Origin of the sequence: Sphingomonas sp. CFBP9019 (assembly GCF_034045155.1) — a bacterium.
GTDB lineage: Bacteria > Pseudomonadota > Alphaproteobacteria > Sphingomonadales > Sphingomonadaceae > Sphingomonas > Sphingomonas aerolata.
Window position 1 is genome coordinate 57672 of record NZ_JAXCWK010000001.1, and the last position, 57671, is coordinate 115342.

Genomic DNA, 57671 nt, shown 5'->3' on the forward strand with positions numbered 1-57671 from the left:
AATATCGTCGAGCCGGTCGCGTGCCGCGTGCATGCGACCTCGCTCGATCATTGCGCGCAACACCGGCGTTCCCGCGTCGATCGTCATCGCCGCTGCCAGCGCCGCCAGTGCAGCCCGTGGCGCCCCCGATCCCGCCGACAGGATCGCGGCGCCGGCGGCGGCGATACCGACGGCCGTCGCGTGCAGCAGATCCAGCCATCCGGCGGCTTCTGCCTGCGCACGCTGCGCGGCGGCGAGCGCACGGCTTCGATCGTCGACCTGCGCGGTGGCCCAGGGCTCGAGCCCGAAGCATCGCAGTTCGGGGGCGGCATCGGCAAGGCCTGCGAACGTCTCGCGAAGTGCCCCGGCAGCATATTGCACCGCCTGGCCAAGTGGCGCGCTACGACGGGCAAGCCGGTCGGCAACGATCAGGAGCACCGCCATGCAGCACGCGGTGGCGATCGAGGCTCCGACGCTGCCGAGCGATACGAGCCCGAGCCCCGCGATCAGCGCGGCGGCGACGCCCCAAGGCGCGGACTGGCGTACGAACTGCATCTCCATCGCATCGACGTCGCCGATCAGCCGGGCGGTCGCCTCGCCCGTCCCGAAGGCGAGCGCGGTACCAGCGGGCTGTGCTGCGAGCACGCGGAAGATGGCCGGGCGGATCCGCGCGAGCGCGCCGAACGCCGCCTCGTGGCTGGCGAGGCGCTCGCCGTAGCGTGCGCCGGTCCGCAGGATGGCAAGAAGCCGGATTCCCGCGCTGGGCAGCATGTAGTTGAACGCGAGCGCTGCCGCCGGGCCCGCCAGACCGGCGATCGCGGCGGCGGTGATGAACCAGCCCGACAGCCCGAGCAGCAGGACGGATGCCGCCGCAACGAGCGCGGCGAGCAGCGCGGCGCGTGCGAGAAGTGGGCGCTGCGCACGTCGCTCCTGCGCGAGCAACCTGTCGAGTGGACCGGTCATGCGGGGTCTCCAAGCCGGACCACGTGATCGGCAATGCCGGCCAGGCGGTCGCTATGCGTCGCGATCAGCGTCGTCCGGCCGCGACAGGCCGCCGCGATCGTCGTCACCAGCGCGATCTCCGACAGCGCATCGAGATGCGCCGTCGGCTCGTCGAGCAGCAAGATCGGTGCAGGCTTGAGCATGGCGCGCGCCAGGGCAAGCCGCCGCCGTTCGCCACCGGACAGCCCGCCGCCGCGCGCATCGAGCCGGGTGTCGAGACCGGCGGCCATCCGACCGCCGCCGCGTGCCATCAGCATCGGCCGAAGACCGGCCTGCACCACCGCGCGGTCGATCGCATCGTCGGTGGCGTCGGGGCAGGCAAGGCGCAGGTTTTCGCGGATCGTTCCGGCGATGATCAACGGATGCTGGCCAGCCCAGGATGCGCGCGGCGCGAGCGAACCGCCGGGTGGGAGCCGCTGGTCGTCGATCAGGACATCGCCCGCGACCAGCGGCGCGAGGCCGAGCAGCAGGTGCAGCGCGCTGGTCTTGCCGCTGCCTGATGGTCCGATCAGCACGACGATGCGGCCGGACGGAACGTCGAACGACAGGTCGGACACAGCGTCCCGTTCCGCGTCGGGATAGCGGATCGCGACCGACTGGAACGCCAGTGCGGGAAGAGCGGGCATTTCGAGCCGCAGTGCGTGCGGCGTCGATGGCAGCGACGCCGGCATGGGACAGGCGGGCGCGGGGAGGGCGATCAGGCGATCCGCCGCGGTCTCGGCCGCCTGCTTGTCGTGATAGGCGGCGGCGAGACGGCGCATCGGCGCGTAGAATTCGGGCGCGAGTGCCAGGACGAAGAAGGCGCGGCCGAGATCGAGCTGCTCGGGCACCGGGAAGGGCAGGAGGTGGAGCAGGTTGAACCCGCAATAGACCGCGACCAGCGCGACCGAGAGTGCGGCGAAGAACTCCAACGCCCCCGAGGACAGGAAGGCGACGCGCAGCACGCCCATCGTCCGCGCCGCGAGTTCGTCCGCGGCGACCCCGAGCGCGCGCGCCTCGCGGCCCTCGGCGCCGAACGCAAGGACGACCGGCAGCGCCCGCACCCGATCCGCGAACCGCCCGGTCAGCCGGGCCAGCGCGGTAAACTGGCGCCGGGATTTGTCCGCGGCCGCACCCCCCGCAAGCGCCATCGCGACGATGAACGGTATGAGCGTCACGACCAGGATGCCCGCGGCGACGGGGCTGGCCAACGCGGTCGCGAGCAGGATCAGGAAGGGTGCGATGGCGCCTGCTTTGCGCGCGGGCAGGAATCGCGCGATATAGCCGTCGAGCGCGTCCACCTCGTCCACCACCGCGGCCATCAGGACGCCCGTGGTCGTCGGCGCACCGAGGTGGCGATGCAGCGCCGACGCGACGATCCGGCGACGCAGCGTCACCTTGGCGTCTTCAGCCTGGCGGGCGCCCCTGCGCGTCGCGAGCATGACGACGAGACCGCGAAGGCCGCCGGACAGAACGACGAGCATTGCCCAGGGCAGGACCGCTGCGGCACCGGCCGGAACCGCGACGATCGCCCCCGCCAGGCCGCCGGCAAAGCCGATCGCGGCAACGCTGTCGAGCATGAGCCACGCCGCCGCCGCATCGCCGCGTCGACCGCCCTGGGCGATGGTCTTGAGCCACTGGCGACGCGCGCGGGGCGTCGGGTCGGTGGATGGGAGGTCGCTCGAAGAAAGTGCCGTCATGGACAGGCTTGTCGCGTATTGCCGTTCGTCTGGTCTTTGACCGCGGTCAATGTTCTGGTCGGCCGCGCCACTTACGCCCCGACCAAACCGGCATGTTCGCCGGGGGGGGAGACCGTTCCATGGACCTCGGGGTCATCGACCTGTCGCGGCTGCAGTTTGCGCTCACCGCGCTCTATCATTTTCTCTTCGTGCCGCTGACGCTGGGCCTGTCGATGATGCTCGTCATCATGGAATCGGTCTATGTCATGACGAACCGGCCGATCTGGCGCGTGATCACGCGCTTCTGGGGGCGGATCTTTGCGATCAACTTCGTGCTGGGGGTGGCCACCGGGCTGACGATGGAATTCCAGTTCGGCACGAACTGGTCGTATTTCTCGCATTATGTCGGGGACATATTCGGCGCGCCGCTCGCGATCGAGGGGCTGATGGCGTTCTTCCTCGAAGCGACGTTCGTCGGCATCATGTTCTTCGGCTGGGGGCGGCTGTCGAAGCTCGGGCATCTGCTCGTCACGGCCATGGTGGCGCTCGGCACCAACCTGTCCGCGCTGTGGATCCTGATCGCGAACGGCTGGATGCAGAATCCGGTCGGTGCAAAGTTCAATCCGGAAACGATGCGGATGGAGGTCACCGATTTCGGCGCCGTCCTGTTCAACCCGATCGCGCAGGCCAAGTTCGTCCACACGGTCAGCGCCGGTTATGTCTGCGCGGCGGTGGTCGTGCTCGGGATCAGCGCCTTCTGGTTGCTGACCGACCGCTACAAGGGCGTGGCACGGCGATCGATGACGGTGGCGGCAGCCTTTGGCCTGGCCGCGTCGCTGTCGGTGGTCGTGCTGGGTGACGAGAGCGGCTATGCCCTGACCGACAACCAGAAGATGAAGCTCGCCGCGATCGAGGCGGCCTGGCACACGGCACCGGCGCCGGCCGGTCTGACACTGTTCGGGGTACCCGACGTCGCCGCCCGGGAAACCCGGTACGAGGTCCAGATCCCCTGGGTCCTCGGGCTGATCGCGACGCGCAGCCTCGACGGCACCGTCACCGGCATGTCCGAACTGGTGCTCAAGGCGCAGGAGCGGATCACGTCGGGCGTAGTCGCCTATGACGCGGTCGAACGGCTCAAGACCGACCCTGCCAACGTCGTACAACGCGCACGGTTCGAGGCGCACAAGCGTGACCTGGGCTACGCCCTGTTGCTCAAGCGGCATGTCGCGGATCCGCGCACTGCCAGCCCCGCACTGATCGCTTCCACGGCATGGGACGTGGTGCCGAACGTGCCGCTGATGTTCTGGAGCTTCCGGATCATGGCTGCGATCGGGGTCCTGATGATCGCGCTGTTCGGTGCGGCGTTCGTCCTGACGTCGCTCCGCCTGCACACGCAGACGCGGTGGTTCCTGAAACTCGCGGTGATCGCGATCCCCTTGCCCTGGATTGCGATCGAGCTGGGCTGGATGCTCGCCGAGATCGGCCGCCAGCCCTGGGCGATCGAGGGCGTGCTGCCGACCTTCCTCGCCGCATCCTCGCTGACGCGCGGGGTCCTGTGGACGACGATCATCGGTTTCACTGCAATCTACGGGACGCTCGCGGTCATCGAGGTCCGCCTGATCCTCGCGACGATCCGCAAGGGGCCGTTCGAGCATGACGAGGATGCCTATCCGGTGCCCGATGCCGGACCGGCAGGGCGCGGCGCCACGCGCCCCGTTGCTGCTGACCCGATCCCCGCCTGACCCCTTCTCGCCTGATCCGAAAGGCACGATCCGATGTTTGACTATGAGACGCTGCGCATATTGTGGTGGGGGCTGATGGGGGTGTTGCTCATCGCCTTTGCGCTGACCGACGGGTTCGACCTCGGGGTCGCCACGCTTCTGCCGTTCGTCGCACGGACCGATTCCGAGCGCCGGATGGTGATCAACTCGGTCGGTCCGACCTGGGAGGGGAACCAGGTCTGGTTCATCCTGGGTGGCGGCGCGATCTTTGCCGCCTGGCCGTTCGTCTATGCGGTCAGCTTTTCCGGCTTCTATTTCGCGATGTTCCTCGTGCTCGCGGCGCTGATCCTGCGACCGGTCGGGTTCAAATACCGGTCGAAGCGGCCGGATCCGCGGTGGCGGTCCGGGTGGGACTGGGCGCTGTTCGTGGGCGGTGTCGTGCCTGCGCTCGTCTTCGGGGTCGCGGTCGGCAATGTCCTGTCGGGGGCGCCGTTCCGGCTGGACAGCGATCTGCGCGCCTTTTTCGACGGCAGTTTCCTCGGGCTGTTCACGCCCTTCACGCTGATCTGCGGCCTGTTGTCGGTCGCGATGCTGGTCCTGCACGGCAGCGCGTGGCTGGCGATCAAGGTCGAGCATGGCCCGGTCCATGACCGCGCGACGCGGTTCGGGACGCTGGCCGGCATGCTGTCACTGGTCCTGTTCGCGGCCGGCTGGGCGTTCGTCGCCTGGACCGATATCGGGTTCCGCATCGTCGGGACAATCGAGGCGGCGGGGCCGTCCAATCCGCTGCGCACGACGAGCGAAATCGCTGCGGGCGCATGGCTGGCGAACTATGCACTCCATCCCTGGATGATGATCGCTCCGCTGCTGGGATTCGGCGGCGTGGTGGTCGCGCTGATCGGGATACGCCGACGGATCGAGAGTGCGGCATTTGCGGGATCCTCGGCATCGGCGGTGGGGATCATCGCGACCGTCGGGCTGTCGATGTTCCCCTACATCCTGCCGTCCAGCATCGATGAGCATTCGAGCCTGACGGTCTGGAATGCGTCATCCTCCGAAAAGACACTCGGGATCATGCTGTTCGTCACCGCCGTCTTCCTGCCGATCGTCCTCGCCTACACCGCATGGGCCTTCAAGCTGATGTGGGGCCGCGTCACGGCGCACGAGGTCGCGACCAATCCCGATTTCTACTGATCACTCCGTGCGGCAAGGACGATAGATAATGTGGTATTTCAGTTGGGTATTGGGCCTCGGCCTTGCGCTGGGCTTCGGAGTGCTGAACGGCATGTGGCATGAATTCTCGTTGCCGGCCGATGACGAGATCGACGTACCGGACATGCCGTAGACAGTGTCGGGCAACATATCTTGCCCGGCCCGTCCGGCGATATTGACCAGTCGGCGCCGAATTGATGCGGTCAATTCGGCGACCGGGCGCTATATCTGCCGTCATGCTTGCTGCAACCATCTGCGTCGACTGTGCAGTTCGCGATCAGTCGCTCTGCGGAAGCCTGACCAATAGCGAACTGCATGCGCTCAATACCCTGGGTCGGCGGCGGATCGTGCGGCGTGGCGAGACGCTGATCTGGGCGGGTGAGGACAATATCCTGTGCGCCAATCTCCTGTCGGGCGTGCTCAAGCTCGTCGCATCGAGCGGTGACGGTCGCGAGCAGATCGTCGGGCTCCTATACCCCGCCGACTTTGTCGGGCAGCCCTATCCCGGGCAGGCCGATTTCAGCGTGTCGGCGCTGACCGACGCGGAAGTGTGCATCTTTCCGCGGGCGTCGTTCGAGCGCGTCCTGACCGATCATGCGCGGATGGAGCGGCTGTTGCTGCAACGCACGCTTGCCGCGCTCGACGAAGCACGATCGCGCATGCTGACGCTCGCGCGCAAATCGGCGAGCGAGAAGGTCGCAGGGTTTCTCGTCGATATGGCGACCCGTGCCGCGGCGACCGGTTGCAGGGGAACGCCCAGCGGGCCGGTCACGTTCGACCTCCCGCTTTCGCGGGGTCAGATCGCCGACATATTGGGTTTGACGATCGAAACCGTCAGCCGGCAGATGACGCAGCTGAAGACTCGCGGCGTCATCGGCTTGCCCGGCGGACGAGCCATCACCATTGTCGACCGCGACGCTCTCGCGGCGCGCGCCGATCCGGCATAGCGACGCCGGGACCGACAGCAGGCTGTGCTCAGGGTGAAGTGCTACGCGCCAGGCTGTCGGTCAGCCGCATCCTGGCGGCGCGCGTGAGGCGGGCATGCCCCAGGGTCAGGATCGACAGCTCGGTGAAGTCGGTGGCACGCCGGCAGCCGTCGAAGAAGCATCGCAACATATAGCCGAGCATGTCGGGCGCGAACCGGTCGGCTTCGATCGAACGCGGATCGAGTGCGACGATGAGATCCTGTGCGTAGACGGCGTCGGTCGCGCGGTGTGCGGCGACATGATCGAGCAACACGCCGATCAGCGGCTGGGACGGGGTTCGCCGGAACAGCGTGTCGAGCGTCGGCTCGAGGCCATCGTCGCACCGTTCGGTCACCAAGGCCAGTCGCGCACAGATCCAGTCCGCATCACGTGCCGAGGGCCTGACGGGCAAGCAGTCGGCGCAATGTTCCAGAATGCTGCACAGGCTGCGCAGGTCGGCATGCGCGGACAGCAGCTCCGCGAGATCGTCGTCGCGGATGACATGCCAGTGACGACACGCTGGAACCGGGGACGACTCGCCGTCGCGTGATGCCCGATCGACGCGCTGCGCCTTGCCGTCCTGCTTCGTGCCGTGCCCGTCCGTCATGCCGGCTCCTCCGGTTATCGCTCTGCCCGTTATGGCGAACCGTGGCATTGATCGTCGTCAAAGGGGCAGGGTGCCGGTTTGAGGCGACCGCGACGCCAGGGCGCGGACTGATATTTGGTGACGTTTACCGATGCTTAGGCGCGCCGGCCTATCTTTGGACGGGTCGCCCCGTCGTTCCGAAGTCGCGGGATGGACGCATTTTCACAGCTGACCATAATGGTGGAACTGGCCATCATTATGGGTCAATATATTTGCCAATAAGCTAGGTAATAATACAGTATTGGCATATACTTGCCGGATAGCATGGAGACTTCAACGCAAGACGATTCCGTTTCGACAATGAGCCAGCCGGGCCGTACTGTGGCCGGGTTGTGCATCGCGGCTGTCTTTGTGTGTGCGACGGTCCCGATGATCGGGTGGATGCTGCGGATTCCCGTGCTGACGACGTTCGGTTTGGTCGAGCCAATGCCGCCGTTCGGCTGCATTGCCTTTGCCTGCATGGCGGCGGCGACCCTGATATTGTCACGCGGACATTCCAGTCGCCGGGCCATGCCGCTGCTCGCCGTGCCGATCGCCATTGGTCTTGAGCGCCTGTTCGTCCAACTGGTCCTGCCGGCCGGGAGCCATGGAATCGATGGGTGGCTGTTTGCGGACGATGTCCGGACAGCCTTTGATCGCGCGATGACGGGGCCGGGCATTGTCGCCGATCTCATACTCGTCGCATTGCCCGTCGCGATCGGCGCAGCCGCGGCAAATACCCGCTCCTATGGACGGCTGGCGGCGGCACTCGCAGGCGGCAGTTTGGTGACTGCAAGCACAGCCTTATTGTTGATCCCGATGCTCCCGGCCCTGCATGCGACCGGGTGGCATCTGTCGTCGACGTCCCTGCCATCCGCGATCGGCGCGATGCTGCTGGCCCTGGCGGTACTTGCCTGGCGAAGTGATATTCTGGACGAGCCCGGTGCCTGGTCGCCCGAATGGCACATGTTGCGACTTGTTCTGCCGCTGCTGCTGGTCGTACCGGTGCTAGCGCCGCTCGTGGAAATGGCGAGCATCGAGCTTGCCGGGGTGTCTGCGGTCTGGGGCGAACTGCTGACCGTCACGCTGAATTTCGTGGTGGTCAGCGCGCTCGTCACCTGGACGGTGCGGAGCGCAGCGCGGCATCGCGCCGCGTTGTCCGAGCTGACCGAGGCATTGAACGCCGCACCGATGGCGCTGGTCGATACCGATGACCGGATCATCCACTGGTCGCGCGGGTGCGAGGAATTATACGGGTGGCGTGCGCACGAGGCGCTCGGCAGGCAGAAGCATGTACTGCTCGCGTCGCGCACCGCCGACGGCAGCTTGGCGACGGGCTGCCCGCATGCCGATGGCGAGCGTGAACTGATCGAGCGCCGACGCGACGGCAGCGCGGTGCACGTGATCGAGCAGGCGCGCAGGGTCGAGAAGCTGGCCCGTGCGCCGGCCCTCGTCCTGTCGATGACCGATATCAGCACCCGGCTCGAGATCGAGGCCGCGCTGCGCAAGAGCGAGGAGCGTCTCGCGCTCGCCAGCAGTGCGCACGAGATCGGGGTCTTCGAATGGGAAATCGCAACGGGGGCGCTGACCTGGACCGCAGGGTCCGAGCAGCGTCTGGGGCTGCCCGCGGGAAGCCTGCACGATTATCCGAGCTGGGCGGCGTTGATCGACCCGGACGACCTGGCGGAGGTCGAGCGCACGATCGCCGAAACCGTCGGCATGCGCGCACCGCGCATCAGTTTCACCTATCGATTGAGACTGCCCAACGGCACGCAGCGTTTCCTCGAAGGCTCTGCGCGCTGCTTCTACGATCAGGCAGGCGCGATGGTCCGGACCACGGGAATCACGCTGGACATAACGCGGCACGAGGAGCGCGAGGCGGCGCTTCGCGTGCGCGAGGCGCAGCTGCGGTCGATCCTCGAAACCGTGCCCGACGCGATGATCGTGATCGACGAGGCCGGCGCCATCCGCTCCTTCAGCGCCGCCGCCGAACTCATCTTCGGCTATAGCGCCGCCGAGGCGATCGGATTGAACGTGCAGACCCTGATCCCGGGCGAGCGCGAGGCGTGGCAGCAGGGGTATTTACGGCGTTATCCGGCCTCGGGCGATCGGCGTGGCGTTGGTCATGGCCGGCTCACCACCGCGCGGCGCGCGGACGGAAGCAGCTTCCCGGTAGAGCTGCATGTCGGCGAAGCGCTGGTCGACGGCGAACGCGTGCTGACGGGGTTCGTCCGTGACATTTCGGAACGGATCGCCGCGGAAGAGCGGCTGAGCCTCGTCCGGCGGGAATTGATGCAGGTCATCCGGTTGAACGCGGTCGGCGAAATGGCTGCGGCGCTCGCGCATGAACTCAACCAGCCGCTCGCTGCGATCGCGAACTTCGTCACGACCGCCGAATTGCTCCTCGACAGCGGCGCCGGCATGGATGGCGACCGGCTCAAGGCCACGTTAATATCGGCGAACGCGCAGGCCCTGCGGGCAGGCGACATCATCCACCGGCTTCGCGAGTTCATCGCCAAGCGCGAGTCCGAGATGCGGATCGAGCCCGTGGAGGCGACACTGCGTGAGGCCGTCACGTTGCTGACGTCCGGCGGACAGCATGCCGATATCGAGCTGAGCTTCGCGCTGTCCCCCGACGCCGACTTCATGCTCGCGGATCGGATCCAGGTGCAGCAGGTGGTCGTCAACCTGCTCCGCAACGCGTTCGAGGCGTTGGCGACATCGCCCGACGGCGCGCGCGGCGTCCTCATCGAGGCGCGGTTGAACAAAGCGGCGCTCGTCGAGATCAGCATCTGCGACAATGGTCCCGGCTTGCCCGATGCGATCCTGTCGCGGATGTTCACGCCCTTCACGTCATCGAAGGGGGAGGGGGGCATGGGCTTCGGCCTGTCGATCTGCCGCCGGATCGTCGAAGCGCATGGCGGGGAGCTGGTCGGCTTCAATGCCCCGGGCGGTGGCGCCTGCTTTCGCTTCACCGTGCCGCATGTCTGTTTGGAATAAGCCGTGAAAGGATGTCTGGATGCGTACCGTCTATGTCGTCGACGATGACGACGCCGTCCGTGCATCGGTGCAGGGGCTGCTGTCGACCCGTCCGAACCTGCTGATCCGCGGCTTTCGCTCCGGGGATGCGTTTCTGGCCGAGCTCAGCAGCCTCGACCCGGGTATCGTGCTGCTCGACCATCATATGCCCGGAACCACCGGGCTCGAGGTGTTGCGAAAGCTCGTGCCGTTCGCACCGCATTTTGCGCCGATCATCCTGACCGGGCAGGGCGACGTGCAGCTCGCGGTCGAGGCGATGAAGGCGGGCGCACTCGAGTTTCTGGAAAAGCCGTGCGATCCGCACATCCTGCTGCGCACGGTCGATGAAGGTTTTGCGCGGCTCGAAACCGAAACCGCGGCGGCGGACCGGACCCAGGCGGCGCGTCAGCGGATCGCGCGGCTCTCGATGCGCGAGACCGACGTGCTGATGGGACTGATCGACGGCCAGCCGAACAAGGTGATCGCGCATGCGCTGAGCCTCAGCCCGCGGACCGTCGAGATCTACCGCGCCAATCTGATGGACAAGCTCGGCGTGCGCAGCCTGTCCGAGGCGCTTCGGATCGCCTTTGCCGCCGGCCTCGTGACGGTCGACTGACGATCGTTCGGTCCAAGGGGGTGTCGTTTGTGGCGTGTGCCGGTTAGGAAGGACCTGACGCCAAGCGGGAGTATCTTTTGGAAGCTGTATCGATCGTTCTGTTCCTCCTGCTCGCGGTAGTCCTGAGCGGGTCCATTTCGCGAATGCTCCCCGTGCCGGTGCCGACGCCTCTGGTGCAGATCATGCTCGGTGCGGTCATCGGTATGTCGACGTCGTACCGGGTCGCGCTCGATCCCGAACTCTTCCTGCTGCTGTTCCTGCCACCGTTGTTGTTCCTCGATGGCTGGCGGATCCCCAAAGACGAGCTGCTCAAGGACATTTCGACCGTGGTCGAACTGGCGCTGGGGCTGGTCCTGATCACGGTGATCGGCATGGGGCTGTTCATTCACTGGATGATCCCGGCGATGCCGCTTGCCGTCGCGTTCGCGCTGGCCGCGGTCGTCTCGCCGACCGACCCGATCGCGGTCTCGGCGATCGCCGCACGCGTGCCGATCCCGAAGCGGATGATGCACATCCTTGAAGGGGAATCGCTGCTGAACGATGCGTCGGGCCTCGTCTGTCTGCGCTTCGCGATCGCCGCGGCGCTGACCGGATCGTTCTCGCCGTCCTCCGCCGCAATCAACTTCGTCTGGGTGGCCGGCGCAGGGATCGTCGTGGGCGTCGGCCTGACGCTCGCGGTCACGCGCGCCAAAGCCTGGGTATCGCGGCGGTTCGGCGAAGAATCGGGGTCGCAGATCCTTGTCAGCCTGCTGATCCCGTTCGGTTCCTATCTCCTCGCCGAACATCTTCACGCGTCGGGGATCCTCGCGGCCGTCGCGGCGGGCGTGACGATGACCTATGCCGAGATATCGCGTCAGGCGCTGCCCAATACACGGATGCGGCGCAACTCGGTGTGGGACACGATCCAGTTCGCGCTCAACGGCATCATCTTCGTGCTGCTCGGCGAACAGCTGCCGGCGATCCTTGCGGGTGCCAGGACGACGGTCAAGATGACGGGGCATGACAGCACCGGCTGGCTTGCCGCTTATGTCCTCGCGATCGTCGCCGGACTCGCCGCCCTGCGGTTCGTCTGGGTCTGGGTGTCGTTGCGGCTGACACTGCTGCGCCGACGCTATCGCGACGGGGTGACCGTTCACAGCCCGGACTGGCGGGTGGTCGCGGCGATGTCGCTGGCGGGTGTCCGCGGGGCGATCACGCTGGCGGGCGTCCTGACGATTCCGCTCGTGCTCGACGACGGCACCGCGTTTCCGGCGCGCGACCTCGCCATATTCCTGGCCGCTGGGGTGATCATCGTGTCGCTGGTGCTGGCGAGCGTCGGCTTGCCGATCCTCCTCAACGGCCTGACGATGCCGCCCGAGCCGTCGCTGCTCGCGGAAGAGGACGCGGCGCGGGTCGCGGCGGCGGAAGCGGCGATCCGCGCGGTCGAGCGGTCGCAGCATGAGCTGGCCGAACGGATGGGCGACGGCGATTTCTATGCGGCGGCGGGCGGCCGGGTGATGGACATCTATCGCGACCGGATCGACAGCCGCAGCGGTTCTGCCAAGGCGTCCGCGGCCGCGCGTGTGCAGGACCGGATCGAGCGGGACTTCAAGCTCGTCGCGCTCCAGGCGGAACGCAGCACGATCGTCGATCTCGCGCGCGATCGCCGGATCGGCAGTGCGACGATCCGCAAGCTGGTCCGTGAACTCGACCTCGTAGAGGCCCGGTATCGCAGCTGACGGTCTGCGAGGGCCTCAGACGGGAGCGCCGGGCTTTCTCAGCGTGGAAAGCCATGCGACCACGTCATCGGGTCGTGTCACGGGGATCATGTGGCCGCCTGCGACCAGCGTGAGCGCTGCGGCGGGACAGGCGTTGGCGAGACCCTGGCCGTGGGCCAGCGGATCGAGCACAGCGTCGTCGCGTCCGAACAGGATCGCGGTCGGGACAGACAGCGAAGGATAGCGGTCGACCATCGCGGGCAGATCGGCATTTGCCGCTGCGAGATCTGCCGCCGCTCCGGCAAAGGCCGATGGACGACCGATCAGCGCGCCGCCGCCGCGTGTCGCGAAATCGTCGGGTACCGGATCGGGTGCGAAGACCATGCGCGCGCCGCTGGGTCGCGCGAGCAACGCCGCGGGCGTGGCGACCGTCCATGCCAGCGCGCTGCGCATCGCTCGCGTAGCGATGGCGCGCGTTGCGACGATCTGCGGCACGGTGGCGAGTGGCTGGGTCAGGGGTGCGATCAGCGCGAGCCCGCCAACCTGCCGCGGATGATCGAGCGCCAGCGCGAGCGCGATCGAGCCGCCCACCGAGTGGCCGACGACGAGCGGCCGGTCGAGCCCCATCGCGGTAATGAACGCCGCGACATGCGCGGCTTGTGCACGGATATTGGCCTGCGCGATCGGCGCCGAATAGCCCGAGCCCGGGCGGTCGATCAGGATCACGCGGTGATCCGCACTCAGTCGGTCGAGCAACGCATAGCCGAAGTTGCGCATCTGCCCGCCAAGCCCGTGGATCATCACGATCGCCGGGCCCGTTCCACGTTCGAGGTAATGCACGCGTCGCCCGTCGATATCGATGAACCTGCCGTCGGCGGGCACGCGGCGTTCCACGCGGTTCGCCGCTAGCCTGGCAAACAGCGCAAGACCGGCCACCACACTGAGCGCGAGACCGGCTGCACGCGCGGCCGGATGGCGAGGCGGCGTGGGCGCCGCGCGGTTGTTCTCTTTCATATGCGTCATCCGCCGACACATAGATTGCGCCGACAAGTCCCGCCAAGCCTCCGGCACGTTTGGAATAACCGCCCGCGAGCGCCAGTTCGCGCGGACCCCATTTCAGGAAGGGGGGTGAGCCGCTCTATCATCTCGTCGATGTTGCATGGGCGGTATGCAACCCGCTTGCGAAGCGGCAGGCGCAGGCGGCATGACGCTAATATTGGAACCGGGCCGGGCGGGTGCGCCGGATGGGAGATGGTGATGACCGACATGATGGCGATCCTGGCGGCGCAGCGGGCGGCGTCGATGGCGGCGATGCCCGAGCCGCTGTCGGTCCGTAAGGACCGACTGAAACGGGCCGCGGCGATGATCCGCGAGTCCGCCACACGGTTCTGCGATGCACTGTCGGAGGATTTCGGTCACCGGAGCCGCGAGCAGTCGATGATCACCGACATCGCCGGATCGATTGCGCCGATCACCCATGCGATCAAGCATCTCGACCGCTGGGCGAAACCGGAGCGGCGCGCGGTGCAGTTTCCGCTAGGGCTGCTCGGCGCGAAGGCCTGGGTCGAATATCAGCCCAAGGGCGTGGTCGGGGTGATCGCGCCGTGGAATTTCCCGGTCAACCTCATCATGGCGCCGCTTGCGGGCATCTTCGCGGCCGGCAACCGCGCGATCGTCAAGACCAGCGAATATACCCCGGTCACGGGTGCGCTGTTCGAGGAGCTCGTCGGGCGGTATTTCGCGGCGGACGAGCTCGCCTTTGTCGGTGGCGGGCCGGAGGTCGGCAAGGCGTTCGCCAGCCTGCCGTTCGACCATCTGCTCTTCACCGGCGCGACAGGGATCGGGCGCCATATCCTCCACGCTGCCGCTGACAATCTCGTCCCCGTGACATTGGAGCTGGGCGGCAAGTCGCCAGTGGTGATCGGTGACGGGACGGATATCGCACGCGCGACGGAGCGGGTGGCGCTTGGCAAGATGCTGAATGCCGGCCAGATCTGTCTCGCGCCCGATTACATGCTGGTCCGCGACGCGGACGAGCCTGCGGTGGTGGCCGGGCTGACCGCAGCGGCGAGCGCGATGTATCCGACATTGCTCGACAACCCGGACTATACGTCGCTGGTCAGCGACCGTCACATGGCGCGGTTGAACGACTGGCTCGACGATGCCCGAACCAAGGGCGCGCGGGTCGAGATCGTCAATCCGGCGGGCGAGGACCTCAGCGGTGCGAACACGCGCAAGATGCCGCTCCACATCGTCCGCGACGCGACCGATGACATGATCGTGATGCAGGAGGAGATCTTCGGCCCGGTCCTGCCGATCCGTCGTTATGACGATATCGACGACGCGATCGGCCAGATCAACCGGCGCGACCGGCCGCTTGCCCTTTATCACTTCGGCAGCGATGCGGGCGAGCGTCGCCGGTTGCTCGATCGAACCGTGTCGGGCGGCGTCAGCCTCGACGACGTGATCCTCCATGTCTCGATGGAGGATCTGCCGTTCGGCGGCATCGGCCCGTCGGGCATGGGCGCCTATCACGGCGCAGACGGGTTCCGTACGTTCAGCCATGCCCGCGCGGTCTTCCGGCAGGCGCGGTTCGACGTCGCCAAACTGGCTGGCCTGAAGCCCCCCTATGGTGCAACCGCGCGCAAGGCCGCCGCGCGGCTGATCGGATGAACCGCGCGTCCAACCGGTCCGCCGCGGCCAGCGGCGGTCAGAAGTCCTTGCGCAGCAGCAGCCCGGCGTAGCGCTGGTCGTCACGCGGGACGAACCGGACCGTCCCTGCGAACGTCCCTGCGGTGAGGAACGACGAATAGGAGGTGTTCGTCAGGTTCTTCACATAGGCGCGCAACTGCCAGCCCGACTGGTCGCTGAGCAGGGCGACGCTCGCATTCCAGATCGCATAGGCGGGCTGCACGGTGCTCGGCGTCTGCGCCAGCGCATATTGCACCTTGCTGCTGAACGTCACGTCGCTCTGCAGTTCGAGTGCTAGGCTGTCGCTGAGCCCGAAGCGGTACGCCGCATTCTCATAGAGCTTGATCTTGGGTGCATAGGGAAGCGGCTGGCCGTCGATGTTGCAGCTCGTCGGCGCGCCGGGCGGGCAGAGGAAATTGCGCACCGTTGCGTCGGTATAGGCGGCCGAGATGTCGAGCGTCAGCCCCTTGGTCGGGCGCAGCGTCACGTCCGCCTCCGCACCGCGCGACCGCACCGAGCCGGCGTTGATCAGGCGGCTGACCTGCGCGCCTGCGACGACGTCGTTGAAGCTGGCCTGATACCCGTCGAAGTTCGTCGTGAATGCAGCCAGGCTGTAGCTCAGCGCGCGGTCCGCGGTGCTGCCCTTCAACCCGACTTCATAGGAGTTCGACGTCTCCGGGCTCAGCGGGACCTCGTCGAGCGGCGTCGTGGCGTTAAGCGACCGCATGTTGAAATACACGTTATACGCGGGCCCCTTGTAGCCGCGCGAATAGGTGAAATAGGTCTGCGCATGATCGCCGAGATCATATTGGAGACCGAGCCGGTAGCTGTCGCCACGCCGATCGAGCCCGTCGCTGGCATTGTGATAGGCGCGCACGCCGGGGCGATCGAGCGCCGCTGCGCCGGTATTGAGGGGATCCGCGCTCGACGTGCGGACATGGTAGAAATCCAGGCTGTCCCAGGTCGAACGATAGCCCGCGATACCACGGAAGCGCTTGGTGAAATTGACGTTGGCCTCGCCGAACAGCGCGAAATTGTCGTTGGTGATGCCGTAGTTCGCGACGCCCGTCGTCGTGCTGCGCGTACCACCAGCGGTGAGCGACGTCAGCGTCCGCTGATAGGTCTCGTCGGTGGTGGCGTGGAGATAATAGGCGCCGAGCACGTAATCGATCAGCCCGCCCTTGGGCGATGTGAGCCGCAGCTCCTCCGAGAACTGCTTGGTGTTCACCCGCCCCGTGTCCTGGCCGGACGGGAAGGCGGTCGAAAGCGCGGCGACGCTGTCATAATCCTGACGTTGCGTGTTTAGCCACTGCCGCCAACCGGTGATCGAGGTGAGGTGATAGTCGCCGAGGGTGAGGTCGCCCGTGAACGAGCCGCCGTAATTCTCGTCGCGGACGTCGGTGATCGTATCGTTGTTCGTGCGGCGGTTACTGGCGTTCGCACGGATGCCGCTTGCCGCAAGCGCGGCAGCCAGGTCGGGCGAATTGGTGACGGTGCCGGTGGGGTAGGCGGTCCGGCTGGTGCTGGCATAGACGCTGGTCGGGGTGGTATCGTGCGAATTGAGATAGTCGCCGATGATTGTGAACTTCAGCGCGTCCGACGGCGTGATCACCAGCTTGCCGCGCGCACCGTAGCGCCGATAGCCGTTGACGTCGTCGTTGCGGGTAACGTTGCGGACATTGCCCTTGAAGTCGTCGTAAAGGCCGCCGATCAGCGCCTGGACCTTGCCGGGCACGATCGCGCCCGAGATGCCGGCCTTGATCCGGTATTCCTCGTCCGACGTGACGCCGGCTTCGCCGAACATCCGGAATTCGTCGGTCGGATTGCGGGTGACGATGTTGACGACGCCCGCCGACGCGTTCTTGCCGAACAACGTACCCTGTGGCCCACGCAGGACCTCGATCCGCTCGACCTCGCCCAGGTCGAGCGTCGACTGGCCGGGGCGGGTGAGGACGACGCCGTCGAGCACGGTCGACACCGACGGCTCGACGCCCGGCGAGGTGGTGATCGTGCCGACGCCGCGAATGAAGATCGTCCGGTCCTTGTTCGACGCACCGCTTCGAAAGCCGACCGCGGGGATCGTCGCGGCGATGTTCTCGACGGTGTTCAACTGGCGTTCGGCAAGCGACTGTCCGCTGACGGCGGTGATCGCGATCGGTACGGACTGAAGGCTTTCGTTGCGAAAGCGCGCGGTGACGACGACGTCTTCGCCGGTGTCGGCGGCAGGCGTCGCCGCCTTGGGCGTCGCGACTGCCGGCGCCGGGGCCGTGTCCTGAGCGAATGCCGGCGTGGCCAGGGTCACAAGCGCGGTGCCGGCCAGCAGCGCCACATGGCGTGGATCGATCATGATATCCCTCCCGAAGATGATGTCGTCTTTTAAATCCCATTCAGCCGATGGGTATATAGATCTGGATGCAGGCGCATCGTATCAGCTTTAGTGCCCCTCGACCGGGCGCAACCGCGGCAGCAGCAGCTGAATCCAGCCGACCGCAAGCAGATAGGAGACGCTGGCGAACAGGAACAGCGGCAGGTAGCCGAGCCCGGCGGTCAGGACGAGGCCGGCGACCTTGGCGATCACCATACCACCGACATTGCCGCTGAACGAGCCGAACGCGGTGACCCGGCCGAGCTTGTCCTGCGGGACGACGTCGGCGATCAGCGCGAACAGGTTGGTCGAGAACGCCTGGTGCGCGGCGAGCGTCAGCGCCATCAGCGCGATCGTGACGGGATAGCTGCCGACGTAAAGCACGAGTGGAACGGGCAGGACGCAGAGCGCGGCGGCGAGCAGGATGCCCTTGCGGACCGCGTTGACGCTGTATCCCAAACTCAGCAACCGGGTCGCCACGCCGCCGCCGAGCAGCGAGCCGACCGCCGCGCCGCCATAGGCGATGGCCAGCGGGACACCGAGCGCGACCCCGCTCAGCCCATATTGGCGGTGGAAGAAGTCGGGCAACCAGAAGAGCATCAGCCACCAGGTCGCGTCGGACAGGATCTTGGCGACCGCGATCGCCCAGGTCTGGCGGTTGCGCAGGATCGGGCCGTATTCGCCGACCGGTGCCGCGGCATCTGCGGCGCCCACGGGCTGCGAGGTGAAGCGCAGGCGACGGGTCGCGATCAGCCAGACCGCCGCCCAGGCTAGCCCGAGCGCACCTGCGACAACGAACGTCCCCCGCCAGCCGACGAGCAGAGCGACCCCCGGTATCGCCAGCGGCGCCAGGATCGCGCCGATGCTGTTGGCAGCATTGGTCGCGCCGAACCCGCTCGACCGCCAGTTCTTGGGCAGCACCGACGCGATCGTCTTGATCCCGGTCGGCGTGCCCATCGCCTCGGTCGCGCCCAGGCTCACGCGGATCATCACGAACTCGGTCATCGATCGCGCCCAGCCATGCGCCATCGCGGCGATGCTCCACGCCGCGACGCCGATCGGGTTCGCCCATTTCACCCCGAGCTTGTCGACGATCCAGCCAGTGAACAGGAACGCGAACGCCGCGCCGCCCTGGAACCAGGCGGCGAGCGTCCCGTAATCATCGTCGCTCCAGCCGAGATCGGCGGCGATCGTCGGCTTGAGCACGGCGATGATCTGGCGGTCGACGAGGTTGAGGATGCCGGCGGTGACGACCAGCGCGAACAGCAATGTGCGGCCACGGGCGCTGAGTTGCGCGACGGTCTTGATGGGCAAAGTCATAGCGGGCGAGCATGGACAAGAGGACGATGGATGCGAGCCAGTTTCTCTTGTCCGCGTCGGTTATTTGATTTCAGTCGGTCTCAGCGGGCAGGCCTGCGTCCTAGACGACCAGGGGACCATGCTCGATCCGCGGCAGCACGTGGCGGGCGAACAGGTCGGCCTCGGCGGCGTGCGGATAGCCCGACAGGATGAACGCATCGATCCCTTCGGCCCGGTAGGCGTTGAGCTTGGCGAGCACCTGGTCCGGATCGCCGACGATCGCGGCCCCGCATCCCGACCGTGCGCGGCCGATCCCGGTCCACAGATTGGCCTCGGCATAGCCATCGTCGGATCCCTCGCGCAGTTCGGCCTGGCGACGGACGCCGGCGGACTGCGAATCGAGCGAACGCGCGCGGATTGCCTGACCTTCGGCATCGTCGAGCTTGGACAGCAGACGATCGGCCGCGGCGCGGGCTTCCGCCTCGGTCTCGCGGACGACGACATGGACACGGTAGCCGAAGCGCAGCGCGCGGCCATGGCGTGCGGCGCGAGCGCGCAGGTCGGCGATGATCGCACGGACGCCGTCCATCGTGTCGGGCCACATCAGATAGACGTCGGCATTGGTCGCCGCGGCCTCCCGCGCCGCCTCCGACAGACCACCGAAATAAAGCGCGGGACAGCGCCCTGACACGGTAGTCGTCCGCGGAGGGTCGAGCTTCAGTTTCCAGAAGTCGCCGTCATGGTCGAGCGGCTTGCCGTCGAGCAGCGTGCGCAGGATGTGCATCGCCTCGACCGTGCGGGCGTAGCGTGGCGCGCTTGCGAGCGTCTCGCCGGGCAGGTCGCTGGAGATGATGTTGATCGCCAACCGACCGCCAAGCATCTGGTCGATCGTCGCGATCTGGCGGGCGAGCTGCGGCGGCCAGCTTTCGCCGATCCGTACCGCCATCAGCAGTCGCAATCTCTTGAGCATCGGTGCGATGCCCGCGGCGAACGCGGTCGTGTCGATGCCAAGCGTATAGCCCGAAGGCAGCAGGATGTTGTCGTATCCCGCCGTCTCGGCCTGCATCACGATGTCGCGGCAATGCTCCCAGCTCGATTTCAGCGCGGGGTCGGGGACGCCGAGAAACTCGTAATCATCGTCGCACAGCGCGGAAAACCAGCTGATCTCGCAGGGCGGTAGGCTTGCCGACGGATCGATCATGGCAGCGAGACACCCATGCCGGCCTGCAGCACCGCATACCATTCGCTGCGGGTCCACGCGACCTTGTACGCATCGGCCGAGGCTGCGATCCGCGCGGGGGTCTGCGAGCCGACGATCGGGATGATCCGCGCCGGATGCGCCATGATCCAAGCCAGCGTCGCGGTCGCGGCGTCGACGCCGTAGCGCGCGCCTTGCTCGGCAAGCAGCTTCGCCGCCGGATGATCGCCCTGCGCCAGCCGGCCCCCGCCAAGCGGCGACCACGCCATCACCGCGACGTCGTGCGTCATCGCCTGATCGAGCGTGCCATCGAACAGGGGCGCGGTCTGGAGCGGCGAAAACTCGGGCTGGGTGCTGACGATCGGCTGGCCGAGAAACGCCTGCAACGCGGCGAATTCGTGGACGCTGTAGTTCGAGACGCCGATGCTGCGCACCTTGCCTGCGTCGACCATGCGCGTCAGCGCCTCGGCGACCTCCTGCGGATGGGTCATAAAATCGCGGCGGTGGATCTGGTACAGGTCGACCTGCTTGATCGCCATCCGCGTCAGCGACGCGTCGAGGGCGTCGGCCAGATACTCTGCACTGGAATTATACGGGATGCCGGGACGGATGCCCGCCTTGGTCGCGATCACCATCTTTGCGCGCAGGCTGCGGTCCTCGGCCAGCGCGCGCCCGAACAGCGCCTCTGCCGAGCCGAAGCCCGCCGGGACGTCGCAGCCATAGATGTCGGCGGTGTCGAAGAAGTTGATCCCCGCACCCAGCGCCGCGTCGATCATCGCGTGGACCGGCGCGGTTTCTCCGGCCAGCCGCCACATGCCCCAGGCTATCGGCGAAACAAGGATTTCGCTCTTGCCGAGCGGGCGAAGGTCGTTGGAAAGGCGGATCGTCGTCATGCCGACGGCTCATGGCATAGGGATAGACAGCTTGGTAGCCACGATCAGATACGGTGTCGTCGGAACGGGCATGATGGGCGTCGAACACATTCGCAACCTGGCGATCCTCCCCGGTGCGGAGGTAGTCGCGATCGCGGATCCGGTCGCGACCTCGATCGACTGGGCGACCGAGGCGCTCGGCGACCAGGCCGATGGCGTCGCGCGGTTCGACTCGGTCGAGTCGTTTGCGAAGCGCGCCGATGTCGATGCGATCGTCATCGCGTCGCCGAACAACACCCACCGCGATGTGCTCGAGCAGCTATTCGCGATGGACGCCGCGATCCTGTGCGAGAAACCGCTGGCGACGACGATCGACGATGCGCGGTGGATCGTCGAGCGTGCCGCCGCACACGCCAAGCCGTTCTGGACCGGTATGGAGTATCGTTTCATGCCGCCTGCAGCCGCCTTTATCGAGCAGGTCCAGGCGGGCCGGGTCGGCCGGCTGCAGATGCTCTCGATCCGCGAGCACCGCTTTCCCTTCCTGCCCAAGGTCGGCGACTGGAACCGGTTTGCCCGGAACACCGGCGGGACGATGGTGGAGAAATGCTGTCACTTCTTCGATCTGATGCGGCTGATCGTCGGGTCGGAAGCGGTGCGAGTCCATTGCTCGGGCGCGATGGACGTGAACCATCTCGACGAACTTTATGACGGCGAGCGCCCGGACATCATCGACAACAGCTATACGACGGTCGATTTCGCGAACGGCGTGCGGGCGATGCTCGATCTCAGCATGTTCGCCGATGGTGCGGAGAATCAGGAGGAGATGTCGGCGACGGGCGATGCGGCGCGGCTTGACGTGCTAATTCCTGCAGGCGAGCTCGTCTATTCGCCACGGGTCGGATTTCTCAACCCCAAGGCGGTCGAGCGCAGCCATGTCTCGGTCGATCCGGCGGCCCGGGCCGCGGGCTCGCACGAAGGCGCAACCTATTATCAGCACGCCGCTTTTGCCGCCGCCGTGCGCGGCGAGGGACCGGTACAGGTCACCGCGGAAGACGGCTTGCGCGCGGTCGCGATCGGTACCGCGGCGGAGATCAGCGCGCGCGAGCACCGGGTCGTGACGATGGCGGAACTGGGCGTCTGACCCTTTGGCGGGGTTGCGCGCCATCCGCCGGGCGCGCACAGGCTGTGGCGAAATCACGCCCAGGAGGTCGATATGCCCGTGAAGGTCATTGCGTTCGTTTCCGTCAAGCCCGGCCATGAGGAGGCGTTCATCGACGCCGCCCGCATCTGCGCCGCGGCGTCGCGGAATGAACCGGGGGTGCTCCACTACGATCTGTGGCGCGAGGCCGATGGCGACCGGCGCTTCGTGTTCAACGAGCTGTATGTCGACGATGCCGCGGTTCAGGCGCACATGGCGTCCGACCATTTCAAGGCACTGGGCGTGGCCTCGCGCGATCTCGCCGCCGCGCGTCCGACGATCATCGCGACGCATCCGGTCGACGTTGCAGGCTGAGGCAACACCGCGGCCGCGACGCGCGCATCCGTGAGGGGCTGACGCGCGCCGTCTGCGGCGAGCACCCGCGATGGTCGTGACGTTTTCTCTTACGGTATAGGCGACGGATGGACACGCAGGGTCTGGAGGCCGTCTTCCTCGCCAACCGCGATACGCTGCTCCGCTTTCTGTCGGCGCATGGCGCGGGGGATGCGGCGGAAGACCTTTTGCACGAGCTCTGGATCCGCGTGCGAACGCCGCGCGGCGGGCCGATCGCCGCGCCGCTGGCCTATCTGTATCGCGCGGCGCACAATCTCATGCTCGACCGTCATCGCGCGGTCCGGCAGGCCGCCCGACGCGACAATGACTGGAGCGACGCGGTCGGCGCCACGGTCGCGGGCCAGTCCGATGCGCCATCGGGTGAGCGCGTGCTGATCGCGCGCGAAGAGGCGCGGATGGCGGCGCGCGCGCTGGAGGCGGTCGGTGAACGCGCCGCGGCGGTGTTTCGCCGCCACCGGATCGACGGGGTCGCGCAACGTGCGATCGCGGACGAGATGGGCGTGAGCCTCAGCACCGTCGAAAGTGATCTGCGGCGAGCCTATCGTGCGATGATCGCGTTGAAAGGGCGGCTCGATGAGGTTTGAGGCGAACGTCTCCGTCAAGCCAGTCAGGAGGCCATGATGGCGCAGGACGACACCGCATTGGACGCACAGGCGCTCGACTGGATCGTGCGGACGGGCGATCCCGCATTCGACGACTGGCCCGGCTTCATGGCGTGGATGGAGGCGGACCCGACGCATGCCCCGCGCTATCATGCGCTGAACGCCGCAATCGATGATGGCGTCGCACTGGCGCGCGCACCGCAGGGGGGGGCGGTGGCGCCGCCGATGGCCAGCCCGTCACGACGCGCGCCGCAGCGGATAGGACGGTGGGCCGGCGGGGCGATCGCCGCATCGCTGGCGGTCGTCGCCGGCCTTTCGGTCTATGAGCGCCGCCCCCAACCCTATGCCGTCGAGGCGGCGCCGGGGGCCGCGCGGACGATCCTCCTCGCTGAGGGAAGCCGGATCATGCTCGCCGGCGGGTCCCTCGTGACGATCGATCGACGTGATGCGCGCATCGCGACGCTTGATCGTGGCGAGGCGATGTTCGTCGTCGCGCATGATGCGGCGGATCCGTTCGAGGTCCGGGTCGGCGAGACGCGCCTGGTCGATGTCGGCACGACCTTCGACGTCAAGCGGACCAGCGACGGCATGCGCGTTGCCGTGTCCGAAGGTGCGGTCGACTACGATCCGGGTCCGAACGCGATCCGGATGACGGCGGGGCAGGGTGTGGTGGCCACGCGCGGCGGTGTGATGCGGATCACGGTCGATGCCACGGCGGTCGGATCGTGGCGCGAGGGGCGGCTGGCGTTCGAAAATGCGCCGATGACCGAAGTCGCGGACGATCTGTCGCGAACGCTGGGCATCACGATCGCGGTGGCACCGGAGATCGCCGATCGCCGCGTCCGTGCGACGATCGCCACGGCCGGGCTCGCGCGTGACCCCATGCCGCTCGCCGCACTGCTCGACGTGACGATGCGGCGGTCCGCACAGGGTTGGACGATGTCGGCACGGTGATTCGGGGGGGCGTGGTCTTCGTCGTCGCGGTGGCGATCGCCGGGCTGACCGCTGCGTCGGCTGCGGCGGGGCCGGTATCGCTCGACCTGCGCGCGGGCCGTCTGGGCGATTCCGTCATGGCACTGGGGCGGCAGGCGGGGGTCAGCATCGCCGTCGACGACCCGGTTCTGTGGGCACGACCCGTCCCCGCGATCCGGGGCCGCTTTACGGCCCGGCAGGCGCTCGCAAAGCTCGCACGGTCGACGGGGTCGACGATACGGTCCGCAGGGGCCGGGGGGTGGCGTCTGGTCGCGCGCGCCGCGCCGCCACCTGCGGCACAGCGCCGTCTGCCGCCGGGCACCGCCCATGCCGCGGTTACGACCATCGCAGGGGCCGATATCATCGTCGCCGCCAGCAAGCGGGACACCCGGCTGCGCGATTTCGCCGGGCAGGTCGCGCATCTCGACGGAATCGACCTGGCGCTTGGCGGCGCGGGGGGCAGCGACGCGGTGCTGGCGCGGCTGGCGAGCGTGTCGTCGACGCATCTCGGTGCGGGGCGCAACAAGCTGTTCATTCGCGGCATTGCGGATTCGAGCTTCACCGGCCCGACGCAGACGACCGTCGGCCAGTATCTCGGCGACATCCGGCTCAGCTACAACGCGCCCGATCCCGACCTGCGGCTCTACGATATCGCGTCGGTCGAGGTGCTCGAGGGGCCACAGGGCACCCTCTACGGCGCAGGGTCGCTTGGCGGCATCATCCGCACGGTCCCCAACGCGCCGGTGATCGACGACACGACGGCCGCCATCGCGACGGGCGTGTCCGCGACGACGCATGGCGACCCCGGCGGCGACATCGGCGCGACGCTCAACCTGCCTGTGATGGAGGGCCGGATGGCGCTGCGTATCGTGGGCTATGCGGTGACGGAGGGCGGGTATATCGACAACCCGACGCTCGGGCAGAGCGACGTGAACCGCACCAGCATCGCCGGAGGGCGGGGTACGCTGCGTGTCGATCTGGGGCGCAACTGGACGCTCGATCTGGGCGGCGTGTACCAGCGGACCCGCGGCGACGACAGCCAATATACCGATCGCGACGCGCCGCCCCGCACGCGGAACAGTGCCGTCGTACAGGGCTTCGGTGCGGACTACCGGATGGGCGATCTGGTCGTGTCGGGCACGCTTGGCGGCCTGATGCTGCGATCGTCGACGGCGATCGTCGGGCAGACGCTGACGGAACGCTATGACGCCACCATGGTGAACGGCGATCCGCGGCTGTTCGTGCAGCGCAACGCGACCGCGATGCTGACCAACGAGACCCGGCTGTGGCGGCCGATGCGCGCCGGCTTCGGCTGGGTGGTGGGCGGCAGCTTCACGCACAACCGGACGCGGCTGTCGCGCGCACTCGGCGCAGTCGAGGCACCGGTGCCCGTGACGGGCGTTACCAACCGGATCGACGAGGCGACGCTCTATGGCGAGGCCAGCGTCGCGCTGTTCCCCGGATTGATCGCGACCGGCGGCGCGCGCGTGACACGGGCCGCGCTGTCGGGAACGGGCCAGGATCTGGCGGAGGCCCTCGCTCCGGTCGCGCTCGCGCGTGCGCAGGTGACCGCCAGTCGTCGTGAAACGAGCCTGTTGCCGTCCGGATCGCTGATCGCAACCGTGCTGCCGCGGCTGTCGCTCTATGCCCGGTACCAGCAGGGGTTCCGGCCCGGCGGGCTCGCGATCGAGAGCGACTTCGTCCGGCGGTTCCGCAACGACCGGGTCCGCACGATCGAAAGCGGCATACGGTTCGGGCAGAGCGGGATCGACGCGGTATCCGTGTCGGCCGGGCTGTCACATACGCTCTGGGACGATATTCAGGCGGACTTCATCGACGGGTCGGGGCTACCGAGCACTGCCAATATCGGCAACGGCCGGATCTGGTCGGCAAGCGCGGCGGCCGCCTGGCGACCGGTCGCCGGGCTCACGATCGACGCCGGGCTGACCTATAACGACAGCCGGGTGACCGAACCCAGCCAGGCCTATGCCCTGGCGTTCGCGCGGATGAGCCAGGTTCCCAATATCGCCCGGTTCGCAGGGCGGTTGGGGCTCGACTATAGCCGGCCGCTCTGCGGTGACCTCGACCTGCGGGTCTACGGCTGGGCGCGCTATGTCGGCCGCTCCCGGCTCGGTATCGGCCCGGTGCTCGGGGAGGAGCAGGGCGATTATCTCGACACCGCGCTGACAATGCGGGTCGGCCGGCCGACACTGGGTCTGACGCTCGGCGTGACCAATTTGACGGATGGCACCGGCAATCGCTTCGCGCTTGGCACGCCGTTCCAGATCGGCAGCGGCCAGATCACGCCATTGCGGCCTCGCACGTTGCGCCTGGGGATAGACGCGGCATTCTGAAAAGCTGCGCAGCCCGGCAAGGCTGCGCGGCAATGGTTCCGTCCTGTGTTCGAAACATATTCGAAAAGGGACCTGGTTCATGCGTCGTATCCTGCTTGCCTCTACCTGCCTGATGGCGGTCGTTCCGGCCCATGCGCAGACCACGATCGAGACCAAGCGCACCGATGCGGTGCGGACCTCGACCGTGAAGGCCGGGGCGCCGGATGCGATCCGGATCACGACGGCGGGATCGGTGACCCCTGCCGGCGGCACGGCGGTGACGATCGACAGCGTGCATGCCGTCACCAACGAAGGCACCGTCCAGGTCACCAATGCGGACAATGCCACGGGCATTCTCGCGGTTGCGGGGACCGGCGGCGGTATCACGAACAGCGGCAAGATCATCGTCGACGAGACCTATGAGGCGACCGACGTCGACAAGGATGGCGATCTCGACGGCCCCTTCGCTGCGGGCAGCGGCCGGACCGGCATCCGCACCGCAGGCGCCTATAGCGGTGCCATCACCAATACGGGCGCGATCACGGTCGAAGGGAACGAGTCCGCAGGGATCTGGCTCGGCGGCCCGCTGTCCGGCGCGCTCAAGACCGAGGGCACGATTGCGGTGACGGGAACGAACGTCGTCGGCGTGCGGACGAGCGACATCACCGGCAACGTCCGGCTTGCCGGGACGGTGGCGGCGATCGGGCAGGGAGCCGTGGCGGTCCGGCTCGATGGCGCGATCACCGGTGCGCTGGTGGTGCAGGGGGCGCTCGGCGCGACGGGCTACCGCACCACCACCGCGCCGGCGGATCCGTCGAAGCTTGATGCCGACGACCTGTTGCAGGGCGGATCGGCGCTGGTCGTCGCGGGCAACGTGTCGGGCGGGATCGTCTTCGCGGTGCCGCCAAAGGATGCCAGCACGACCGACAATGACGAGGACAAGGACGGGATCGACGACAGCAAGGAAGGATCGGCGTCGGTGACCGCCTATGGCGCGGCGCCCGCGGTCCAGATCGGGTCGGCGACCAATGCGGTCGCGATCGGCGCAGTCGCGGGTAGCGGCACGAATTTCGGCCTGATCGTCGATGGCGGCATCGGTGGCAGCGGTGTCTATGCGGGTGTCACCGCGACCGGCCTGTCGATCGGCGGCCTTGGTGGCAGCGTGTCGATCGTCAACGGGATTGCGGTCAACGGCACGGTCCAGGCGCAGGCCAACGGGGCGAGTGCGACCGCGATCCGGATCGGCAGCGGCACGACGACGCCCGAACTGCGCAATGCCGGAACGATCGCGGCGGCAGGCGGCGGTACGACCGCGTCGCTGTCGAGCGCGGTCCTCGTCGAGGCGGGCGCGACGGTCGGCACGATCCGCAACAGCGGGACGATCAAGGCGAGCGCACAGGCCGCCGATGGCAGCGCCACCGCGATCCTCGACCGGTCCGGCCGGGTGACGCTGGTGGAGAATAGCGGGGCGATCACCGCAAGCGGTGCACTCGCGACGTCGGAGCGCAACGTCGCGATCGACCTGTCTGCAACGACGGCGGGCGCCACCGTCCGCCAAACCGCGGTCGCGGCGGGCGTCACGGCGCCGAGCATCGTCGGCGACGTCCGCTTCGGTACGGGGAACGACGTGTTCGAGATCGCCGATGGCACCGTGTCGGGCACGACCCGGTTCGGCGGCGGCGCGAACCGTCTCGCGCTGTCGGGCGACGCAGCCTATGCGGGGGCGGCGCTCTTCGGCACCGGCAACGACACGATGGCACTTGCCGGGACGGCGGTGTTCAGCGGCGCGGCGGATTTCGGTGGCGGGGCGGACACGCTGACCATCGGCGGGACATCGCGCTTTTCGGGCACGCTCGCGAACAGCGGCGGGCTGGCGGTGACGGTCGCAGGCGGTACGCTCGACCTGACCAAGGCGGCAACGATCGCGTCGCTGGCGATGGGTTCGGGCAGCGTGCTGGCGGTGACGCTGGACAAGACCGGGGGGACGGGGACGTCGATCACCGTCGCCGGGGTGGCATCGTTCGAGAAGGACACCAAGCTCGCGCTCAAGCTCGCCAGCATCACCGGTGCGGAAGGACGGTACACGGTCCTGCGTGCGGGGAGCCTGACCGGCGCGGCAAACCTGACCGCCTCGACCACGCTGTTGCCGTTCCTTTACAAGGGTAATGTCGCGACGGGCACGGGCAACGACGTTGCGATTGACATCGTCCGCAAGACGACGGTCGAACTCGGCCTCAACCGCTCGCAGACTTCCGCCTACAATGCGGTCTATGCGGCGCTCGGTACTGACGCCAAGGTCGGCCAGGCGTTCCTGAACATCAATGACGGCGACGCATTTCGCGGATCGCTGCGCCAAATGCTTCCGGATCATGCCGGCGGGACGTTCGAGACCGTGACGATGGGCTCGCGCGCGACCGCCCGGGTGATCGCCGACCCGCACGGCCCGTTCAAGGACGAGGGGCAGTGGGGCTATTGGGTCAGCCAGGTCGGCTGGGGCACGTCGAAGAGCATCGGCGATACCGGCGGCTATGACGTGACCGGCTGGGGCGTCTCCGGCGGGGCCGAATACAAGACCGGGCTGGGCAATATCGGTGCCTCGCTCGCCTATCTCAGCGGTCGCGATGCCGATGAGGGGACCAGCAACGAAGTCAGTTCCAATCAGTATGAGCTCGCGGCCTATTGGCGTGGGCACTGGGGCGGGCTGAACGCCAATGCCCGCGCCTCGGGTGCACGGATCGGGTTCGACGGCGTGCGGCGATTTGCCGGCACCGCGGGGACCGAGGCGGTCCAGCGCGTGTCGAGCGCGGACTGGAACGGCACGCTCTACTCGGCGTCGGGCGGCCTGTCCTATGATGCCGATCTGGGCAATATCTCGTTCCGGCCGATCATCGCGGTCGATTATTACAAGCTGAAGGAGGACGGCTATAGCGAAACCGGGGGCGGCACCGCGATCGATCTGGTCGTCCAGTCGCGCAGCAGCGACGAACTGGCGGTCACCGGCAGCGCGGCGCTGGGTCTCGATCTCGGCGGGCAGAACCAGGACGCAGGCTGGTTCCGCTTTGAGCTCGAGGGCGGGCGGCGCGAACTCGTTGGCGGGGGGCTGGGTGCGACGACCGCGGCCTTTGCCGGCGGGACCGCGTTCACGCTGACACCCGAGGAGCGGACAAGCGGCTGGGTCGGCAAGCTGCGCGCGGTCGGGGGCAATGCGGCGTTCCGCTTCGGCGGCGAATTCAACGCCGAGGAGCAGCAGGGCCGCGCCGCATTGTCGCTGCGCGCAAGCCTGCAGATCGGGTTGTAACGACGGAAGACTGGTCTGCCCGCGTCAGCGCGGTGCGGACCAGTCCCCGGACTTGCCGCCGCGCTTCTCGAGCAGGCGGATCCCGTCGATCTCCATCGCCTTGTCGATCGCCTTGGCCATGTCGTAGACGGTGAGCAGCGCGACCCCGACCGCGGTGAGCGCCTCCATCTCGACGCCGGTCTTGCCGTCGGTCGCGACGGTCGCGGTCGCGGTGACGCCGCTGGCGTCGACGTCGAGGTCGAGCGTGATCTTGGTCAGCGGCAGCGGGTGGCAGAGCGGAATCAGGTCGCTGGTCCGCTTGGCGGCCATGATCCCCGCGACGCGGGCGACGGCGATGACGTCGCCCTTCTTGGCCGAGCCCTCGGCGATCGCGCGCGCGGCCTCGGCCGACATGGTGATCCGGCCGGTCGCGACCGCCTCGCGTGCGGTCGGCGTCTTGCCGCCGACATCGACCATCCGCGCGGCACCCGCCGCATCGACATGCGTCAGCTGGCTCATCCGACCAGTGCCCGCGTCGCGGCCTCGACATCGTCCTGGCGCATCAGCGCCTCGCCGATCAGGAAACACCGGATCCCGCGCTCGGCCATCGCGTCGAGGTCGGCGCGCGTCGTCAGCCCGCTTTCGGCGACGAACGTGCAGTCGCGCGGTGCCTTGTCGACCAGGTCGTAGGTCCGTTGGAAGTCGACGGTGAAGTCGCGCAGGTCGCGGTTGTTGACCCCGATCAGCCGCGACTTGAGCTTGAGCGCGCGATCGAGTTCGTGCGCGTCGTGGATCTCGACGAGCACGTCCATGCCGCATTCGAGCGCTGAGGCCTCGATCTCCGCCATCTGAATATCGTCGAGCGCGGCGACGATGATCAGGATCGCGTCGGCGCCGATCGCGCGCGCCTCGGTCGCCTGCCACGGGTCGACCATGAAGTCCTTGCGCAGGACCGGGATCGACACGGCGTCGCGCGCGGCGGACAGATAGGCGTCAGCGCCCTGGAACCATTTTTCGTCGGTCAGCACCGAGAGGCAGGCGGCACCGCCCGCCTCATAGGCGCGGGCATGCGCGGGGGGATCGAAATCGGCGCGGATCAGCCCCTTGGACGGGCTTGCCTTCTTGACCTCGGCGACCAAGGCATAGCCGGACTTCGCATCGAGCGCGGCGCGGAAGCCGCGCGGCGCGGACATGCGGGCGATGCCGGCATCGATGTCCGACAACGAGGTGGTGGCCTTGCGCGCGGCGACTTCGGCGCGCTTGGTCTCGAGGATACGGTCGAGCATGGTCATGTCAGTAGGCGATCCAGCGGTCGAGCAGCGCGTCGGCGCTGCCGGTGTCCAGGGCGGTGGCGGCGAACGCCGCGCCAGCGACAAGGGTGGGGACGGTCCCGGCGACCATCAAGGCCGCGGCGGCGTTGAGCAGGACGGCGTCACGATAGGCACCCGCCTCGCCCTTCAGCAGGCGGCGGAGCGCCCCTGCATTATAGGCGGCATCACCGCCGCGAATTGCCGTGATCGCATGCCGCGGCAACGCTGCATCGTCGGGCGTGACGCGCGCGGGAAGCACGACGTTGCCGATGGACGCAACGACGCTGGGGCCCGCGCCGGACAGTTCGTCGAGCCCTTCCTCGCCGGAGACGACGAGTGCGGCCTGGGTACCGAGCTGGGCGAGGGCATCGGCGTAGAGCGGGACATAATCGGGCCGCGCGATGCCGATGAGCTGACGCGTCGTTCGCGCGGGATTGGCGAGCGGCCCCATCAGGTTGAATATCGTCCGCCTGGCGATACGCTGACGGATCGGGGTGATCCGCTTCATCGCCGGATGGTGATTGGCGGCGAACAGGAAGGCGATGCCGATGTCGCGCAGGCTGGCCTCGGCCGTCGCACCCGCGCGGTCCATGTCGAGGCCGAGGACTTCGAGCGTGTCGGCGGCGCCGGCCTTGCTCGAGGCGGCACGGTTGCCATGCTTGGCAACCGGCACGCCGCAGGCCGAGACGACGAGTGCGACGGCGGTCGAGACGTTGAGCGTATGGTGGCCATCGCCGCCGGTGCCGCAGACGTCGATCGCGCCCGGCGGCGCATCGATCGGGATCATCCGCTCACGCAGCGCACGCGCGGCCTCGGCGATCTCGATACTAGTTTCGCCACGCTCGGACATGGCGATCAGGAATGCGGCGATCGCGTCCTCGCTGGCGCGCGCGTCGAGGATGCCGGCAAACGCCTCGCGCGCGGTCTCGCGCAACAGCGGCGTCGTCGGATCTGGCAGGAGCACGGTGGTCGTCATCGATCGAGCCCCTCGCGCAGGCGGTCGGGCAGCTGATGCGAAATCCCCGCCAGCGTCAGGAAATTGGCGAGCATCGCGTGGCCGTGTTCGGTCGCGATGCTCTCTGGATGGAACTGCACCCCGTGGATCGGCAGCGTCGCGTGGCGGAACCCCATCACGCTGCCATCCTGCGCGGTCGCGTTTACGACCAGCGCATCGGGGACCGCGTTGACGATCAGCGAGTGATAGCGCGTCGCGATAAACGGCGAAGGGAGGCCGGCATAGAGGCCGGTGTCGTCATGGACGACCGGCGACGTCTTGCCGTGCATCAGCCCGCCACGTTCGACCTTGCCGCCGAAATGCTGCCCGATCGCCTGATGGCCGAGGCAGACGCCGAGCAGCGGCCTGCCGGCATCCGCGCAGGCGGCGACGAGGTCGAGGCTGACGCCCGCTTCGGTCGGCGTGCAGGGGCCGGGGGAAATGAGAAACGCCTCCGCGCCGGACGACAGGGCCTGTCCAGCGGAGATCGCATCGTTGCGGACGACCTCCACCTCGACACCCAGTTCCATCAGATAATGGACGAGGTTCCAGGTGAAGCTGTCGTAATTGTCGACGACCAGGATCATGCGTTCGCCATAGACGAAGTCGAAGACGGTGCAACGGGGATGCGCATCGGGCGACGCTGCACATTATGTCGGCCATAATCGGTGCAGGGCAAAGCGCGGGGCATGCTATTCAGCACGGAGCAACCTGCGGCGGCAGACGTTGTGCGTATGCAAGGAGTTTTCTACCAATGTTCCGTCTCACCGTCCTCGCCGCGCTGATCGCGCTTCCCGCCCTCGCTTCGGCGCAGGAGCAGACGGCCGAACAAGGCCAGCCCCCGCAGCGCATCCGCAGCGTCACGCTGGGGGCTGGGCAGAAGTGCCCGACATCGACCAATGGCGAGATCGTCGTCTGTTCGACACTCGACCAACCCTATCGTATCCCCAAGGAACTGCGCGATACCGCACCGATCGCCGCGCAGAACCAGAGCTGGGTCAACCGGGCTGCAACCGTCGATCAGGTCGGCCGCGTCGCGGGCGGGCTGCCGGACACCTGTTCGCCGGTCGGTACGGGCGGACAGTCGGGATGCGCGCTCGCACGGGCCCGTGCCTATTCGGCCGAGCGTCGTGCGCAGGCTGCGGGGCAGGCGATCGATCCCTGACGCCACAGCGAGCTCTATCCGGACCTAGGCCGCGGTCGTCACCTGACGCCCGCGGCCTTTTACTGTGTTTGTCGAACGATGGCGGGATTACTGCCCGTAGGACGTCCCGCCGGCGCGCGCGACCGCTTCGCGGGCGGCGGCGAGGATCGCCCCGGCCTTGGCCTCGCATTCGCGCTGTTCGGACACGGGATCGCTGTCGGCGACGATTCCCGCCCCCGCCTGTGCATGGATCATCCCGTCCTTCACCACGGCGGTCCGCAACACGATGCACGAGTCCATCGATCCGTCGGGGGAGAAATAGCCGACGCCGCCGGCATAGGCGCCCCGCCGTTCGGGTTCGAGTTCGGCAATGATCTGGCACGCCCGGACTTTTGGTGCGCCGCTGACCGTGCCGGCGGGGAACCCCGCGAACAACGCATCGAGCGCGTCGCTGCCGGGCGCGAGCGACCCGACGACGTTCGAGACGATGTGCATGACGTGGCTGTAGAATTCGACGCCATAGCTTGCCGTGACGCGGACCGAACCCGGCGCCGATGCCCGTCCGACATCGTTGCGGCCGAGGTCGAGCAGCATCAGATGCTCGGCGCGTTCTTTCGGGTCGGCGAGCAGGCTGGTCCGGTTCGCCTCGTCCTCCGCAGCACTGCGGCCCCGCGGGCGGGTCCCGGCGATCGGGCGGATCGTCACCTCGTCGTCGCGAACGCGGACGAGGATCTCGGGTGAGGATCCGATCAGCGCGAAGCCGGGAAGATCGAGGTGATAGAGGAAAGGCGACGGATTGATCCGCCGGAGCGAGCGATAGAGCTCGAACGGCGGGAGCGTGAACGGCGTGCTGAAACGCTGGGCAAGGACGACCTGAAAGATGTCGCCCGCCACGATGTAATCCTTAGCGCGCGCGACCATCGCACCGTAATGATCCGGCGACAGCGCCGGCGTGTAGGACGGCTCTGGTGAGACCGCCCGGACCGGCGCCGGTACCGGCGTGGTCATGAGCTTCGCGGCGACGGCGTCGAGCCGCTCCTCGGCACGCGCGACGATCGTGGCGGGATCCATCGCGGGATCCGGCCAGGCGGGGGCGACCAGAAACAGCGCGTCGGCGAGCCGGTCGAAAACAAGAACCACCGAGGGACGCACGAAGATCATGTCGGGCAGGCCGAGCGGGTCGCGGTCGGGTTGCGGCAAGGCCTCGACCAGGCCGACCGTCTCATAGCCGAAATACCCGACCAGACTGGCGAGCGCGCGCGGCAGCTCTTCCGGGACGTCGCTGCGGCATTCGGCGACGAGAGCGCGCAGGGCATCGAGCGTGGGCAGCGCACAGGGTTCGAACGCCTCGCGATCGGTCGACCAGTGACGGTTGATCTCGGCACGATGACCCGCGGCACGAAACAGCAGATCGGGCGCGAGGCCGATCAGACTGTGCCGTCCACGCGTTGCGCCGCCCTCGACCGATTCGAGCAGGAAGTCGCCACGCCCCGGCTCAATGAGCTTGAGGGCGGCGGCGACCGGCGTCTCCGTGTCGGCGACCTGCCGCCGCCAGACAAGGGCGGGGCGTCCGGCGGCGAGCGCCGCGCGTGCGAGCTCAGTTATTGGAACCACCCTGTGCCAGCAGTTCGGCACGGACGCGGGCGACGGCCTTCGGATTGGTCTTCACGCCGACCTGCGCGCGGACGGCCTTGACGAACTGGTCGACATATTCGCGACCGACGCTGCGCGCGATCGAACCGCGAGCGGCCTGGATCGCCGCCTGGTTGCCGGTCGCGTTGCCGCGATCGATCTTGTCGAGTTTGACCACGAACCAGCCATCGGGGCCGGCGATCGTCTTGGCGGTACCCTGCGCCATGCTGAACATCAGGCGCAGCACGGGCGGGGTGTTTTCGGGGTTCTGCATGATCTGTGCGCGCGACGCCGTGACGGGGCGCGCGAGTGGGACTAGGAAGCCCGACTGCCCCAGCGCCTGTTGCAGCGGCATGCCCTTGTTGATCCGGGCCAGTGCGGCATTGGCATATTTGCGGGCGGCCTGGCCGGCGCGGTCGGCCATCAGGTCGCGCATCACGGCAGGACGGACCTGTGCGAGCGGACGGGGTGCGGCGCGAACGACGCGGCCGAGCGCGACGACCGCGAAGCTGCCGTCCGACCCGGTCTGGACCATCTGCGGCGCATCGCCCTCGGCGGCCTGGAACGCGGCACTGACGATCGGCGCTAGAGCGGCGTCGGGCTGGGTGGCGGGCGCGTCGGGGTTGGTGCCGTTGGCGACGAGGCCGGGCGTGGTGATCGCGGTCAGCTTGCGGTCCGCGATGATCTCGTCGAACGTCGCATTGTCCGACAGGCCGTCGTCGATCGCGTCATGGATCTTGCCGAGCGCTGCCTGCGCCTTTTGCGCGCTGAGTGCTGTGGCGATCTCGCCCCGTGCCTGGTCGAGCGTCTTGGCGGGGACGTTCTGGATCGAATCAATGCGAGCGATCGTCCAGCCGAGCGGCGTACGGACGGGGCCGACGACCGCGGCATTCGCTGCCGCGAACACGGCATTCGCGACCTGCGGGCTGGTCGTGCCGGCATAGGCGGCCTTCTCCACACCCGTCTGGGTCGATGCCTCGAGCCCGGCGGCGCGGGCGGCATCGGCGATCGCGGTTCCGGCCTTCACCTTGGCAGCAATCGCGGCTGCACCCGCCTGATCGGCGACGACGACCTGCGTGATCGTGCGCTTCTCCGTCGGGGCATAGCGCGCGCGATCCTGCTGATATTGCGCGGCGATTTCGGCGTCGGTCGGGACGGCCTGCGCCTTCACCTGCGCCGCGTCGACGACGGCGTAGCGGATGACGCGGCGTTCGGGGATCGTGTAGCGCGCGACGTTGCGACGATAGAAGGCGTTCAGTTCGGCGTCGGTCGGCGCAGGGCCGGCGGGCACCGCGGCGGTCGGGATGAAGCCCACCAGACCGCTGCGCTTCTCGAGCAGCAAAGAGGCGAAGGGGAGGGCGAGCTGGCTCGGGACCTGCGACGCGCCGCGCGTCGGCAGGATCAGCTGCTGCGCATAGGTGTCGCGGACGATGTCGGCACGGATCTGCGCGTCGGTCAGCTTCCGTTCGACCAGCACGCGCTGATACAGGGACGGATCAAACTTGCCGGTCGGGCCCTGCAGCGCGGGGATGCTGGCAATCTGCCCGTCGACCGCGCGCTTGCTGACGACCATGCCCTGCTGCCGGCCGAACTGCTCGAGCGCGAGGCTCGCCGTGATGCGATCCAGCGTGCCGTCGAAGCCGCCCTGCTGGACATAGCTCGCCATGTCGAGCGTCGGCTGCTGCTGGCGGAAACCTTCTATCTCGGTCTGGACACGCGTGCGAAGCTCGTTCGCCGTCACGTCCGCCTTGCCGACCGTGGCAACGTCGTCGGCGGCGATGCCGCTTGTTCCGCCGCCCAACCCGGTCATGTCACCCGCCGCGAAGGCGAGTGCGATGACGCCGAGGAGGCCGAAGGTGATGATCACGCCGAACCTCGACTGGGTGAGGCGGCGGAAGAAACTGAGCATGAATGGCCGATCGACAGGGACTGAGTTCCTTCCGCTTTACGGTGCGCATCGGCGCGCTTCAAGCTTGTGCCGTTCCGTGTCGGCGCTATCCGGGACCGATGATGATCGGGAGAGTGCGATGCGGCGCAAGTTGGTAGCGGGAAACTGGAAGATGAACGGGTCGCGCGCGGCGCTGGCCGAACTCGACGCGATCGCGGCGGCGGCGGCGGCGGCGCCGGACGTCGATGTGGAAATTGCCGTGCCCTTCACGCTGATCGCCGCGGCGGCTGATCGCGCGCCGGCGCTCGCGATCGGTGCCGAGGATGTGCACGAGGCCGATTCGGGCGCGCATACGGGTTGCGTTTCGGCGGGGATGGTGAAGGAAGCGGGTGCGCGCTTCACGATCGTCGGTCATTCGGAACGCCGTGCTGACCAGCACGAAACCAGCCACGACGCCTGGGCGAAGGCGGCGGCGGCGCGGCGGCAGGGGCTGCGCGTCATCCTGTGCTGCGGCGAAACCGAGGCCGAACGCGATGCCGACCGGGCCGAACGTGTCGTGCAGGCGCAGATCGAGAAGTCGGTGCCCGACAATGCGGACGGGAGCTGGTTCACGCTGGCCTATGAGCCGCGCTGGGCGATCGGCACCGGACGCACCCCGACGCTCGACGAGATCGCCGCGATTCATGCGATCGCGCGGGCGAAGCTGCGTATGCTGATCGGCGATGCGGCAGCGGGCGTGCGGATCCTCTATGGCGGGTCGGTGACGGGCAGCAATGCCGCGGCGATCCTAACGACCGCGAATGTCGACGGCGCGCTGGTCGGTGGCGCCAGCCTGACTGCGGACAAGTTCGTCCCGATCATCGAGGCCGCGGCGAGCATCGACAGCGTCGGCTGACCCGCCGAGAGCGCGGCACGCCCTATCGTCGGGCGTGCCGCGTCAGGCCTTTGGTCAGGGGGCGCCGTACCGCGTGCTCAGCATCGCGAAGGCGGCGCGCAAGGCATAGGCCTCGCCCCCTTTGGGGCGGCCGGGCTTCGCAATCGGGCGCCAGGCGAACACGTCGAGATGCGCCCAGGCGATGCCGGGCGGCACGAAGCGGCGCAGGAACAGCGCCGCGGTGATCGCGCCGGCAAAACCGCCATCGGGCGCGTTGACCAGATCGGCGATGTCCGACTTGAGCATGTCGTCATACCCGTTCCACAACGGCATCCGCCAGAGCGGGTCGGCTTGGTCATGGCTGGCGGCGATCAGCTCGGCCGCGAGCGTCTCGTCGTCGGTGAACAGCGGCGGAAGATCGGGGCCGAGCGCGACACGCGCCGCGCCCGTCAGCGTCGCGAAGTCGAGGACCAGCGCAGGGCGGTGCTCGACCGCGCGGGTCAGTGCGTCGCCGAGAACGAGCCGCCCCTCGGCATCGGTATTGGTATTCTCGACCGTCATGCCCTGTCGCGTGTCGAGTACGTCGCCCGGGCGGAAGGCATTTCCGGCAATCGCATTCTCGACCGCGGGGATGAGCAGGTGGAGCCGGACGGGGAGCTTCGCCCCCATCACCAGCCCGGCCAGGGCGAGCGTGTGCGCGGCGCCGCCCATGTCCTTCTTCATCAGCCGCATGCCCGCCGACGGCTTGATGTCCAGGCCGCCCGAGTCGAAGCAGACGCCCTTGCCGACCAGCGCAACGCGCGGGTGCGTGGGGTCGCCCCATTCGAGCTCGATCAGCCGGGGCGCGCGTGCCTCCGATGCTGCCTGGCCGACCGCGTGGATCATCGGATAGCCGCTGGCGAGCGCGTCGCCGCGCGTCGTCGTCACGGTCGCGCCATGCCGTGCGGCGAGCGCTTCGACCGCCGTCTCGAGCTCGGCGGGACCGAGATCCGATGCGCCGGTGTTGACGAGGTCGCGGACCATTGCGGTCGCCTCGGCAAGACGGATCGTCGGCTCGATCGACGCGACTTCGCTCGTCAGCAACACGCGCGCAGGCTTCGCGGCGGGCTTGCGATAGCGATCGAACTGATGCTGTGCGAGCATCCAGCCGAGTCCGGCACCCCCCACGTTGCCCTGCGCGAGGCGGTAGGTGCCCGCGGGGAGTGTGGCACCGAGCGAGGCGATCCGCCACGGCGACGACATCGCCTCGTCACAGACGAGCAGCATCGACCATGTGTCAGGGGCGTCGCCGGGCAGCACGGCGCGGTCGCCGGGCTTGCCGGTCAGGCCATGCGCCGCGACCGCGGTGCGGATGCGCGGCGGCTGAGCACCGAGCCAGCTCGCAAACTCCTCCGGACGGACGACGTGGATCGGCGTGGCGGGCTGGCCGCGGTCGGGCTGAAGCAGGGAAGAGAAATCGGTCATTGCGTGCCAGTTACTGAGAGGGAGCCACGAGGAATTGTTCGTACCGGCCGCTCGCACCGGGTTCGGCATAGGTGCTGAGCGAGAGCGTACGGTCGGGATAGGTGATGCGATAGGTGCGGTTGACGAAGCCGCCGCGCAAGCGGGCGCGGCCGGTCTGCGCAAAACCGGTCGGTTCGCCGAGCGCGCCGAGGCTCGACTTATAGTCCGCGAGCGCGACCGGCTTGAAATAGAAATTGGCGTCCTCGGTCAGGCGGCTGCGGTCGAGCGTGCCGGTGCGGAGCTGATCGTAGACTGCGCGTGCCCTGGGCAGGGCGGCGGCATCTTCTGCGCTCGCGGCGGGGGGTGGCAGGACGATCTTCGCGATCCCGCTCGAGATGCGGCCGACCGCATCGCTGAACCAGCTGTTGGTAAGCACGACGATCGCCGCCTGATCGTCGGGATACACGATGTTCTCGGACAGGAAACCGACCGCCTCGCCGCTATGCTCGACGTAGCGACGCCCGTTGGTGGTGCCAGTCGAGACGCCGAGGCCATAGCCATTGGTCGATCCGTCGACGAGCCTGATAGGGGTCTCCTGCGCCGCCCAGTCGTCCGCGGGCAGCGTGGTGCGGGTAAGCCGCGCTACGTCCCATTTGGCGAGGTCCCGCGCACTCATCGACAGCTCGCCCGCGGCATAGAGCCAGCCCTGCGCACTCGGCGTCTCGGGACGGACGGGCCCGAGCGCGAAACGGCCATAGCCTTGTGGAAAGCCCTTGCCGATCGCCTTGTCCTGATCGAGTGCGCGAATGTCGAGCGGCTTGAAGATGCGCTGCTGCAGGAAGTCGAGCAGCGGTTGTTTCGCGATCTTCTCGACGATCAGGCCCGCGACGACATAGCCGGTGTTGGAATATTGCCACTGCGTGCCCGGCTCGAAATCGAGCGGCTTCTTCCCCCAGCGATCGACGATCTGCTGCGGCGTGACGGGGGTCGCCATTGCCGCAAAGCTGTAATCCTGCGGCCAATAGTCCTGCAGGCCCGAGGTGTGGCTGAGCAACTGGCGGATCGTGATGCGGTCGCCGCCGGTCACGCCGGGGACATATTTTGCCACCGTATCGTCGAGGCTCAGCCGGCCCTCATCCTCGAGCAGCAGGATCGCGGCGGCGGTGAATTGCTTCGAAATCGACGCGATCTGGTAGGGCAACGCCGGATCCGCCACGGCGATCGTTTCCGACGGCTTGCCATAGGCCTTGGCGAATATGATCCGCCCGCCGCGCACGATCGCGATCGATGCGGACGGGACGCCCGTATCGCGGAGCGAACCGGCAACGAGCGTATCGATCTGCGAGGTTTCCGCAGGCGTGAGCGACTGGGCGATGGCTGGGAGGGGAAGCGCGAGCGCGGCGAGCGTGAACAGGCGAAACAGCATGGCGACATCGAAGCAGAAGGCGGGTGGCGGTGCAACGCCGCAACTTAATGTCGAGCCAGCTGAGGAGCTTAACCCATATCAGGTTAAACGGCGGAACACGCTCGAGTGCGGGGACGTTTCAGCGGCATCGATCACGTCATCACAACAGATTGGGAACTGCCATGCTCTGGACCATCGCCGTCATCTTGCTCGTCCTCTGGCTTGCCGGTTTCGCCTTTCACGTCGCGGGCGGGTTGATCCACATCCTGCTGGTGATCGCGGTGATCGTGGTGCTCGTGAAGCTGTTCACCGGTCGCAACGTCGTCTGAACGTGTGAGCCCCAAGGTGCAGGCGTTTTCGCGTGCACCTTGGGGTAGTACCGTTGCGTCAAGACCGACGCAGGCGCGTCAGACCGGCACGCCGTACAGATCATGGTCGTCGGCATCCTCGATCGTCACGGGTACGATGTCGCCGACCGTCAGGTGACCTGCGTCGCGCAGGAAGACCTCGCCGTCGATCTCGGGCGCATCCGCCTGTGAGCGACCCGTCGCCCCCTCGTCGTCGACTACGTCGATGATCACGTCGAGCGTCCGGCCGATCTTGGCTTGCAACTTCGCTGCCGAGATCGCCGCAGTCTTTTCCATGATCCGGGCGTACCGCTCTTCCTTGAGCGCCTCGGGCACATGGTCCGGCAGCAGGTTGGCCGCCGCGCCCTCGACCGGTTCGAACCGGAACGCGCCGACGCGGTCGAGCTGCGCCTCGTCGAGCCAGTCGAGCAGATACTGGAAATCCTCCTCGGTCTCGCCGGGGAAGCCGACGACGAAGGTCGAGCGGATCGTGATGTCGGGCGCGATCTCACGCCATTTGTGAATGCGCTGGAGCACCTTGGCATCATTGCCGGGGCGCTTCATCCGGCGCAGCACCGATGGCGCGGCATGCTGGAACGGGATGTCGAGATAGGGCAGCACCAGGCCCTCCGCCATCAACGGTATGACGTGGTCGACGTGCGGATAGGGGTAGACGTAATGCAGCCGTACCCACGGTGCGATCTTGCCGAGTTCGCGCGCGAGATCGGTCATGTGCGCACGAACCTCGCCGCCACCCTTCAGCGGCCAGACCGAGTGGCGCAGGTCGACGCCATAGGCCGACGTATCCTGGCTGATGACCAGCAGTTCCTTCGTGCCCGCGGCGACGAGCTTTTCGGCTTCGCGCAAGATCGCGTCGGGGCGGCGGCTGACGAGATCGCCGCGCAGGCTCGGGATGATGCAGAAGGAGCAGCGATGGTTGCAGCCTTCCGAGATCTTCAGATAGCTGTAGTGGCGCGGCGTCAGCTTGAGCCCGGCATCCGGGATCAGGTTGAGGAACGCGGACGGCGGCATCGGGGCGGCTTCGTGGACCGCGCCGACGACCTGCTCATATTCATGCGCACCGGTGATCGCGAGCACCTGCGGGAAGCGCGCGCGGATCGCGTCCGCTTCCTTGCCCATGCAGCCGGTGACAATGACGCGGCCGTTCTCGGCAATGGCTTCACCGATCGCCTCGAGGCTTTCTTCCTTCGCCGAATCGAGAAAGCCGCAGGTATTGACGAGGACAACGTCGGCACCGGCATAGTCGGGCGACATCTGATAGCCGTCGCCGCGCAGCTGCGTGAGAATCCGCTCGCTGTCGACGAGGTTCTTCGGACAGCCGAGCGAGACCATGCCGATCTTGGGCGGAGTGGGGAGTATGGTTGCCATGGGAGCCGCGCACATAGGCGCAAAGTTCGGTTTTTTCTAGGCGGTCGAGATGCGATCCGTCATGGCCGGGTCTGAGGACAGGGAAAGGGACCCAAAATGCTGGCGATTGGATTGATGTCGGGGACGTCGCTCGACGGGATCGACGCCGCGCTGATCGAGACCGATGGCGAGGCGATGGTCCGCCCCATCGCGTTCCGTGGGGAGCCTTATTCGGATGCGGCGCGCGCGGAGCTGTCCGACGCGACACGTATGGCGCTGACGTTCGATCGGCCGCGCGCCAGTCCGCCGATCGTCGCCGCGGGCGATCTCATCACGCGTACGCATGTCTTCGCGGTACACAAGCTGCTGGCGGATGCCGGTGTCGCCGCGGCGGAGATCGATGTGATCGGGTTCCACGGACAGACGATCGCGCATCGGCCCGATCGCGGCTGGACTTGGCAGATCGGCGACGGCGCTGCGATGGCACGCGCGACGGGGATCACGACGGTATCCGATTTCCGGTCGGCCGATGTGGCGGCGGGGGGGCAGGGCGCGCCGCTGCTGCCGGTCTACCATGCGGCGCTGGCGTCCACGCTCGACGGGCCGGTCGCGGTGCTGAACCTGGGCGGGGTCGGCAACATCACCTTCATTCCCGGTGCGACAAATGGCAACGACTCGCTGGTCGCGTTCGATACGGGGCCGGCGAACGGCCTGATCGACAGCTGGGTCGAGGCGGAGACGGGCGCGCGCTACGACAAGGGGGGCGCGCTGGCGGCGGCGGGGCGCGTCGACGAGACGGTACTGACGGCGATGCTCGATCACCCGTTCTTCGATGCACCGCCGCCCAAGTCGCTCGATCGCAATGACTTTACCATACAGCCGGCACGCGGACTGTCGGCGGCGGATGGTGCGGCAACGCTGACCGCATTCACCGCGCAGACGGTTGCGGATGCGGTACGGCATCTGCCCGCGCGACCCAAGCGGCTGCTGGTCGCGGGCGGTGGACGTCACAATCCGACGATGCTGGCCATGATCGCCGCGGTGACCGGGCTCGGCGTTGAGGCGACGGACGCGCTTGGGTGGAACGGCGATGCGCTGGAGGCGGAAGGGTTCGCCTATATGGCGGTGCGGACGCTCCGCGGGCTGCCGATCAGTTTTCCGGGCACAACGGGGGTGCCGGCGGCGATGATGGGCGGGATCGTTCACCCGGCCTGAGCCCGCCAAGATACAAAAGACTATGGCCCACCGTTGCCGGCGGGCCACACATTTCCCTCAGTGAGCCTTTTTCGGCTTGCCGGGCTTCTTGGGCGCGGGCTTTGGCGGGGTCTTCTTTTCCGGTGCGTCCTTTGCGCGGAGCGCAGGTGCGGCAATCGCGGCGGCAATGCCGGCGACCAGCGTGGCGCCGACCGCGATCGCGGTCTTCGGGTGCGACTTCACCGCGTCGGTGGCGGTGGCGATGCCGGCCTTTGCCGCGTCCGTCGCATCGTCCATCCAGTCGCCCTTCGCGGCGGGGGCCGGCGCGGCGTCGTCGTCATGCTTGACCTTGGCATGGGGCATGGCGGAATTCGGGATCGACGACATAAGCTATTCCTCGCACAGGGATGATGCACGCTAAACCGACCGGGTCCATGACGGTTCCGTTACGGGATCGCGCAGGCGGGGCCTTAGCGCTTGCGGGTCAGTTCACGCATCGCGTCGTCGAGACCGGCGAGTGTCAGCGGGTACATGCGGTCGGTCATCAGTTCGCGCATGATGCGGACCGATTGCGAATAGCCCCATTGCGCCTCGGGCACGGGGTTGAGCCATGCCGCAGACGGATAGGTGGTCGTCAGGCGCTGCATCCACACCGCGCCCGGCTCCTCGTTGAAATGCTCGACCGAGCCGCCGGGATGGGTGATCTCGTACGGGCTCATCGATGCGTCACCGACCAGCACGAGTTTGTAATCATGGCCGAACTTGTGGAGCACGTCCCACAAGGGCGTACGCTCGGCGAAGCGGCGCGCGTTGTCCTTCCACACGCCCTCGTAGGGGCAATTGTGGAAATAATAGAATTCGAGATTTTTGAACTCGGTGGTCGCGGCCGAGAAGAGTTCTTCGCAAAGCTTGACGAAGGGATCCATCGATCCCCCGACATCGAGGAACAGCAGCATCTTGATCGCATTGCGGCGTTCGGCGCGCATGACGATGTCGAGATAGCCCTGACGTGCGGTACCGGCGATCGTGCCGTCGATGTCGAGTTCGTCCGCGGCCCCGTCGCGCGCGAACCGGCGCAGGCGTCGCAGCGCGATCTTGATGTTGCGCGTGCCGAGTTCGCGGGTGTTGTCGAGATTGCGGAACTCGCGCTGGTCCCAGACCTTGAGCGCGCGCTTGTGCCGGCTCTCGCCGCCAATGCGCACGCCTTCGGGGTTGTAGCCGCCATTGCCGTACGGGGAGGTGCCGCCGGTACCGACCCATTTGTTGCCGCCCTGATGGCGTCCCTGCTGTTCCTCGAGCCGCTTCTTGAGCGTCTCCATGATCTCGTCCCACGAGCCCAGTGACTGGATCGCGGCCATCTCGTCGGGGGTGAGAAATTTCTCGGCGACCGCCTTCAGCCAATCCTCGGGGATGTCGGTCGGCGTCGTGCCATAGCTTGTGGCGAGCCCGCGGAAGACCTTGGCGAAGACCTGGTCGAAGCGGTCGAGCAGCCCCTCGTCCTTCACATAGACCGCGCGGGAGAGGTAATAGAATTCCTCGGATGTGCGCTCGATCACCTCGGCGTCGAGCGCCTCGAGCAGGAGCAGATGCTCCTTGAGGCTGGCCGGGATGCCCGCGCTACGCAGCTCGTCGAGAAAATTGAGAAACATCGCCCTATCCTGCCTCTCCAGCCCCGCGAAGTCGAGGGGCGAGTCGAGGATCGGGTATGCGCGGTCAGCTGCCCGGGACGTATGCGTCGATCAGCGCGCCGACATAATCGGGATTGCGACTGGTCAGTTCAGCCGCGGGTCGCACGTCGCCGTGGATGAAGCCGTAGACGGGGTAGATGCCGCCGCCGAGGCCGTCGACATCCTTGTACCAGACCTTCACGCGGCTCCAGTCATTGGCTGGCGAGACGTCGAACAGCGTGACGTCCTGTTCGGCATGACCGCGTTCGCCGTTCTGGCGCGACCAATTGGCATGGGTCAGCATCACGACGCGCTTCTCGACGACGCGGCTGATGACCGCGACATGCCCCATCGGCAGGCGGGCCGTCTTCGCAAAAACGATGACCGAGCCCGTCTTCGGCCGATGCGTGCGCTCGTAGCGGCCATCGGCCTGACGCCACCATGTCCAGGCATCGCCATAGATCTCGATCCCCGAGGCCGCCCGCGCAAACGGAACGCACTGCCCGACATAGTCGAGCAGCGATGCCTGTGCAGCGGACCCCGCGCCGATCGTGAGGACAGCGGAGAGAAGGGCGCGACTGAAGCGATTCATCCCGTGATCCTAAAGGCCGTCCCATGACCGCCATGTTGCCGCCTTTGGTTAATGGCATGACGATGCGCCAGCCTCAATATGGATTAGTCGACAAGGCGTTGCGCGCGCGGGGTAGTCCGTAAAGCGCCCAGTCGGTTCCCGACAGCATGCCCCGGCGGCGCATGGTCCGAAGCGTATAGACGCGTCCGCAGCGTCGCGTCGTGGCCGCCGCCGCGCCGCCGTCGTCGAGATCGACAAAGACGAATTGCGCACGCCGGCAGTCGCTTGTCAGCGCGAGCGGATAGCGCGCCGTCGCCGCGGCGACCCGAAGCGGGGCAACCGGCTGGAGGTGATCGACCTGAACGCGCGCGCCGCCCGGCGCTTCGATGCGCATATCGGCGATGGCGGCATCGATATCGCCGCGTCGTCGCTTAATGTCCTGCGCGATGTCGTGGTTCATGCCGATCGCGAGGAGAGTGAGGGCGAGCGCGGCCAATATCTTTGACCGGGGGCCTTTCGTCAGCGCGGTGGCGATCAGGTCAGTCAGGAGCAACAGGACCGCGACGCTGGATAGCAGGAAGTAGCGCGGCATTCCTGTGTTGGCGATGTGAAGCGTGGCGAGGGCGATCGGCAGCCCGGCAATTGCGAGCATTGCCAGCCACGCCATGGGGCGTCGATGCGCGACGGCGACCATTGCGGCGACGCATAGTGTGAGCGCGAGCACCGCGATCCACCAACGGGGCAAGGCGGATGCGCCGAGCGTCGTCGCCAGCATGACCTGCAGCGCATCGACCAGGCTGGCGAACGAGAAGGGCACATAGTCGCCGACCTGCATGCCGCCGGGGCTTGCGGCCGCGGCGCCGAAGACCAGCGTGAAGACGAGCATGACCGCAACGACGCTCGGCAGCATCAGCCGCGCGGTCATCGCGGCGGCCGTCCCGGTGGAAAACCTTTGGCGCAGCGTCAGCGCGACCCAGGCGGCAATCGCAACCACGAAGAACAGCATCGTCAACTGCGACAGGAGTCCGAGAATGGTCAGCAGCGCGAGCAGCCCCGGCGGATGGCGGGGCGCAGGGGCGGGGGCGTCGAGCCAGCGTGCGGCGACCAGGATCGCACCCAAGGCGCACAGCAGCATCGGCGCATAGCCGCGCGCTTCGCTGCCATAATTGACCAGGATCGGCGACAGCGCGAATAGCGCCGCGCCGACCAGCGCATGCGCCGTGGAGCGCCGCGCACCGATCGCGGCGACGACCAGCACCGTGGCGGCACCGGTGACGATCGACAGCGCGCGCAGGGCCAGCGGCGGCGTGGCATAGCCAACCGCCTGCATCCACAGGCTGTTCAGATGGTGATTATTATCGTGGTTGATCGAGGTGAACACGTCCAAGGGTGTGTCCACATTCGCCACCAGCACCGCAGACCACGCCTCGTCGACCCACAGCCCGCCATGGGCCGATAGGATCCGGATCCAGACCGCGACGCCCAGGATCGCAAGCAACGCGTATGCCGCGGGGAGGGGCAGGTGGTGACGCACACCCGGAGCAATAGCGCGCAACTGATTAAAGCCGCGTTTTCAGCGTCGCTCAGGCGGACCGTTCCGGCCGCGGCTGTCTCGTCGCTCCCGAAGCTACCCCTGGTTCTTCTGCCGCTTCGCCATGAAGGCGAGGCGTTCGAACAGCATCACGTCCTGTTCGTTCTTGAGCAGTGCGCCGTGCAGCGGCGGGATCGCCTTGGTCGGATCGCGGTTCTGCAGCGTCTCGAGCGGCATATCCTCGTGCAGCAGCAGCTTGAGCCAGTCGAGCAGCTCGGAGGTCGAGGGCTTTTTCTTGAGCCCGGGGACGTCGCGGACGTCGTAGAACAGGTCCATCGCGCGCGAGACGAGCATGCGCTGGATCCCGGGGAAATGGACGTCGACGATCGCCTGCATCGTGTCGCGGTCGGGAAACTTGATATAGTGGAAGAAGCAGCGCCGCAGGAACGCGTCGGGCAGTTCCTTCTCGTTGTTGCTGGTGATGATGACGATCGGACGCTCGACCGCGCGGACGGTCTCCTTGGTCTCGTAGACGTGGAATTCCATCCGATCGAGTTCCTGCAACAGGTCGTTGGGGAACTCGATATCCGCCTTGTCGATCTCGTCGATCAGCAGTACGGGCGGTGCCGGCTGGGTGAACGCCTCCCAGAGCTTGCCCTTGCGGATATAATTGCCGATGTCGTGGACGCGTTCGTCGCCGAGCTGGCCGTCGCGCAGGCGGGCGACGGCGTCATATTCGTACAGCCCCTGCTGCGCCTTGGTCGTCGACTTGATGTTCCATTCGATCAATGGCGCGCCGAGCGCCTTGGCGATCTCATAGGCGAGCACGGTCTTGCCGGTGCCGGGTTCACCCTTGATGAGCAGCGGGCGGCGTAACGTCACCGCGGCATTCACCGCGACCTTGAGGTCGTCGGTTGCGACATAGCTCTGCGTACCTTCGAAGCGCTTCATGCCCATTCCCGTCAGAATCGAATTCCCGGTACGGATAGAAGCTGTTGGGCATCCGACGCAACCCGGACGATGGCGACACCGACAGCGATCGGGTTTCGTTGCAAGGCCTGGACGGTGTACCGAGCGTCCGCGCGGCGAAACGACGCGGCTGGAGGAGGCATCACGATCATCATGCTGAACAGGCGGGCTCTCCTGTCAGGCGTTTCCGCAACGCTCGTTACGCGTCCGGCCTTCGCACGCAGCGAGGCTCCTCCGCCCGGCGTCGCGGCCTACGAGGCCGCGAGCGGCGGCCATGTCGGGATCTACGCGCGTAACCTGACGACGGGGAGGGCGATCGCCTGGCGTGCCGATGAGCGGTTCGTCATGTGCAGCACGTTCAAGGCCTCGCTCGCCGCGTGCGTGCTCAACCGGGTCGATCGCGGCCGGGCCCGGCTTGCGGACAGGATCGCGCTCGTTCCTGCCGACCTGCAGGACTGGCACGCGCCCGTCGCCCGGCAGAATCTGGCGCGGGGCGAGATGTCGCTCGGCGAGATGTGTCAGGCAGCCGTCGAGCAAAGCGACAATAGCTGCGCCAATATCCTGTTGAGGCAAGTTGGCGGGCCCGCCGCGTTGACGGCCTATTGGCGACGTCTGGGCGACGATGTCAGTCGGCTGGACGATATCGAGCCGTTCCTGAACCGTGCGCCGCCGGGTGGGTTGCGCAACACAACGACGCCGAGGGCGATGGCGGCGACGATCGGACGGCTGACGCGTGGTCCGGTATTGTCGCCCTCGTCACGCGCGCTGCTCATGCTGTGGCTCCGGCAATGCCGGACCGGCGCCGCGCGGTTGCGGGCCGGTCTGCCGCAGGGGTGGGTGATCGGCAACAAGACGGGGAACAACGGCAGGGACGCGGCCGGCGACGTGGGGGTGTTGTGGCGCGATCCCGACACGCCGATTATCATCAGCGTCTACACGCGCGGCGGCACGCCGACCGAGGCGCAGTTCAAGACGTTGTTTTCAAAAGTTGCCCGGGGAGTTGCTACGACACTGGCCTAGGCTGCGTGTGCAATCCGGTCAGAGATCGCCGCGCGCGCTGGCGCGGGCTTCGAGCAGCGACCAGAGGCCGCGATGCTGGGCGTAGAGCTGCTGCGCGCCGAAGGTGATGGCACGCCGCGCACCGGGCGTCGCACCCAGCGTTGCCAGCGCCTTGGCGCTGACGTCAGCGGGCGGGAGCGCGCGCGGCGGCGCGACGATGCCGAACCGGGTCGCGGCAAGGTCGAGAACGTCGCGCGTCACCGCCCAGTCGTGGAGCAGCGCGGCCACCGCCCCCGTCGCGCAACCGGCGCGCTCCGAACCGGACAGGATCTCCAGTGCGTTGCGCACGCCGGCGAGGGCGGCCTCGGTCGCCGCCTGACCCGGTGTCGAGGGCAACGGCCCCACGGCGGCGGTCAACTGGGCGAGATAGCCGCGTTCGATCGCGAACCCGGTCGCTGCGGTTTCGAGCCAGGGCAGCGAACCCAACTGTGCGCTACGCAGCAAGGCGTCGTCGATCATCCCGGGGTGCCGTCCATAGACGTCGCAGAACGCGTGCACCGCATCCGACAGGTTGCGCTGGGCGGGGGCGGATTGGATGAGCCGCGTCGCGTGAGGGTGCGCGACAGCACCGTCGACGGCGCCAAGGCGCGCGACGACGTCCCAGGCGCCGGGCCGTGTTTCGTCAATGGATGCCGTCGTCGAAGCCATTAGTCCCCGGTCATGTCTGGGATGCCCGCGCGCCATATGCGTGCGGACGTCCGGCCACAGGTCCTTGCACACGACCTGTAAAGACGGCGTGCACATGACGTTAACCGCCCGCTAACCATCCGCCGGCGAGTCCGGTCGGCCTGGGCGTGACGCCTTGGCCGCGGCCGAGTGCATCATGCAGGGTTTACGGCTTTACGGGGGCGGGACGCGCCGCGATAACGCGCGCGGCACCGGCACCGCGCTGGAGCCCGTCCATCGGAGACTATAGGATGCGTACATGGTTGCTTGGGCTTGCACTTGCTTCGGTCGGAACCGCCGCGATGGCTGCTGACGGCGCGTCCGCGCAAACGGCAGGCGGCGCCGACGGCGTTACCACGCCGAGCGACCCGGCAGCGGCTCCCGTGGCAGCTGCAGCCCCGGCCGGCGATCTGACGCTGGCGCGGGTGTTCGGCAATCCCGACCTGTCGGGCCCGCAGCCGCGCGCGGTACGGCTGTCGCCCGACGGTGCGCTGTTGACCTCGCTGCGCAACCGGGCGGACGAGAAGGAGCGGTTCGACCTGTGGGCGGTCGATACCGCCACGGGCCAGGAGCGGATGCTCGTCGATTCGAAGAGCGTCGGCAGCGGCGCCGAGCTGAGCGAAGCCGAGAAGATGCAGCGCGAGCGCGCGCGGATCGCCGGGTCGAAGGGCATCGTCGCCTATGACTGGGCGCCCGATGGCAAGTCGATCCTCGTGCCGCTCGACGGCGACCTGTACATCGCGACGCTCGACGGCAAGGTCCGGCGGCTGACTGATACACCGGGTGGCCAGCTGAACCCCGTGATCAGCCCCAAGGGCGGGTTCGTGTCCTATGTCCGCGACCAGAATCTCGTCGTTCAGCCGCTGGCGGGTGGCGAGGCGCGCGCGGTCACCAAGGGCGGGGGCGGCACCGTCCATTTCGGCGAGGCGGAGTTCGTCGCGCAGGAGGAAATGGATCGCCGCACGGGCTATTGGTGGTCGCCCGACGAGCGCTATGTCGCGGTCGAGCGGTTCGACGAGGCGCCGGTGCGCATCTTCACGCGTGCCTCGATCGGCGCGACGGGGACCAAGGTCTATGATCAGCGCTATCCCGCCGCGGGCACGCCCAACGCACTGGTCGACCTGTACGTGATGAAGCCCGACGGGTCGGGCCAGGTGAAGGTCGATCTGGGCACCAATCCCGACATCTATCTGGCGCGGGTCGACTGGACGCCCGACGGGACGATGTTGCTCGTCCAGCGCCAGAGCCGCGACCAGAAGCTGCTCGAGATGCTGCGCGTCGACCCGGCAACGGGCAAGTCGACGATCCTGTTCACGGAGAAGTCGGGGGTGAAGAGCTGGCTGAACCTGTCGGACGCCTACCGCGTGCTGAAGGACGGCAGCCTGATCTGGCGGTCGGAGCGCAGCGGCTATGGCCATCTCTACCGGTTCGCGGCAGGCCGCTGGACGCAGCTGACCAAGGGCGATTGGGTCGTGACCGGGCTGGTCGGCGTCGACCAGGCCAAGGGGCGGTTGTTCTTCACGGGCAACAAGGACGACGTGCTGGAGCAGCAGCTCTATTCGGTCGATATCGCCAAGCCGAACGCGATCACCAAGCTGACCGAGAGCGGCTGGTGGAACAGCGCGTCGATGGACGGTGCCGGCACGCGGTTCATCGTCTCGCGCTCGAACCCGTCACAGCCGACCCAGGTCTATCTGGCGGATGCGACCGGCAAGCGGATTTCGTGGATCAACGAGAATGCGGTGAAGGAGGGGCATCCCTATCATCCCTATGCCGCCAGCCATCAGCAGACCAAGTTCGGCACGCTGAAGGCCAAGGACGGCACGACGCTCTATTACGAGATGATCACCCCGCCGATCGAGCCGGGCAAGAAATATCCCGTCTTCTTCCAGCATTATGGCGGCCCGGGCACCGGCCAGCAGGTCACGCGCGGCTGGCAGGGGCCGCTGCCGCAATATCTGGTCGATCAGGGCTGGATCTTCTTCCAGATCGACAATCGCGGCTCGTACAACCGCGGCAAGAAGTTCGAGGACGCGATCTATCATGCGATGGGCACGGTCGAGGTCGAGGACCAGCTGGCCGGGGCGGAGTATCTGAAGACGCTGCCGTTCGTCGAGCCGAGCAAGATCGCGACCTATGGCTGGTCCTATGGCGGGTACATGTCGCTGAAGATGCTGGAGAAGACGCCGGGGGTCTATGCTGCCGCAGTGTCGGGCGCGCCGGTCACCGACTGGCAGCTCTACGACACGCATTATACCGAGCGCTATCTGGGCGATCCCAAGACCGATCCGGCGAGCTATGCGACGTCGGCCGCGGTCGAGGATGCGGCGCTGATCAAGGATCCGCTGCTGCTGATCCACGGCATGGCGGACGATAACGTGTTCCTCGACAATTCGACCAAGGTCGCGGCCAAGATGCAGGCGACCGCGACACCGTTCGAGATGATGTTCTACCCGGGCTATACGCACCGCGTTGCGGGGCCGGGGATCAGCGAGCATGTCTGGGGGACGATCCTCAACTTCCTCGACCGGACGGTGAAGGACAAACCGGTTACCGGCGAAGGGACGAGCTTGCCTGCGACGAAATAAAGTTATCTGGCAGGGTGCGTCGGAGACGTATACGGACGCGCCCGAATGAAGATCAGCAATGTCGCGATCGTTTCGCGGCGGCATCAAGGGACGACATAATGGGTTATCGGATCGTGGTTGCAGGGGCGACCGGCAATGTCGGGCGCGAAATGCTCAACATCCTGGCGGAGCGTGAATTTCCGGCGGACGAGATCGCCTGCGTCGCATCGTCGCGCAGCCAGGGCGAGATGGTCGATTTCGGTGACACCGGCAAGCAGATCAAATGCCAGAATATCGAGAATTTCGACCCCACCGGCTGGGACATGGCGCTGTTCGCGATCGGGTCGGAGGCGACCGCGGTCTATGCGCCGAAGTTCGCCGCGGCGGGCTGCACCGTGATCGACAATTCGTCGCTGTACCGGATGGATCCGGACGTGCCGCTGATCGTGCCCGAAGTGAATGCGGACGCGATCGACGGCTACAAGGTCCGCAACATCATCGCCAACCCGAACTGCTCGACCGCGCAGATGGTCGTCGCGCTCAAGCCGCTGCATGACGCGGCCAAGATCAAGCGCGTCGTCGTCGCGACCTATCAGTCGGTGTCGGGCGCGGGCAAGCAGGGCATGGACGAGCTGTTCGAGCAGAGCCGCAACATCTTCGTCGGCGACCCGGCCGAGGCCAAGAAGTTCACCAAGCAGATCGCGTTCAACGTGATCCCGCACATCGACAGCTTCCTCGACGACGGGTCGACCAAGGAAGAGTGGAAGATGGTGGTCGAAACCAAGAAGATCCTCGACCCGAAGATCAAGGTCACCGCGACCTGCGTCCGCGTGCCGGTGTTCGTCGGCCATTCGGAAGCGATCAACATCGAGTTCGAGAACGAGATCTCGGCCGAGGAGGCGCAGAACATCCTGCGCGAGGCGCCCGGGGTCATGCTGATCGATAAGCGCGAGGATGGCGGCTATATCACGCCGATCGAATGCGTCGGCGAGTTCGCGACCTTCATCAGCCGCGTGCGCGAAGATTCGACCGTCGAGAACGGCATCAACCTGTGGTGCGTGTCGGACAATCTGCGCAAGGGTGCGGCGCTGAACGCGGTGCAGATCGCCGAGCTCCTGGGTCGTCGGCATCTGAAGAAGGACGCGTAGGCGGGGGAGCGGGAGGGGGAGCCTTCTTCCGCTTATCCGACGTCGAGCGCGGGATGACGTATCGCGGGCGTCATCCTGCGTGGGCGGACACGGGCAAAGCCCGTGTCGTCGACCGGCGCTGAGTGCGCCGTCGGCCGATCTTGCCCTATGCGATCCTGCTTCGCTGGATCGTCTTATGGCTGCGATCAGTGCCCAATATACCGTCCCGGGCGGTGCCAAGCGATCAGGATAAGGCTGATCGCGGCTGCGCTTAAGACCGACCAGCCGAACTGACCCGCGCTGACGACAGGGATCGCGGCGGCTAGGATTACCACGTCGAGCGCGATCTGCGTGCGGCCCGCATTCCAGCCGCGCGTGCGCTGCAGCCACAGCGTCACGACCCCGGTGCCGCCGACCCCGGCCTGATGTCGCGCGAGGACGAGGATGCCGAGCCCGATCACCGTGCCGCCGACGATCGCGGCGAAGAACGGGTGCATCTGGTCGACGTGCATCGATCCGCCCGCGAAGGTCGAGAAGGCGGCGATCCCGGCATTCACCAGCATCGTCTTGATCGCGAAACGGCGGCCCATCGCGTAATGCGCGAACAGGAAGAAGGGCAGGTTGATCAGCGTGAACAGCACGCCGGTCGGCAAGGGCACCAGATAGGACAGCAGCAGCGCGATCCCGGCGATCCCGCCGGTGACGAGCCCTGCCGCCTTCAGGAAGACCAGCCCGATCACCAGCAGGATGCAGCCGATGACGAGCGCGTAGAAATCCTCCGCGATACTGTGCGGCCGTCCCAGGGGAAGGGTGGCTGAGGGGAAGGTGGCGTCGGCAGATGGCGGCATTGCGGGTCCTTGGTCGGGCCCTTCGCGCATCCTCGGTGAATCGTCCGACGCGATCCTTGTCCCTTAGCTAAAGGAGTTTGCGTGTCACACTACCCCTTTTTGTGATGGCGTCGTGCGGCGGGGCCATAACGATGGGCGCTCGTCATCCTGACGAAAGTCAGGATCCAGGATACCAAGCGCCGCATCCGTGGCTCTGGATCCTGACTTTCGTCAGGATGACGTAGCGGTGGGTCGCGGATACTCCTCGGAGCGCGTCTCTTCGTGGCGGTTGACAGCACGGTGTCGTGTGTCGGACGGGGGCGACGACATCCTACGATTATAGGGATCTGGATCAGTGGCATATTCCCCGACCGAGACGCAGTATTTCGAGAGCTTCGACGGCACGCGGATCGCGTGGCGCGAGGTCGGCGAGGGGCGACCGGTGGTGCTGATCCACGGCTATTTCTCCGACGCGAAGACCAACTGGATCCGCTATGGCCATGCCGCCAAGATCGCGGCCAAGGGGTTCCGCGTGATCATGCCCGACCTGCGCGCGCACGGCGAGAGCGGCAAGCCGCATGGGCTGGAATTCTACCCCGCGGATGCGCTGACGCTCGACGGCCATGCGCTGGTCGATCATCTCGGGCTGACCGATTATGATCTTGGCGGCTATTCGCTGGGCGCGCGGACGACGTCGCGGATGCTCGCCACGGGCGCGACGCCGAGGCGCGTGGTCTTTTCCGGGATGGGCCTCGCCGGACTGACCGAGACGTCGCGGCGCGCGGGGCATTTCCGCAATATCCTCACCAATCTGGGCAAGCATGTTCAGGGCACGCCCGAGTGGCTCGCCGAGGCGTTCCTGAAGACCACGGGCGGCGATCCGGTCGCATTGCTCGGGATCCTCGAGACCTTTGCGGATACACCGATCGAGGCGGTCAGGGCGATCGAGCAGCCGGCGCTGGTGGTGTGCGGTGCGGAGGATGAGGATAACGGGTCGGCACCGGATCTCGCCGCGGTCCTGCCGCATGGCCGCTATGTCGCGACGCCGGGCGGACATATGAGCGCGGTGGTGAAGTTCGAGCTTGGCCAGGCGATTGCGGACTTTCTTGCTGAATAGCCCCCGGTCATCCTGACGAACGTCAGGACCCGCAGCCAAGCAGCGCCGCCCCCCGTAACCCTCGGTCCTGACTTTCGTCAGGATGACGGGAGAGGGCATGGCTGGCGGGTTGACCATCCGGCGGCGGATCATCCATCAGGGCCTCACGATAAGGGGATGATGATGGTTCGGTTCAGCGTTTCGATGTTTGCTCTCGCCGGCGCGCTGTGCGCCGCGCCGTCGGTGGCCGGTGCTCAGGCCACCGCTGCCGCGTCCAGCCCGACCGCTGCGCAGGCAGATGCGTTCGTCGCCGAGGCGGAAAAGATATTTGCCGCCAAGTCGGTCGACGCCTCGCGCGTGGCGTGGGTGAACGCGACCTACATCACCGACGATACCGATGCGCTGGCGGCGAAGTTGGGCGCGGAGATGACCGATCTCGGCGTGAAATATGCGCTGGGCGCGGCCAAATACGCCAATGTTCCGGGCCTGTCGGTCGACACCAAGCGCAAGCTCGACCTGCTCCGCGGGGGGCTGACGCTGCCCGCCCCGACGCGGCCGGGCGCATCGGACGAACTGTCGATGCTGACGACGAAGATGTCGTCGTCCTACGGCAAGGGCATGGGGACGCTCGACGGCAAGCCGATCAACGGCTCGGACATCGAGGCGGCGATGGGCGAGAGCCGTGATCCCGCCAAGCTGCAGGAGATGTGGACGAGCTGGAACGACGCGGTCGGCGCACCGATGCGCGGCGACTATGCCAAGATGACCGCGATCTCGAACGAGGGCGCGCGCGAGCTCGGCTACAGGGATGTGGGCGCGCTGTGGCGGTCGGGCTACGACATGAGCCCAGAGCAGTTCGCCGCGCTGACCGACAAGATCTGGAAAGAGGTCGAGCCGCTCTACATGGCGCTGCACACCTATACGCGGTGGAAGCTCAACGAGAAGTACGGCGATGCGGTCCAGGCGAAGACCGGGCCGATCCGCAGCGATCTGCTCGGCAACATGTGGGCGCAGGAATGGGGCAATATCTATGACATCGTCGCCCCCAAGGGGGCTGGCGATCTCGGCTTCGACACGGGCGAGTTGCTGAAGGCCAAGGGCTATGACGCGGTGAAGATGGTCAAGCAGGGCGAGGGGTTCTACTCGTCGCTGGGCTTTGCGCCGCTGCCCGAGACCTTCTGGAAGCGGTCGCAGATCACCAAGCCCGCGGACCGCGACGTGATCTGCCATGCCTCGGCCTGGGATATCGACAACCAGGACGATATCCGCATCAAGATGTGCACCAAGGTGAGTGCGGACGACTTTGTCACGATCCACCATGAGCTCGGCCACAACTACTATCAGCGTGCCTACAAGGCGCAGCCGATGCTGTACAAGAACGGCGCGAATGACGGCTTCCACGAGGCGATCGGCGATACCGTCGCGCTGTCGATCACGCCGGATTATCTGGTGAAGATCGGACTTCTCGACCAGGCGCGCGTGCCGAGCGCGGACAAGGATATCGGCCTGTTGCTGCGTCAGGCGATGGACAAGGTCGCGTTCCTGCCGTTCGGGCTGCTGATCGACAAGTGGCGCTGGGGCGTGTTCTCGGGGCAGATCCCGACGACCGGCTATCAGGCGGCGTGGGACAAGATGCGGCTGCAATATCAGGGGATCAAGCCGCCGGTCGCGCGCGACGAGACGAAGTTCGACGCGGGCGCGAAATATCACATCCCGGCGGCGGTGCCCTATACGCGCTACTTCCTCGCGCGCGTGCTGCAGTTCCAGTTCTACAAGGCGGCGTGCGAGCAGTCGGGGTGGAAGGGGCCGCTGCATCGCTGCTCGTTCTACGGCAACAAGGCGGTCGGCACGAAGCTGAACGCGATGCTGAGCATGGGTCAGTCCAAGCCGTGGCCGGATGCGCTGCAGGTGTTCACGGGCAGCCGCGAGATGTCGGGCGCGGCGCTGGTCGAGTATTTCAAGCCGCTCAAGGCGTGGCTCGACGTGCAGAACAAGGGCAAGCCGACCGGCTGGTGAGCTTTAGGCAATTGGTGGCGGCCCTGCTTCCCCGCGAAGGCGGTGATCCACGGCTGCAAGCGCGCTTTGGGTCTAGCTGGGCCCCCGCATCCGCGGGGGAACAGTGGGGGCCAGGGACGATTATTCCGGGATCGTTCCTTCGTCGGCAATCCCGGCTTCGAACGACTTAGACGAATCTGTACCGTCCGCCTGATGCGCGTGCTTGCCAGCGGGTTTGGGCGTCTTCGGCGTGCTGCCGCGCAGGGTCAGCAGCGCTGCGGCGGCGCCGAGTACCGCGACGCCGCCCGCGATCGCGGCGGCACCCCATTTGCCACCGACCTTG

General features: G+C 67.2%; 49 protein-coding genes (2 of these 49 cut by a window edge). 23 read left to right on the forward strand and 26 right to left on the reverse strand.

Annotated elements, in window-relative coordinates; genetic code table 11:
• Together SOM18_RS00225 and cydD are read right to left on the reverse strand one after the other, a co-directional pair.
• On the reverse strand, positions 1-942 hold the 5' portion of the coding sequence (locus tag SOM18_RS00225) for an amino acid ABC transporter ATP-binding/permease protein (protein ID WP_031440404.1). The gene continues 717 nt to the left of window position 1, outside the view; the window shows 942 of its 1659 coding nt (coding positions 1-942); its start codon is at positions 940-942; the stop codon falls past the left edge of the window.
• On the reverse strand, positions 939-2660 hold the full coding sequence (gene cydD / locus SOM18_RS00230) for a thiol reductant ABC exporter subunit CydD (RefSeq protein WP_031440403.1): 1722 nt from the start codon (positions 2658-2660) through the stop codon (positions 939-941). The genes SOM18_RS00225 and cydD overlap by 4 nt, the downstream gene beginning before the upstream one ends.
• Positions 2661-2779: 119 nt before the next feature.
• Between cydD and SOM18_RS00235 the strand changes: the two genes are divergently transcribed.
• From SOM18_RS00235 to SOM18_RS00250, 4 genes are all read left to right on the forward strand, one after another.
• Entirely contained in the window at positions 2780-4381 is a 1602-nt protein-coding gene (locus SOM18_RS00235) for a cytochrome ubiquinol oxidase subunit I (protein ID WP_031440402.1), read from the forward strand.
• Positions 4382-4414: 33 nt separating this feature from the next.
• A complete protein-coding gene (cydB, locus tag SOM18_RS00240) occupies positions 4415-5554 on the forward strand; it encodes a cytochrome d ubiquinol oxidase subunit II (RefSeq protein ID WP_031440401.1) in 1140 nt (379 codons plus the stop codon).
• A 28-nt stretch (positions 5555-5582) separates the two neighbouring features.
• Complete coding sequence (gene cydX, locus SOM18_RS00245) at positions 5583-5705, forward strand: cytochrome bd-I oxidase subunit CydX (RefSeq protein WP_031440400.1); 123 nt, start codon at positions 5583-5585, stop codon at positions 5703-5705.
• 103 nt (positions 5706-5808) lie between these two features.
• A complete protein-coding gene (locus SOM18_RS00250; RefSeq protein WP_037529129.1) occupies positions 5809-6519 on the forward strand; it encodes a Crp/Fnr family transcriptional regulator in 711 nt (236 codons plus the stop codon).
• Between the two features lie 28 nt (positions 6520-6547).
• Here the strand turns inward: SOM18_RS00250 and SOM18_RS00255 are convergent, their stop codons facing one another.
• Together SOM18_RS00255 and SOM18_RS00260 are read right to left on the reverse strand one after the other, a co-directional pair.
• A complete protein-coding gene (locus SOM18_RS00255; protein WP_052149058.1) occupies positions 6548-7144 on the reverse strand; it encodes a hypothetical protein in 597 nt (198 codons plus the stop codon).
• Positions 7145-7386: 242 nt separating this feature from the next.
• Positions 7387-7722 (reverse strand): hypothetical protein, encoded by a 336-nt coding sequence (locus tag SOM18_RS00260; RefSeq protein ID WP_320481133.1) that lies wholly within the window; start codon positions 7720-7722, stop codon positions 7387-7389.
• Between SOM18_RS00260 and SOM18_RS00265 the strand changes: the two genes are divergently transcribed.
• The 3 genes from SOM18_RS00265 to SOM18_RS00275 all read left to right on the forward strand — a co-directional run bounded on the left by SOM18_RS00265 (position 7694) and on the right by SOM18_RS00275 (position 12514).
• Positions 7694-10162 (forward strand): PAS domain S-box protein, encoded by a 2469-nt coding sequence (locus SOM18_RS00265; protein WP_235188347.1) that lies wholly within the window; start codon positions 7694-7696, stop codon positions 10160-10162. The genes SOM18_RS00260 and SOM18_RS00265 overlap by 29 nt on opposite strands.
• Positions 10163-10181: 19 nt before the next feature.
• Positions 10182-10796 (forward strand): response regulator transcription factor, encoded by a 615-nt coding sequence (locus tag SOM18_RS00270; RefSeq protein ID WP_031440397.1) that lies wholly within the window; start codon positions 10182-10184, stop codon positions 10794-10796.
• Between the two features lie 77 nt (positions 10797-10873).
• Positions 10874-12514, forward strand: a complete 1641-nt coding sequence (locus tag SOM18_RS00275) for a Na+/H+ antiporter (RefSeq protein WP_192008583.1) — start codon at positions 10874-10876, stop codon at positions 12512-12514.
• Between the two features lie 15 nt (positions 12515-12529).
• Here SOM18_RS00275 and SOM18_RS00280 read toward each other — a convergent pair whose 3' ends face one another.
• Positions 12530-13507 (reverse strand): alpha/beta fold hydrolase, encoded by a 978-nt coding sequence (locus SOM18_RS00280; protein ID WP_320481134.1) that lies wholly within the window; start codon positions 13505-13507, stop codon positions 12530-12532.
• Between the two features lie 252 nt (positions 13508-13759).
• On the opposite strand from SOM18_RS00280, the gene SOM18_RS00285 reads away from it, so the two are divergent.
• Positions 13760-15166: a coniferyl aldehyde dehydrogenase gene (locus SOM18_RS00285; RefSeq protein ID WP_414712096.1), complete on the forward strand. Its 1407-nt coding sequence runs from the start codon at positions 13760-13762 to the stop codon at positions 15164-15166.
• 37 nt (positions 15167-15203) lie between these two features.
• On the opposite strand, the gene SOM18_RS00290 is transcribed toward SOM18_RS00285, so the two are convergent.
• The 4 genes from SOM18_RS00290 to SOM18_RS00305 form a co-directional block, all read right to left on the reverse strand.
• Positions 15204-17531 carry a TonB-dependent receptor gene (locus tag SOM18_RS00290; protein WP_081874245.1) on the reverse strand — a complete coding sequence of 776 codons (2328 nt, stop codon included), beginning with the start codon at positions 17529-17531 and terminating at the stop codon, positions 15204-15206.
• Positions 17532-17618: 87 nt separating this feature from the next.
• Entirely contained in the window at positions 17619-18869 is a 1251-nt protein-coding gene (locus tag SOM18_RS00295; protein WP_042466990.1) for an MFS transporter, read from the reverse strand.
• A 100-nt stretch (positions 18870-18969) separates the two neighbouring features.
• Complete coding sequence (locus SOM18_RS00300) at positions 18970-20049, reverse strand: LLM class flavin-dependent oxidoreductase (protein WP_031440391.1); 1080 nt, start codon at positions 20047-20049, stop codon at positions 18970-18972.
• Positions 20046-20939 carry an aldo/keto reductase gene (locus tag SOM18_RS00305; RefSeq protein WP_320481135.1) on the reverse strand — a complete coding sequence of 298 codons (894 nt, stop codon included), beginning with the start codon at positions 20937-20939 and terminating at the stop codon, positions 20046-20048. Before SOM18_RS00305 ends, SOM18_RS00300 begins: the two co-directional genes overlap by 4 nt.
• Positions 20940-20970: 31 nt before the next feature.
• Here SOM18_RS00305 and SOM18_RS00310 point away from each other — a divergent pair, with 31 nt between their 5' ends.
• From SOM18_RS00310 to SOM18_RS00335, 6 genes are all read left to right on the forward strand, one after another.
• Positions 20971-22059, forward strand: a complete 1089-nt coding sequence (locus tag SOM18_RS00310; RefSeq protein ID WP_320481136.1) for a Gfo/Idh/MocA family oxidoreductase — start codon at positions 20971-20973, stop codon at positions 22057-22059.
• Between the two features lie 72 nt (positions 22060-22131).
• Positions 22132-22431, forward strand: coding sequence for a putative quinol monooxygenase (locus SOM18_RS00315; RefSeq protein WP_031394383.1), 300 nt, complete (start codon positions 22132-22134; stop codon positions 22429-22431).
• A gap of 107 nt (positions 22432-22538) precedes the next feature.
• A complete protein-coding gene (locus SOM18_RS00320) occupies positions 22539-23054 on the forward strand; it encodes an RNA polymerase sigma factor (RefSeq protein ID WP_031440388.1) in 516 nt (171 codons plus the stop codon).
• A gap of 36 nt (positions 23055-23090) precedes the next feature.
• Positions 23091-24026 (forward strand): FecR family protein, encoded by a 936-nt coding sequence (locus SOM18_RS00325; RefSeq protein WP_031440387.1) that lies wholly within the window; start codon positions 23091-23093, stop codon positions 24024-24026.
• Positions 24023-26398, forward strand: coding sequence for a TonB-dependent receptor domain-containing protein (locus SOM18_RS00330; RefSeq protein WP_031440386.1), 2376 nt, complete (start codon positions 24023-24025; stop codon positions 26396-26398). The genes SOM18_RS00325 and SOM18_RS00330 overlap by 4 nt, the downstream gene beginning before the upstream one ends.
• A gap of 79 nt (positions 26399-26477) precedes the next feature.
• The gene (locus SOM18_RS00335; protein WP_031440385.1) at positions 26478-29675 is read left to right on the forward strand and encodes an autotransporter outer membrane beta-barrel domain-containing protein; all 3198 of its coding nucleotides are present in this window, start codon (positions 26478-26480) and stop codon (positions 29673-29675) included.
• 24 nt (positions 29676-29699) lie between these two features.
• Here the strand turns inward: SOM18_RS00335 and moaC are convergent, their stop codons facing one another.
• The 4 genes from moaC to SOM18_RS00355 are packed head-to-tail and all read right to left on the reverse strand — an operon-like array spanning position 29700 to position 32545.
• Positions 29700-30173, reverse strand: a complete 474-nt coding sequence (gene moaC, locus SOM18_RS00340; RefSeq protein ID WP_031440384.1) for a cyclic pyranopterin monophosphate synthase MoaC — start codon at positions 30171-30173, stop codon at positions 29700-29702.
• Entirely contained in the window at positions 30170-30946 is a 777-nt protein-coding gene (gene trpC / locus SOM18_RS00345) for an indole-3-glycerol phosphate synthase TrpC (RefSeq protein WP_031440383.1), read from the reverse strand. The genes moaC and trpC overlap by 4 nt, the downstream gene beginning before the upstream one ends.
• 1 nt (position 30947) lies before the next feature.
• Positions 30948-31940 carry an anthranilate phosphoribosyltransferase gene (trpD, locus tag SOM18_RS00350; RefSeq protein WP_031440382.1) on the reverse strand — a complete coding sequence of 331 codons (993 nt, stop codon included), beginning with the start codon at positions 31938-31940 and terminating at the stop codon, positions 30948-30950.
• Positions 31937-32545, reverse strand: a complete 609-nt coding sequence (locus SOM18_RS00355) for an anthranilate synthase component II (RefSeq protein WP_031440381.1) — start codon at positions 32543-32545, stop codon at positions 31937-31939. The genes trpD and SOM18_RS00355 overlap by 4 nt, the downstream gene beginning before the upstream one ends.
• A gap of 167 nt (positions 32546-32712) precedes the next feature.
• On the opposite strand from SOM18_RS00355, the gene SOM18_RS00360 reads away from it, so the two are divergent.
• A complete protein-coding gene (locus SOM18_RS00360) occupies positions 32713-33123 on the forward strand; it encodes a hypothetical protein (RefSeq protein ID WP_031440380.1) in 411 nt (136 codons plus the stop codon).
• Between the two features lie 87 nt (positions 33124-33210).
• Here SOM18_RS00360 and SOM18_RS00365 read toward each other — a convergent pair whose 3' ends face one another.
• Both SOM18_RS00365 and SOM18_RS00370 read right to left on the reverse strand, forming a co-directional pair.
• Positions 33211-34716, reverse strand: a complete 1506-nt coding sequence (locus SOM18_RS00365) for an anthranilate synthase component I family protein (RefSeq protein WP_320481137.1) — start codon at positions 34714-34716, stop codon at positions 33211-33213.
• Positions 34700-36643 (reverse strand): peptidylprolyl isomerase, encoded by a 1944-nt coding sequence (locus SOM18_RS00370; protein WP_320481139.1) that lies wholly within the window; start codon positions 36641-36643, stop codon positions 34700-34702. Before SOM18_RS00370 ends, SOM18_RS00365 begins: the two co-directional genes overlap by 17 nt.
• A gap of 118 nt (positions 36644-36761) precedes the next feature.
• Between SOM18_RS00370 and tpiA the strand changes: the two genes are divergently transcribed.
• Entirely contained in the window at positions 36762-37517 is a 756-nt protein-coding gene (gene tpiA, locus SOM18_RS00375; protein WP_031439877.1) for a triose-phosphate isomerase, read from the forward strand.
• A gap of 54 nt (positions 37518-37571) precedes the next feature.
• Here the strand turns inward: tpiA and SOM18_RS00380 are convergent, their stop codons facing one another.
• Positions 37572-38960, reverse strand: coding sequence for a leucyl aminopeptidase family protein (locus SOM18_RS00380; protein ID WP_031439878.1), 1389 nt, complete (start codon positions 38958-38960; stop codon positions 37572-37574).
• A gap of 10 nt (positions 38961-38970) precedes the next feature.
• The gene (locus tag SOM18_RS00385) at positions 38971-40365 is read right to left on the reverse strand and encodes a serine hydrolase domain-containing protein (protein WP_320481140.1); all 1395 of its coding nucleotides are present in this window, start codon (positions 40363-40365) and stop codon (positions 38971-38973) included.
• Between the two features lie 161 nt (positions 40366-40526).
• Between SOM18_RS00385 and SOM18_RS00390 the strand changes: the two genes are divergently transcribed.
• Positions 40527-40673, forward strand: coding sequence for a lmo0937 family membrane protein (locus tag SOM18_RS00390; protein WP_107045915.1), 147 nt, complete (start codon positions 40527-40529; stop codon positions 40671-40673).
• 78 nt (positions 40674-40751) lie between these two features.
• On the opposite strand, the gene rimO is transcribed toward SOM18_RS00390, so the two are convergent.
• A complete protein-coding gene (gene rimO / locus SOM18_RS00395; protein ID WP_031439880.1) occupies positions 40752-42080 on the reverse strand; it encodes a 30S ribosomal protein S12 methylthiotransferase RimO in 1329 nt (442 codons plus the stop codon).
• Between the two features lie 96 nt (positions 42081-42176).
• Between rimO and SOM18_RS00400 the strand changes: the two genes are divergently transcribed.
• Positions 42177-43274 (forward strand): anhydro-N-acetylmuramic acid kinase, encoded by a 1098-nt coding sequence (locus SOM18_RS00400; RefSeq protein WP_320481142.1) that lies wholly within the window; start codon positions 42177-42179, stop codon positions 43272-43274.
• 57 nt (positions 43275-43331) lie between these two features.
• Here SOM18_RS00400 and SOM18_RS00405 read toward each other — a convergent pair whose 3' ends face one another.
• From SOM18_RS00405 to SOM18_RS00425, 5 genes are all read right to left on the reverse strand, one after another.
• Positions 43332-43640, reverse strand: a complete 309-nt coding sequence (locus SOM18_RS00405) for a hypothetical protein (protein ID WP_056676217.1) — start codon at positions 43638-43640, stop codon at positions 43332-43334.
• Between the two features lie 83 nt (positions 43641-43723).
• Positions 43724-44902 carry a vWA domain-containing protein gene (locus SOM18_RS00410; RefSeq protein WP_031439883.1) on the reverse strand — a complete coding sequence of 393 codons (1179 nt, stop codon included), beginning with the start codon at positions 44900-44902 and terminating at the stop codon, positions 43724-43726.
• 64 nt (positions 44903-44966) lie between these two features.
• Positions 44967-45512: a CHAP domain-containing protein gene (locus tag SOM18_RS00415; protein WP_031439884.1), complete on the reverse strand. Its 546-nt coding sequence runs from the start codon at positions 45510-45512 to the stop codon at positions 44967-44969.
• A 73-nt stretch (positions 45513-45585) separates the two neighbouring features.
• Entirely contained in the window at positions 45586-46989 is a 1404-nt protein-coding gene (locus SOM18_RS00420; protein ID WP_031439885.1) for a hypothetical protein, read from the reverse strand.
• 129 nt (positions 46990-47118) lie between these two features.
• The gene (locus SOM18_RS00425) at positions 47119-47973 is read right to left on the reverse strand and encodes an AAA family ATPase (RefSeq protein WP_031394950.1); all 855 of its coding nucleotides are present in this window, start codon (positions 47971-47973) and stop codon (positions 47119-47121) included.
• 171 nt (positions 47974-48144) lie between these two features.
• Here SOM18_RS00425 and bla point away from each other — a divergent pair, with 171 nt between their 5' ends.
• Complete coding sequence (bla, locus tag SOM18_RS00430; RefSeq protein WP_152555416.1) at positions 48145-49011, forward strand: class A beta-lactamase; 867 nt, start codon at positions 48145-48147, stop codon at positions 49009-49011.
• An 18-nt stretch (positions 49012-49029) separates the two neighbouring features.
• Here bla and SOM18_RS00435 read toward each other — a convergent pair whose 3' ends face one another.
• Positions 49030-49698: a DUF6975 family protein gene (locus SOM18_RS00435; RefSeq protein WP_031439888.1), complete on the reverse strand. Its 669-nt coding sequence runs from the start codon at positions 49696-49698 to the stop codon at positions 49030-49032.
• A gap of 269 nt (positions 49699-49967) precedes the next feature.
• Here SOM18_RS00435 and SOM18_RS00440 point away from each other — a divergent pair, with 269 nt between their 5' ends.
• Together SOM18_RS00440 and SOM18_RS00445 are read left to right on the forward strand one after the other, a co-directional pair.
• Positions 49968-52304 carry a S9 family peptidase gene (locus SOM18_RS00440; protein WP_081874183.1) on the forward strand — a complete coding sequence of 779 codons (2337 nt, stop codon included), beginning with the start codon at positions 49968-49970 and terminating at the stop codon, positions 52302-52304.
• A gap of 98 nt (positions 52305-52402) precedes the next feature.
• Positions 52403-53431, forward strand: a complete 1029-nt coding sequence (locus SOM18_RS00445; protein WP_031439890.1) for an aspartate-semialdehyde dehydrogenase — start codon at positions 52403-52405, stop codon at positions 53429-53431.
• A gap of 185 nt (positions 53432-53616) precedes the next feature.
• On the opposite strand, the gene SOM18_RS00450 is transcribed toward SOM18_RS00445, so the two are convergent.
• Positions 53617-54258 carry a YitT family protein gene (locus SOM18_RS00450; RefSeq protein ID WP_031439891.1) on the reverse strand — a complete coding sequence of 214 codons (642 nt, stop codon included), beginning with the start codon at positions 54256-54258 and terminating at the stop codon, positions 53617-53619.
• A 334-nt stretch (positions 54259-54592) separates the two neighbouring features.
• On the opposite strand from SOM18_RS00450, the gene SOM18_RS00455 reads away from it, so the two are divergent.
• On the forward strand, positions 54593-55354 hold the full coding sequence (locus tag SOM18_RS00455; protein WP_031439892.1) for an alpha/beta fold hydrolase: 762 nt from the start codon (positions 54593-54595) through the stop codon (positions 55352-55354).
• A 162-nt stretch (positions 55355-55516) separates the two neighbouring features.
• The gene (locus tag SOM18_RS00460; protein ID WP_320481145.1) at positions 55517-57349 is read left to right on the forward strand and encodes a M2 family metallopeptidase; all 1833 of its coding nucleotides are present in this window, start codon (positions 55517-55519) and stop codon (positions 57347-57349) included.
• Between the two features lie 120 nt (positions 57350-57469).
• On the opposite strand, the gene SOM18_RS00465 is transcribed toward SOM18_RS00460, so the two are convergent.
• Positions 57470-57671, reverse strand: the 3' portion of a protein-coding gene (locus SOM18_RS00465) for a hypothetical protein (RefSeq protein ID WP_042466688.1). Its footprint extends 263 nt past the window's final position; the window shows 202 of its 465 coding nt (coding positions 264-465); the start codon falls outside the window, past its right edge; it ends in the stop codon at positions 57470-57472.

What these genes read in the sequence shown, in the direction of transcription:
- cydD (WP_031440403.1), bottom strand. Translation starts at nt 2,660, where the DNA reads ATGACGGCACTTTCTTCGAGCGACCTCCCATCCACCGACCCGACGCCC.
- SOM18_RS00235 (WP_031440402.1), top strand. Translation starts at nt 2,780, where the DNA reads ATGGACCTCGGGGTCATCGACCTGTCGCGGCTGCAGTTTGCGCTCACC.
- cydB (WP_031440401.1), top strand. Translation starts at nt 4,415, where the DNA reads ATGTTTGACTATGAGACGCTGCGCATATTGTGGTGGGGGCTGATGGGG.
- cydX (WP_031440400.1), top strand. Translation starts at nt 5,583, where the DNA reads ATGTGGTATTTCAGTTGGGTATTGGGCCTCGGCCTTGCGCTGGGCTTC.
- SOM18_RS00250 (WP_037529129.1), top strand. Translation starts at nt 5,809, where the DNA reads ATGCTTGCTGCAACCATCTGCGTCGACTGTGCAGTTCGCGATCAGTCG.
- SOM18_RS00255 (WP_052149058.1), bottom strand. Translation starts at nt 7,144, where the DNA reads ATGACGGACGGGCACGGCACGAAGCAGGACGGCAAGGCGCAGCGCGTC.
- SOM18_RS00265 (WP_235188347.1), top strand. Translation starts at nt 7,694, where the DNA reads ATGCCGCTGCTCGCCGTGCCGATCGCCATTGGTCTTGAGCGCCTGTTC.
- SOM18_RS00260 (WP_320481133.1), bottom strand. Translation starts at nt 7,722, where the DNA reads ATGGCGATCGGCACGGCGAGCAGCGGCATGGCCCGGCGACTGGAATGT.
- SOM18_RS00270 (WP_031440397.1), top strand. Translation starts at nt 10,182, where the DNA reads ATGCGTACCGTCTATGTCGTCGACGATGACGACGCCGTCCGTGCATCG.
- SOM18_RS00280 (WP_320481134.1), bottom strand. Translation starts at nt 13,507, where the DNA reads ATGAAAGAGAACAACCGCGCGGCGCCCACGCCGCCTCGCCATCCGGCC.
- SOM18_RS00285 (WP_414712096.1), top strand. Translation starts at nt 13,760, where the DNA reads ATGATGGCGATCCTGGCGGCGCAGCGGGCGGCGTCGATGGCGGCGATG.
- SOM18_RS00290 (WP_081874245.1), bottom strand. Translation starts at nt 17,531, where the DNA reads ATGATCGATCCACGCCATGTGGCGCTGCTGGCCGGCACCGCGCTTGTG.
- SOM18_RS00295 (WP_042466990.1), bottom strand. Translation starts at nt 18,869, where the DNA reads ATGACTTTGCCCATCAAGACCGTCGCGCAACTCAGCGCCCGTGGCCGC.
- SOM18_RS00300 (WP_031440391.1), bottom strand. Translation starts at nt 20,049, where the DNA reads ATGATCGATCCGTCGGCAAGCCTACCGCCCTGCGAGATCAGCTGGTTT.
- SOM18_RS00305 (WP_320481135.1), bottom strand. Translation starts at nt 20,939, where the DNA reads ATGACGACGATCCGCCTTTCCAACGACCTTCGCCCGCTCGGCAAGAGC.
- SOM18_RS00315 (WP_031394383.1), top strand. Translation starts at nt 22,132, where the DNA reads ATGCCCGTGAAGGTCATTGCGTTCGTTTCCGTCAAGCCCGGCCATGAG.
- SOM18_RS00320 (WP_031440388.1), top strand. Translation starts at nt 22,539, where the DNA reads ATGGACACGCAGGGTCTGGAGGCCGTCTTCCTCGCCAACCGCGATACG.
- SOM18_RS00325 (WP_031440387.1), top strand. Translation starts at nt 23,091, where the DNA reads ATGGCGCAGGACGACACCGCATTGGACGCACAGGCGCTCGACTGGATC.
- SOM18_RS00335 (WP_031440385.1), top strand. Translation starts at nt 26,478, where the DNA reads ATGCGTCGTATCCTGCTTGCCTCTACCTGCCTGATGGCGGTCGTTCCG.
- moaC (WP_031440384.1), bottom strand. Translation starts at nt 30,173, where the DNA reads ATGAGCCAGCTGACGCATGTCGATGCGGCGGGTGCCGCGCGGATGGTC.
- trpC (WP_031440383.1), bottom strand. Translation starts at nt 30,946, where the DNA reads ATGACCATGCTCGACCGTATCCTCGAGACCAAGCGCGCCGAAGTCGCC.
- trpD (WP_031440382.1), bottom strand. Translation starts at nt 31,940, where the DNA reads ATGACGACCACCGTGCTCCTGCCAGATCCGACGACGCCGCTGTTGCGC.
- SOM18_RS00355 (WP_031440381.1), bottom strand. Translation starts at nt 32,545, where the DNA reads ATGATCCTGGTCGTCGACAATTACGACAGCTTCACCTGGAACCTCGTC.
- SOM18_RS00360 (WP_031440380.1), top strand. Translation starts at nt 32,713, where the DNA reads ATGTTCCGTCTCACCGTCCTCGCCGCGCTGATCGCGCTTCCCGCCCTC.
- SOM18_RS00370 (WP_320481139.1), bottom strand. Translation starts at nt 36,643, where the DNA reads ATGCTCAGTTTCTTCCGCCGCCTCACCCAGTCGAGGTTCGGCGTGATC.
- tpiA (WP_031439877.1), top strand. Translation starts at nt 36,762, where the DNA reads ATGCGGCGCAAGTTGGTAGCGGGAAACTGGAAGATGAACGGGTCGCGC.
- SOM18_RS00380 (WP_031439878.1), bottom strand. Translation starts at nt 38,960, where the DNA reads ATGACCGATTTCTCTTCCCTGCTTCAGCCCGACCGCGGCCAGCCCGCC.
- SOM18_RS00385 (WP_320481140.1), bottom strand. Translation starts at nt 40,365, where the DNA reads ATGCTGTTTCGCCTGTTCACGCTCGCCGCGCTCGCGCTTCCCCTCCCA.
- SOM18_RS00390 (WP_107045915.1), top strand. Translation starts at nt 40,527, where the DNA reads ATGCTCTGGACCATCGCCGTCATCTTGCTCGTCCTCTGGCTTGCCGGT.
- rimO (WP_031439880.1), bottom strand. Translation starts at nt 42,080, where the DNA reads ATGGCAACCATACTCCCCACTCCGCCCAAGATCGGCATGGTCTCGCTC.
- SOM18_RS00400 (WP_320481142.1), top strand. Translation starts at nt 42,177, where the DNA reads ATGCTGGCGATTGGATTGATGTCGGGGACGTCGCTCGACGGGATCGAC.
- SOM18_RS00405 (WP_056676217.1), bottom strand. Translation starts at nt 43,640, where the DNA reads ATGTCGTCGATCCCGAATTCCGCCATGCCCCATGCCAAGGTCAAGCAT.
- SOM18_RS00410 (WP_031439883.1), bottom strand. Translation starts at nt 44,902, where the DNA reads ATGTTTCTCAATTTTCTCGACGAGCTGCGTAGCGCGGGCATCCCGGCC.
- SOM18_RS00415 (WP_031439884.1), bottom strand. Translation starts at nt 45,512, where the DNA reads ATGAATCGCTTCAGTCGCGCCCTTCTCTCCGCTGTCCTCACGATCGGC.
- SOM18_RS00425 (WP_031394950.1), bottom strand. Translation starts at nt 47,973, where the DNA reads ATGAAGCGCTTCGAAGGTACGCAGAGCTATGTCGCAACCGACGACCTC.
- bla (WP_152555416.1), top strand. Translation starts at nt 48,145, where the DNA reads ATGCTGAACAGGCGGGCTCTCCTGTCAGGCGTTTCCGCAACGCTCGTT.
- SOM18_RS00435 (WP_031439888.1), bottom strand. Translation starts at nt 49,698, where the DNA reads ATGGCTTCGACGACGGCATCCATTGACGAAACACGGCCCGGCGCCTGG.
- SOM18_RS00440 (WP_081874183.1), top strand. Translation starts at nt 49,968, where the DNA reads ATGCGTACATGGTTGCTTGGGCTTGCACTTGCTTCGGTCGGAACCGCC.
- SOM18_RS00445 (WP_031439890.1), top strand. Translation starts at nt 52,403, where the DNA reads ATGGGTTATCGGATCGTGGTTGCAGGGGCGACCGGCAATGTCGGGCGC.
- SOM18_RS00450 (WP_031439891.1), bottom strand. Translation starts at nt 54,258, where the DNA reads ATGCCGCCATCTGCCGACGCCACCTTCCCCTCAGCCACCCTTCCCCTG.
- SOM18_RS00460 (WP_320481145.1), top strand. Translation starts at nt 55,517, where the DNA reads ATGGTTCGGTTCAGCGTTTCGATGTTTGCTCTCGCCGGCGCGCTGTGC.